Origin of the sequence: Sphingobacterium sp. 1.A.4, from assembly GCF_002734245.1 — a bacterium.
GTDB classification, from domain to species: Bacteria; Bacteroidota; Bacteroidia; order Sphingobacteriales; family Sphingobacteriaceae; genus Sphingobacterium; species Sphingobacterium tenebrionis.
Window position 1 is genome coordinate 115,343 of sequence record NZ_PEAZ01000074.1, and the last position, 42,559, is coordinate 157,901.

The window sequence follows — 42,559 nt, forward strand, 5'->3', positions numbered from 1 at the left end:
GTTGTATTGGCAAGTAACCTTTTAGCCTGAAGAATAATTCTTTGCTTAATAATGATGCTTGGTGCTACCTGTTTTTCAGATACAATTTTTTTATTGAGGTTTTTAGGTGTGATATTCAGCATATTTGCATAGTCAGAGACATTATGGTGCTTTCGATAATGAAGCTCGACCAATTGACTGAATTTTCTGGCTAACTCCTTATCATATGAAATGATTTGACTGTCATTATTTGATTTTATTAAAGTTCTGGTTGCTGAAATGATTATTTGTTTGATGTATGTTTTTATCATTTCTTCAGCCCAAAAATCTTTTTGATTAATTTCTCTTTTTATAGACGAGATTAGTTTTAAGAAAAGTATGTCCAGATTCGTCGACAAATTTAGATAAGGCATCTCGAATACATTATCAAAAAGGAGCCCGTCACAGGCAAGCTCTTTATCATGGAAAGCTATGCAATAAAAATCAGGATTGAAATAAATAATACTTCCTCTAGATTCCTTGGATATTTGAAAATGCTGACCAATACTGAAGAAAAGCAAGACGTTTTCTGTAAAGCTGTACTCTACGAAATCCACAATAATGCTACCGTTTTTCTCCATATAAATGATTTTATAGTAATCTTCCAGCAGCGTATTGCTATTTATCCTATTTCCAGATTTATCATCAAAATCCAGATATCCTATCGATTGGTTTTTATTTAATCCGGCATCCATTTTTTCTCTATCTATGAATATTTGTTCCAACGTTTGTCCCAATAACAAAGCCCTGTTTTTTTAGGGCTTTGTATATATTAAACTAAAATTACACATTATACATTACAAGGTACCTCTGCGTTCCTGTTCTCTTTCAATTGATTCAAAAAGAGCCTTGAAGTTTCCTGCACCAAAACCTCTAGCTCCCATTCTTTGAATAATTTCGAAAAAGAATGTAGGCCTATCCTGAATAGGTTTTGTAAATATCTGTAACAAATAACCTTCTTCGTCAGCATCTATCAGAATTCCCAGTTTTTGCAATTCATTTAAATCTTCCTTGAAATTGTCGGCATGAGCTTTGATGCGATCCGGTATAGCATCATAATATGCCTGTGGCGGAACGGATAGGAACTCTACACCTCTTTTTTTCATTTCTTCTACCGTTTTAATAATATCATCGGTAGCCAAAGCTAAATGCTGTACACCGGCGTCTTCATAAAAATCCAAGTACTCTTCTATTTGAGAACGCTTTTTACCTTCAGCAGGCTCGTTAATCGGGAACTTAATTCTTCCATTACCATTTGCCATAACTTTTGACATTAGGGCAGAATATTCAGTAGAAACCTGTTTATCGTCAAAAGATAAGAAATTAACAAATCCCATTACATCTTCAAACCATTTTACCCATGTATCCATTTCGTTCCATCCTACATTTCCAACCATATGATCAATAAATTTCAGACCAACAGGTTCCGGATTATAGTCTGATTCCCATTTCGTAAATCCAGGTAAAAAGATTCCTTTGTAATTTTTACGTTCTGTAAACATAAAAACCGTTTCACCATATACAAAAACACCCGCTTGTATTGCTTCTCCATTTTCATCTTTAGTAACGGTAGGCTCCATAAATGGCTTAGCTCCACGTTTGGTAGTTTCTTCAAATGCACTTTTGGCATCCTCCACCCATAAAGCAACTACTTTTATTCCGTCTCCATGTTTTTTCACGTGTTCCCCGATTGGAGAAGAAGAGTTAAGTGCAGTGGTCAATACAATACGGATCTTGTCTTGTTTTACCACATAGGATACCTTGTCTTTTACTCCGGTCTCTAATCCTGCATAAGCTTCAGATTGGAATCCATAAGCCGTTTTGTAATAATGCGCTGCCTGAAGAGCATTACCTACATAAAATTCTACATAATCAGTTCCTAATAGTGGAAGAAAGTCTTGTGCTCCTTCAAATATTTTTTCTAAACCGTATTCAACGCTTTTTAATTTATTTGTCATTGTTTTTTATTTTTATAATATGATTTTGATACATGATTTGTGTACACTGGATGAAGTGTAGTTGTATTTAGAACTTGTATCCCAGCTATAACATAGCACGATGCAAAACCGAAAGAAAGGTTTTGATAGACATTTTATAATTAGTTAGTGTTATTCTTTGGTAAATTTATTTCACTTATTTATAACAAACATTATAATCAGTAAAAGTCATAAAACAAACCAGAAATATTACAAGTGGAACTATTTTTGGTAAATAATCAGTAAATGTCATAAATCAAACAAAGAATATCACAACCAATATTACCTGTTATCTTATGAACTTTGTACTCAAGAAATACAATTAAAAAGTTCAAAACAATGGAAAGCAAAAACCTTCAATTCAAGACAAACCTTAACTGTGGTAACTGTGTTGCTAAAGTACAGGGTGATTTAGATAGCGCTAATGGTATCAGCGAATGGAATGTAGATACTGCAAATAGTGATAAAATCCTTACGGTAAAATCAGAAGGAATTAGCGAAGACGAAATCGTAACAATTATTAAGAAAAAAGGGTTTAAAGCCGAACCTATTTCACAATAATATAATAAGCAATTCATTAATCATAAAAAAGAGATAAAAAATGAAAAAGTTAATAATAGCAATAACCGTAATGTTGTTTGGATTTTCTGCTTTTGCACAAAACACAAGCAATCTGTTAAACAGTTACATCAGTGTAAAAAACGCTTTAGTAAGTAGTGATAGCAAAGCAGCGAGCACCGCAATTTCGGTTTTCAACGATGCAGTAAAAGGTGAAGATAATTTTTCACAGAAAACCGATCTATTAAAAGCTACAGAAAAATTAAACAAGGCTGGAAACAATATTGAAAAGCAAAGAGCAGCTTTTAACGATGTTTCTACTATAATGTGGAAACTGGTAAAGTCGTCCGATAAAGTAAATCAACCTGTTTATTATCAGTATTGTCCTATGAAAAAAGCATATTGGTTGAGCAAAGAGAAAGATATTAAAAATCCTTATTATGGTTCATCAATGCTTACTTGTGGTAAAGTTGCAGAAACTAAATAATAAAAACCTTTAAGGCATTGCTCAGGGAACATGCCTTTTAATATTTGTATAACCAATGCGATTTTTAAAATGAATAATAAAAAATTTCTTCACAAAAAGTTGTTGCTGCTAACTCTGTTAGCGCTCTTCATATCACAGGTCGGTATAGCCCAAAAAGTAGTACGTTACGATTTGTATGTAAAAGATACCATCGTAAACTATGCAGGCAAAGAAAAAAGAGCAATCGCTGTAAATGGGCAAATACCAATGCCAACACTTGAATTTACTGAAGGCGATACGGCAGAAATAGTGTTACATAATCAACTTAAAGAAAGTACCTCATTGCATTGGCACGGATTATTTCTGCCCAATAAAGAAGATGGCGTTCCTTTTTTAACGCAAATGCCCATTGAACCTGGTGAAACCTTTACGTATCGTTTCCCTATTATTCAAACGGGAACGCATTGGTATCATTCTCATTCAGGATTGCAAGAGCAGATTGGTATGTATGGGAGCTTTATCATGCATAAGAAAGCTGATGATAAAACATTTAGAAAAGGGATTGACGATTTGCCAGAAATACCCATTATGTTAAGTGAATGGACAAATCTTAAGCCGGAAAATGTTCATCGCATGCTACATAACGCAAGCGACTGGTTCGCTATACAAAAGGGAGCAACTCAAAGTTATGCGGAAGCTATTCGTACAGGAAATTTCAAAACAAAACTGAAAAATGAATGGAAACGTATGATGGCGATGGACGTAAGTGATGTTTACTACGACAAAGTATTGATGAATGGAAATCATTTGACAGATTTGAAATCGATAGATGGTAAATCTCTGAAAGCAGGTGATAAAGTACGTTTGCGCATTTCTAATGGAGGTGCATCGTCCTACTTCTGGTTAAGATATGCTGGTGGTAAAATGACAGTGGTGGCTAGTGATGGAAATGACGTAGAACCTGTAGATGTTGATCGTCTAATAATTGCGGTTTCAGAGACGTATGATGTGGTGGTTACCATTCCTGAAAACGGTAAAGCTTATGAGTTCATGGCTACAACAGAAGATCGTACCCAATCTACCAGTTATTTTATCGGGAATGGAGAGAAAACAATGGTTGGTGCCATGCCTCGTCTTAAATATTTTGAAGGTATGAAGATGATGAACGATATGATGAAAATGAATGGAGACCTTGATGATATGGGAATGAATATGAGTTGGAATCAAATGGATATGAATGTCGTTATGTATCCAGAGATTACGGGCGAGGAAAAGAAAAAAGGAAAGAAAATAGACGAAGCAATGGATCATAGCAAAATGGATCATGGAGATATGAACATGAAGCAAAGTGCTGAAAAAACCGATCATAGTCAAATGAACCATGGTGAGATGAATATGAATGAAGATCCAAATCGCTATAATGCGAATGCATTAAGCGAGATTGTAACGCTTAATTATGCCATGCTGAAATCTCCAAATAATACTGAACTACCTAAAAATGCACCCGTAAAAGAATTGAAGTTTACATTGACCGGAAATATGAACCGTTATGTATGGAGTATGGATGATAAAGTACTATCTGAAAGCGATAAAATACCTGTAAAGAAAGGCGAAGTATTGCGCATTACACTCTATAATAATTCGATGATGCGACATCCTATTCACTTACACGGATTCGATTTTAGATTACTAAACGATAAAGGAGAAAACGCTCCGATGAAAAACATCATTGACATTATGCCGATGGAAACCGATACCATTGAATTCCTCGCAAATGAAGAAGGTGATTGGTTTTTTCATTGTCATATATTGTATCACATGATGGCAGGTATGAACAAAGTTTTTGCTGTGGGTGATTATAAAAACCCTTATTTGCCCAATAAGGATAAAGCCTATAAAATGTTACAGCGTGAAAGTAATATGATTCATTTTATGGCTCAGAATGATTTTGCGACCAATGGTAATGACGGTGAAATGATGTTTATGAATGCTCGATATAGTTTGGGTACAGAATGGAGATTAGGTTACAATGATATGCACGGTTACGAAGTGGAAACTCATTTTGGTCGTTATATAGGAAAAATGCAATGGTTGATGCCTTTTATTGGTTTCGACTGGCGTTATCGTAAAATGGGAATGGATGAGCATGAAAAAAATCTTTTTGGACAAGTAAATAAAAAAGATAAACGAGGAGCATTTAGTCTTGGTGTTATGTATACCTTACCTATGTTGGTTAATGTACAAGCGGAGGTATATCACGATGGTATTTTTCGTGTTTCGCTAATGCGAGAGGATATACCTCTTTCCAAAAGATTGCGAGCAGGGTTTATGGTAAATACGGATATGGAATATATGGCAGATTTGCGATATATCCTTACAAGACATATCGGTGTGAGAACACATTATGATAGCGATATGGGCTTTGGAGTAGGTTTATCAGTTAATTATTAATATTAACAACAAAGGGAAATAAAAACGGTTATTACATTACGTCATAACCGTTTTTTATTTTACACAAGTACGGAATAATCAGTAAACCTCATAAATCAAACAAGAAATATCACAACAAGAAGATTAAACTAATTTGACAATTTTGTATTGTAAATTTTTAAGATTATGACAGCTAAAATAAAATGGAATAATGTATACCTCTTGTTTTTATCACAAGCATTATTTCAGACCGCATCGATATTAGTCATTACACTTTCAGGAATTGTAGGAATGGTTATGGCTTCTGATAAAAACATGTCAACCATTCCAGTTGCGATGATTACAGTTGGCGCAGCAGCTATGATGATTCCAGCGTCAATAATTATTAAAAATTTAGGTCAAAGGAAAGCCTTTATGATTGGAACATTGATAGGCGTTCTTGCTGGCTTAGTTTCTTGGTATGGAATTGTTCAGAATTCGTTCTGGATTTTTGCTATTGGAAATATGTTGATTGGCGCTTATCAAGGGTTTTCACAGTATTATCGTTTTGCGGCTGCAGATTCTGTGCCGGATAATGCAAAGAGTAAAGCCATTTCTTTTGTGATTGCCGGAGGTGTCGTTGCAGCATTTGCGGGACCTAATTTGGCAAGATTTACACAGCATTTGGGAAGCATGCCTTATGCATATTCTTTTTTTTCTATTGTACTTTTAAGTGTCTTGGCATTTGGAGTAGTTTCGTTACTTAAATTTCAAGCAAAGCCGGTAGCTCGAAATAATGAATCTTTAAAAAAAGGTCGTTCATTAAAAGAAATTTTCAAAAGTAAAGATGCCGTTTTAGCTGTGCTTTCATCAGCTACAGCTTTTGCGGTGATGGGAATGTCTATGACGGTTACGCCTATTGCAATGCATGGTTTCGGTCATAGTTCTGATGATTCGGCAACTGTAATTCAATGGCATGTGTTAGGTATGTTTTTGCCCTCATTTTTTACAGGCATCCTCATTCAGAAATTTGGAGTTTATAGAATCATTACAACTGGATTGTCGATTTTGTTTCTCTATATTTTCATTGCTCTTTCTGGTACCGATTTTACACATTTCGTATCGGCATTATTTATTGTTGGTTTAGGTTGGAACTTCTTGTTTATTGGTGGATCCGCATTATTAACACAAGTATATAGACCTGAAGAGAAAGAAAAAACACAAGCATTTCATGACTTCACGGTTTTTGCAGTAATCAGTATTGCCAGTTTTTTTGCAGGAAGTTTATTTAATAATTGGGGCTGGAATGGCATTAATATTGTTTTAATTCCAATGCTTCTTATTACATTAATTGCGGTAATTAAAATTACAATGACAAATAAGAGCGCGCACGAGAATCAGTAAAAATCACAATTATCTTCCAAAAAATCGTAACTAATAAAAACGAAATAATAAGGAACTTTGTAATTAGAAAAGAATCAAGTTATAATATCAAAATAATTAACGTTTTAAAAAAAAATATTATGAATACACAACATCAATCCAGCAGCGAAAATATATTTATTTGCCCTATGCACCCAGAAGTCAAAGGGAATAAAGGTGATAAATGTTCAAAATGTGGAATGAATTTAGTTCCAGAAAATAAAGGAACAGCAAAACATTTTGATGTGATTATATCTTCTGAACCTGAAGTTATTGAAGCAGGGAAATCGACGCAGTTTAAAATCATTGTAAAGAACGAAGATAAAGTTGTGTCATTAGAAGAAGTACATGAAATGAAAATGCATCTTCTAGTTGTGAATGAAGAACTAACTTGGTTTGACCATATCCATCCCATTGAACAAGAAGACGGTTCTTATCTTATTGATGAAATATTTCCAACTGCTGGGGACTACTTATTTTTTGTAGATTATAAGCCTGAGAACGAGGAAGGGAATGTTTACAAACATTCGTTAAATGTAGTAGGAAATACTACAGAAATAGCACAGTTAGATACAAATGCAAAATTTGAATCGGAATCAGATGGTTATACTGCCAAATTATTGAATGGTGCAGATTTGAAAACAAATACAAGCCAGCCATTGCAATTTGAGATTCTAAAAAATGGTAACAAGATTAATGACGCTGAATTGCAAAACTATTTAGGAGCAAAAGCTCATATTGTAATGATAAGCAAAGCTGAAAAAGAATTTTTGCATATTCACCCAATGTCTAATGAAAGTTATCAGATTTATGCAGAAACACTGATCAAGAAACCAGGTTTATATAGAATGTGGATGCAATTTAAGATTAGTAATAAAGTGCACACTGTAGATTTTACGGTACATGTTGCTGAGGGTAACAAAACGAGCGAAGGTCATAATCATCATCACAAACACTAAAAAAAATCAGTAAAAATCGTAAATCAAACAAGGAATATCATAATAAAAAAAATAAGAAAATACAGAATTTTGTAGTATAAATATACATTATAAATAAATTAAAAAATGGAAAATAAAGAATTTCAATTCAAGACAAACCTTAATTGTGGAGGATGTGTATCAAAAGTAAAAGCAGATTTTGACAGTGCGGAAGGTATCTGTGAATGGAATGTAGATACAGCTAATAATGATAAAATCTTAACTGTAAAATCAGAAGGAATTACAGAAGATGAGATCATCGCTATCGTTAAGAGAAAAGGATTTAAAGCAGAACCTTTAGCAGAGTAATTTATCACTCTATATTTTATCCTGAGAGTGATAATGGATAGTATTCTTTTAAATAATTGTACTATCGCAATTTAAAATGAGGTAATTTATTGTAGGATGCCTGCAATTATTACCTCATTTTATTTTTTATGCCAGTTTTTAAATTTAAAATCCTTTGAAGCCTTCCCGTTTTTCAAACATTGAATAAATATAAAAATACGCATTAAGAAACTAAATATTCTTTAGCGTATAACCACGGACTTAGTCCATTTAGGGCTGTATGTGGATGGTTTTCATTGTAATCAATCTGCCACTCATAAGCAATAGCATTAACTTCTATTAGCGAATCAAACAGGTATGCGTCTAGTACATCTTCTCTAAATGTTCGATTCAGCCGTTCGATGTAAGCATTTTGAGCGGGCTTTCCAGGTTGTATATATTGCAGTTCAATTCCGTTTTCAGTACAGAAGTCAGTGAAGACCTTTGACAAAAATTCAGGACCGTTGTCTGTTCTAATTCGCCTGGGTGTAGATCTATCCATGATCAATTCCTTTATTTTTTGTACCAGTCTAACCCCCGGTATTGAATAGAATGCTTCATTTATCAATGACTCACGATTATAATCATCGATGACATTGAGCACCCTAAACCTTCTGCCATTGGCAAGCGAGTCGCTCATAAAATCAATCGACCAAGTTTCATTAACTGATCCGGGAACGAAGAGCTTCTCTTTAATCCTTGAGGGAATGCGGCGTTTGCGTTTGATTCTGAGCTTAAAATTGATATTTCTATAAACCCGAAGTACCCTTTTTCTGTTCCACAAAAGACCTTCTAGACGTATCTTACCATAATAGGTCTGGAACCCGCGGGTAGGATAACGAGCCGCAAGATCCATTAACTTCGAAATAACCGTTTGATCGTTCTTTTTATGAACGTAATAATACATACTACGACTCATGCAAACAATCTTACAGGCTCTGTGAATACTGATCCCTTGCTCTTTCATTGCCCCATCGACCAGCTCCTTACGTTCACAAAGCTTTAGAGCTTTTTTTCAATTATATCTTTTAAAATACGGTGGTCCAAACTCAAATCTGCAAACATCCGTTTTAGACGAGCGTTTTCTTCTTGTAGTGCTTTTAACTCTTTAAGGTGTTGTGCATCCATACCTCCGTACTTTTGCTTCCATTGGTAGAAAGTCGGGGCGGAAATACCATGTTCTCTACAGATATCCTTGGTTGACTTGCCTGACTCATATTCTTTGAGAATATTGACGATTTGATGTTCTGAAAACTTGCTCTTTTTCATAATATATAACAAACTAATTTAACACTTTTAATTTGTCTGAAAAACAGGTAAGTCTACCCCTTGTTTTAATGATAGATTATTGCCATTCTTTGATGAATGAATTGGATGATAGAATAACTGAACTGACTTACGAGCATAGCAATAACTCGTTAGAGTTGTATGAAAATGCTATTGTATTAGTTTTACAAAGGCTTGATTCGGCAAAGGAATATGTCAAGAAAAAAGGATTCAAAGATGAAGATGAAGAAATATTCTTTTTCAAACAACTTAAACCTCAGTTAGTTTCAAAATTGATATATTTAAATTCTATATATAAAATTGAAACAAAACGGCCCAGAGGAGGTGATAAAATTATTAAACAATATCTCAATCTTGAGCTTAGTAAGATCAAGCGTTTTTTTGATGCTAATTTGGAATTTTATAAATACTACAGAACTAATAGCACCCATTTAGATAAAAAATACTTTATCAGAGGAAATCATGATATAAAATTAAGCTTAGATACTTATTATTTTGAAGCAGATCATAAATTTGCAACCTCACACGATTATAAAGTAGCTAAAATTATTGCCAACGATTTAATACAGGTATATCTTGAAGACCAATTGAATAACAATAATAAAAAACATATATCAAAAAATTTAAGTTTAAATTGGACTGGTAGTAAAACAGCTTTGGTTGAGTTAATCTATTCTCTACATTCCAATGGTTCAATTGAAAATGGTAATATTGATATTAAGGTTATAGCAAAAACATTTGAGAATATGTTTAATATTGATTTAGGAGACTTCTATCATTCTTATTTAGAATTAAAAGGAAGGAAGATAAATCGAACCAAATTTCTCGATAGTCTTCGCGATGCACTTATCAAAAGAATGGATGAGCAGGACGAAAAATGAAAACAGAGTTTAAATGTGTGACATTTCATACACTAAATGAAGTTATGTATGTATAGTTATATAAAAATTAAATGCTGTAAATACAATTTACTAAATTATTACCAATAACATTTTTAGCGTTTATAGAACTCATATTATTTGCAAATACTGATTAAATTAATCTTTTATGCTTTAAAATTGTCTTATAATTTTAATTAAAGTATTGGCATAGAGTTTTTTATAAATTATTTCGAAATTTTCGCAACGAAATTGTTGCTTTGTATTACTATAAATGCATATTTTTGCACCGTTAATAAAAAAAGATAAAGTTCATTTACTTGAATTTTCTATGATATTAAAAGTCAATATCGGACAACAACAGTTTTAAATCATTAATAAAATGGTTCGAAAATTGTCCCGACAGGACGACTTAAAAAGCTCTAACGAAAGTTAGGGCTTTTTTTTGTGCCCATGTGAGGCAGATTCGTATTTGCGCCGGCAGATCTGGCACAATCCTTCCTTCCTAGCGAAGGTGCTAATTATCAATAATCCATTCAGAAATATATCGGATATTTTTTATCCTTTTTAAGGTAACATGCAGTTTTCCCCTTGTAAAATCCGAAAGTCATTTTATTTTTTTTGCTGAGCTTAATATTTCTCCGAAATGCTAAGAGAACAGCATATTGGGGTCAAAAGCTAAATTTACCAGATTGGATGAATAAAATACCTAGCTCTAGGTATTTATCTACATGATATGTTCGGGTAGCTTTGTAATAGGTAATAAATCTAATAAAATATGTCAAGAATCATCAAAATTATGGTAAGCATGTATGGCATGGTGTTTTTCCTAACGGTCTCTGTGCTGGCACAAAAAAAACATTAAAGATTTCAAAGGTGTGAAAGAATCAAACTATAAAAAGTTAATAGAAAAAAATGATAGAGTTAGATTTATACGTGCTACTAAACTATTGGTACCTATTCAAAAAAGCAGATCACAGTTGACACTGAAATACGGCTTCCGGCTTCCGACTCAATGCTATCTTGTTCAGCATTAATTTTTCGTTTTAATCCCAGAATCAATAAGAAAAATGAAATACTATGTTATGGATTTAAATATATTCCTCAGTGAGAATTGAACAATTGACACTTACTAATTTGAAAGAGAAAATAAAATGAAAATTTTTATAAGAATGAAAACAATTGCAAAATTGGGTCTAACTGGGCTATTCGTTGTAGCCTATGCAGCATTTAACAGTGTAGCAGCACAAAAGTATAAGTTTAAAGCAAGCTTAAAATATAAACCAGCTCATGATTTAAATGAAAATACTAAATCGGAGAAAGAATTTCTTATTGATTTTAATAAAAAGAAATTCGGTAAGTTTCCAATTGTGTCAGATATTAAGATAGAAAATAATAAAGGCCATCAAGATCCAAAACTCAATAATTTACTATATATTTTTGCTATCGAAGGCTATAAAGTATGGTTAACCATATCTAGTTCTGGGTATTATGACGAACTATTCCTTTATGATAAAGATTATGATGGAATATTTTCCATACGTTATTATGGAAAAGCTACTGAAATTAATAAAAAGAAAGTAAAATGAGAGCACTAGAGCTATTTATATTGGCACTAATGCTGTTTATGATGAACGGTAGTTTCGCACAGCATGCGAACAGTGCAAAGGGAGCTTTTGGTTATCCGGATTCGAAGAACCCTAAGATCGTTAATATTCAAAAGATTTTTGATGCCAAAGAGATAGATGTTAATAAGCTTACAACCGAGTACGACGCGATTTTTAACGGAGGAAATATGGAGGATAAGCTCCATCTTTTTGTGTTTGATCTTAGTAATCCATTAGGTTCATATGCCGATTTTATGAATAAATATCCTGAGCAGGTTACTCCTATCGTTGAAGCCTTAAGCATACTCCCCGAATCGGATTTTAAAACCTTTGCAACAGCAGTGCTATATAAAAGTGTCGCGGATAGAACAATCCGAGAAGAAGAGAAAACGAAATTTCTTAGCTCAGCATTTCATATGTTTCGCCATCTCGCTTCGCGTGGAGATGAAAGAAGTTATATTCCTCTTGCAAAAGCAGCATCCGAATTATATGTCTTGGATTTTAAGGACGATATCTTACAGAAAAACTAATATTAGAACTCTTTGGCAATTATTTTAGTTTACTCTCTAAGCATGAGCCTTTATTTGATTATTTAAGAAAAGGCTTATATCATGAGAATATCTATAATATTGAGTTTTCCGAGACAGAAAAGAAACAGCAACAAAATTATAAAGATATTTCAAGTAAAATCATTAAGAGATTTTTGGTCGACTTTCCTGATAAAGATCAATACATCATTTATCATTTATGGAAGTCACATTTGCTTTCCCATTCTTTTATAGGCTATAAGATTGAATTCAATCCAGAAATAGGGAAGAGGATAAGTGACTTGATAGAGAGTTGTAAAAATGAGAAAGCCATTGATTACAACAGACTGAAATCAATTGATTTTCTTTTCCATTATTTTCTGGATGAAGGAGCCAATTTGGATATTCAGGATTATATCCAGCTATTTAATTCCAAAAAAGAAGCTTATGACTCTTTGATAGGATATTTAGAAACAATTTCTGATTCCGAAATTTCAATGGAACTATTAAATAGGCAGCCGAACTGGACAGAAATATTTCGATCTGAAATAGAGCAGGACATCAACCGCTCATTCCCTTTAATTGTTCGTTATTCCAAAGAACCCGAAATCTTTTTAACCAACAATAAAATCGAAGTTCATACAATACAAAAATCGGTCGAGAATTTTGATTATATCATGTCTTTATTATTTAACAAGGAAGTTCGAGGTGGAAATTCTCTTTACAGATTGTTTCAATATAGCCAGCTGATGGCAAAAGTAATGGAAAAGAGTTCATTAAAAAACAATAGCGAGCTAAAATGGGAAACAGCTAGAATGTTACTTGATTTTGAATATGCTTATTTGCGAATAAAAGAAATCCATAGCCCGACTATTTTGGGAATAAGCGCTACGTTCGAAAATTGGACTTCTGCCGAATTAAAGAAACACAAAAAAGACATCAATAAAAAGCTATTAGAGTATAATAAAATTTATGATAAAGTAAGCGAAAAAACCGATGAAGGCGAGATTGTGAAACTCGAACTGAATAAAATTGCAACGAAATTTGGACTACTTTAACTACAAACAATCAGAAAACATGTACGGAATCAAACTATTCATAACAACAATCATGCTATTTATGGTAAGCTTTAGCTTAGCTCAGTCTATTATAAATCGCTCGGGCATCTCAGGCGATAAATATCTTATTATTGATGATAGCACTGGCAACATACTATTTAATTTTTCAAAACATGAATATTCGGGTGTTGGTAAATTTTCCGAAGGTCTGGCACAAGTTATAAGTTATGGTTATCATGGTTTTATAGATAAAACAGGTAAGGTGGTAATACCTTTAAAATATAAAAACGCTTTTGGTTTTTCCAATGGATTGGCAAGAGTAGAATTAGATAATAAATGGGGATTTATTGATAAAAACGGAAATGAAGTTGTTCCTTTAAAATATGGATATGTTTATGATTTTTCCGATGGATTGACAAGAGTAGCCTTAAACAAAAAATGGGGATTTGTAGACAAACTAGGAAAAGTAGTCACCGCTATAAAATATGATGGAATTACAGATTATTCAGAAGGTTTGGCAGTAGTTGTTTTAAATAATAAAGTAGGCTTTCTAGACAAAATTGGAAATGTGGTAATTCCTTTTAAATATGAATTTGCCGATAGCTTTTCCGAAGGATTTGCAATAGTAAAACTTTTCGATAAATATGGTTTTATAGATAAAACAGGTAGAGAAATAACGTCTATAAAGTATGATGATGTTTCTTTTTTTTCCGAAGGCATGGCAGCAGTATTATTGAATAAAAAAGTTGGCTTTATAGACAGGACTGGTAATGAAGTAATTCCTTTGAAATATGAATTTGCCAGTAACTTTTCCGAAGGATTTGTAAGAATAAAACTAAATAATAAATGGGGTTTTCTAGATAAAACAGGTAAAGAAGTAATTCTCTCAAAATATGAGGATGCGGGTGATTTTTCCGAAGGATTTGCAAATGTAAAATTTAATAATAAATGGAGTTTTGTAGATAAAACGGGGAATGAATTAATTCCTTTTAAATATGAAATCGTCAATAGTTTTTCTGAAGGTCTGGCAGCGGTGGTATTAAACAATAAAATCAATTTTATAGATAAAACTGGAAAAGAAGTGTATGAAATTGTTAAAGATTATATTGAAGGCTTAGCAGCTGTAAAAAGCAATAAAAAATGGGGTTTTATTGACAAAAAGGGTAAAGTAATCATTGCAATAAAATATGATAGTGTTGCCAGCTTTTCTGGTGGAGAAGCTCATGTAACGCTAAATAATAAATGGTTTAGTATTGACAAAAAGGGAAATGAGATAAAGTAAAATACTTCATTTAGTAAACTCCTATTTAAGTAAAACAAAATAATTGAAGTTAAATTGGAAACTTAAGAATCATAAAGTTATTACCAGAATCAATAAAATTGTTTAAGGAGAGTGTTGGTTTCGTAAATATTTGTACTATACGTGGTTAAAAATAAAGAAAAACAGTATGGATTCTACATATATTAATATTCTAAAGCAAAAAAGGGAGCACCTACAGCTACAACTTAAGTTTGATGCATTTGCAAAGAATTATGTATATCCTTTGTTGGATGTATTAGCCGAAATGAAACATTTGGATATTCGCTTTCGGGTGGTGTCGCTACGCGCTGTTCCTAACGACTTGCAAGCTATACTGTTGGAACAGCTCCGCGATGATACATTGATGCATCACAATCTACCACCAATACCTATAGAGGTCGATACTAATTTGCTGAAACAGTTAATGAAACGGTATCCCACAGTACATACAACGCGTTATTTTCCTGAGCTGCCGATTGTAGCCGTGATGGGTACTCAGTGTGGTGTATTGCAGGACCTTATTAAGGAACAACGCTTATTTGACCAATTCGCTTATCTGTGCTGGGTGGAATATTCATTAATGCTGGAGGTAGACCTGAAGCAGTTCGCGGAATATGCTACTGCTAATATATTAGATATTCAAGGAAATGATGTTGTTCTTTTCCCGGCAGATTTTGACTGGGTGATTGTATATAATGCCTTTGAAGACCAATTGCAGTTCGCAGCGTTGAATCATGTTTCAATAAATTCACCGGATTCTTTTCTTCTTTAACATTTATTATCCATTTTCTCTACAGCGTCTCCAACCTTGCCATTCAAAATATGTTTGTTTTCGGGCTGTAATCGTGCTTTAAGTATGTTTAAAGCAGGGTTAAAGTATAAAGTAAGTATGCAAAGCATACATTTTACATACTTTTAGCATACTTTCAGTATGCTTTTACTTCGAAGCGAACTATGCCCAAAAGAGTCCTAATTGAAAGACTTTCCAAAACCCGTCTTTTCCCTACACATCACTAACATTTCCATTACATTTCGAATCTAATTTATAAAATATAAGGGACTATTTAGATCTAACTATTATATTAAATCCCTATTAATTGTTCCCTAATAATTTATCACGTATTTTTAGGTTACTATCAAGCACTAGCCAATAAACAATGAGAAAAATCTTCCTAATTATATGCCTTTTCTTCCTTCAACAATTACACGCGAAAGAAAATCCGGTTTTTGATTTTATAAAAGTTTGGAATTTCCTTAAATATTATCATCCTGATTTGGCAAGTGGTAAGCTGGATGCAGATAGCCTATTCTTAAACCATATAGAAAGCAAAAATTTAAATATCAACCAGTCTATTTCTTTGCTAACAAAAGGATTGACTAATATTGTTAATTCTACAAAAAAAGGTAATGCCCCATCGGATATAGTTGATGATAATCAAGATTTTGATTGGTTTGAAAGGAATCCATCAATTACCATTAAGAATAAAAAACTACTTAGAGCAATTCATAGAAATAGGTTTATAGGAGAACAACATTACTATGTTCCAAAAGATGGTTTTACCATCGATATCCCCCATGAAAAGGCTTATAATTTTTCTAAAGAGGAGAACCTTCCATTGAAATTCAGACTACTGGCGTTAGCTAAAATAATTGGAGCAATAGATTATTTATATCCACATAAATATTTAATGGATGGGCATTCTACGGAAACATTGAAGAGTTTAATTGATGAATGCCTAATTGCAGATTCTAGAAAAGCATTTGAAACTGTCCTTGCTAAATCGGTAGCACTTTTGGAAGATACACATTCCTATAAATTCTATTATCAGTTTCATCATAAAAAAGAAATCTACCACACATCATTTTTTGCACCCTTTGATTATCAGATCCTAGATGATTATGTTTTGGTCACCCACATTATCATCCCAGAAATTTGTGAAAAAGCAAATATTGCTGTTGGGGACAGAATAAAAGCAATTAATAGCCAGTCAATCTCAGAGATCATCCTGGAAAAGAGTAAATTACTTTCTACATCCAATAGAGCAGGTTTATTAATCCGTTTATCGGATTATCAGCAAAATCTGCTGTGGATGGATGATGATACCATTAAAAACCTCACAGTTCAAAAGGCAGGGCATTCAGATATACTTCAGACTAAAATAGCACTTGTAAATCCAACTAATAAAGCAGAATTGGAGATTATTCTTTCCTACCTAAGGGGAAAAATACAATTAAAAAACAATCGGACATTAAATCATCCTGATATTTCCTATTTCAGAATTGACCAGACCTTTTATTTTATTGAAGATGTCGAGGATAATAAAATCGATTCAACGATGGACAGCCTTTTCACTAATGCAGCATCAAAAAAAGCAATCGTTTTTGATATGCGAGCCTATCCCGATTGGGGAGGGTTTATTTATACCTATGTATACAAGTATTTCGGTCAAAAAAGCAATTATTTTGGGAAATACTACCAACAGAATTTGAGCAATATTGGCACTTTTTCCTATGTCCAAAACCCAGAAACCTATTTCCCTGCCAACCAAAAACTCAAATCGCACCAATATAAAGGAAAAGTATTCATTCTGGTCAATGAAGAAACATTAAGTGCCAGCGAATGGAACACGATGAATCTACAGCATATCTTTCCTCAATCGATTACGATAGGTCAACAGACTGCGGGAGCTGATGGTGATATCAAAAGGTTGATGCTTCCTGGAGGATATCAATTGGAATTTACAGGAAATGCCATTTTTTATCCCAACAATGATCAAACCCAGAAAAAGGGACTGAGGATAGATCAGCATATCCCATACACGGATGCTGATTTCCTTATACCAGAGGATCGAATTTTTGAAATAATTAAGAATCAGCTTTAATGTAACCGATCAGCTTATTTCGCAGGAATATTTCTTGCCATATGGCAATCCGAATTCCTTTATACATACCTACATTAGAAATAAAAAAGAATATGGGAAAAATCATTGCTGCATTCAATATGACCATTGATGGAAATTGTGATCATAGAATCCCTAATCCGGATCAAGAAGTACACGAGCATTATGCTGATCTATTAAAGCGTGCAGATGTAATCCTTTATGGCAGAAAGACATTTGAACTTATGAAATATTGGCAAAATTTGATTGATGAGCCTTCAGATGTTAAATCTAGAAATGATTTTGCTGAATCCATCGATAAAATTCCAAAAATAGTTTTTTCCAATACCATGTTATCAACTGGCTGGGATTCCGCGAAATTAGCAGGTAGTACATTGTATGATCAAGTTATCGATCTAAAAGAACAAGGTAGCAAGGTTATTTTGGTCGGTAGCCGAAGTTTGATCATACAATTGCTCAACTTAAATTTAATTGACGAATTCCAACTTTGCATTTTTCCCATCATTGCAGGACCCGGCTTACAATTATTTGAGAATATTAATAGTAGGACGGATTTTACTCTTCAGTATATAAAAAGATTTAATTCTGGGGCGGTTATTCATTATTATTCCAAAAGTATTTTGAATACTTAGAACTTCTAAGTATAATTGTTCTGTGAAAGAACTTAGTAAAGAATTAATGGCAAGTGCCTTGGCACCACTCGTCCTGCTGATTTTGAAAAGGCAAGAAAGTTATGGATATCAAATTATCCAACTTTTGAAGGAAAAAACAGGATCAGAACTTTCTGTGGCTGAAGGTACGTTATACCCTGTGTTAAAAAAAATGGAGACAAAGGAATGGATCCTTGGCGAATGGAAGAATTTAGATTCCGGTCGCCCAAGAAGATATTACCAATTGACCGAGAAGGGTAGAAAAGAACTAGACAATCAATATGAACAATGGAATTTTATCAATGATTTAATACATCAATTATGGGAAAAACCGATTTCAATTTAGATCAGGCAATTGCCAATCATATCCTGCTCATTCAGCAAAAGGGCAGTACCACCGATTCAGATCTCGCTGAATTAAAGGCGCATTTGTATGATGCCTTCGAAGAATTGAAATCCAATGGATTAAATCCCGAAGAAGCATTTATGGTTGCCCGTCACCGCTTAGGCGATACGGAAATATTGACTAATGAATACAGCAAGGTGAATCCTAGTGTCCAGACCAATAAGATATGGGCTTATTTGTTTTTGGGTGTAGCATTATTGGCACTAGGATGGACTTTTCTACGACTATTAGGAGGAGGTTTTTACCTACTTGTTTTCAAAAATTATCATACATCGGCTGGTTCTTCTGTAATGGTTGTTCTATTCCATATTGCCTTAATAGTGTTGATTTTCTATCTTGTAAAGAAAAAGCATAACATCTCCCGCTTTTTGGAAAGACAAGTGGATATTAATCCGATTAAAACAGTGTTATTGGCTTTTATTCCATTGGCTATGACGATTTTCATTCCAAGGCAACTGAATTTTCAAATGATAGATGCTTTGAGATATCCAATCTATAAATTTGATAATGATTATGTCGAGTTTAGTCTCTATTTATTGGGAGTGAGTCTGGGTTTAGGAGCTCTCAGTATTATCTTTAGCCTAAAAAACGTAGGTCATATCAGTTTAAAATCGTTGTTGGCTAAACCGTCCATTTTATTGCTGTTGATCTTTGGTTTTGCAACGGAATTATTAGCGTCTTCTACCCGAATCTTTAATAATTTAGAAATCATTTCAAATGGTCTTATTTTTGGTTTTATATACCTTTTAGGATCTTTTTTAATCTCGTATTATAACGTAAAAGGTAACCTTATCAAAAATCTAATTACCTTCTCTATTATTGGATTTGTTTTGGAAACGTCAGTAGGGATCATGGCGGATATTGATAGAGGATTTAGCCTAACCGGCTATTTCGTGTCCAGCTTGATCTTGGGTGTAATTATTGGTGCATTATTGGGCATTAAAATGAAACCAACCGAATTGGAACAATCGGTCATCAATTAAAAATCAGCCATCAAATCCTGAATGAATGTCAACTACCTTAGCAGATAAAATCATCAGCTTTAACAAAACCCTGCATTATCAAGGGAATTTACCCCCAGATTTCAGGGTAATGAATCCATTTCTTGAAAATCCGGAAACATTGGTAGTGATGGCACAATTCTACCATAAATACTATAACGACAACAATAAGCGAAAGTTTATCATAGGCATTAACCCTAGTCGGCATGGTGCTGGGGTTACGGGCGTTCCATTTACCGATACTAAACGCTTGAAAACCGAGTGCGGAATTGAAATGCAATCTGCCCATACCCACGAAGTGTCATCCGTTTTTTTCTATGATATGGTTAGGGCGTTTGGAGGGCCCGAACGATTCTATTCCCAATTTTATGTCAATTCCCCCTTTCCTTTGGCGATCATCCGCCAGGGAAAGAACAGACAATGGACCAATGCCAATTATTATGATGATATGGCCTTATTTCAAGATGTGAAACCTTTTATGATTACCTCCTTGAAAAGACATATCGAACTTGGCCTGGATACTTCAGAAGTCTTTGTCCTTGGTAAGAAAAATTTAAAATTCCTGGAAATCATTAATAGGGAAGAACAGCTATTCGAAAAAATGACGGCTCTTGAACATCCCCGATATATCCAGCAATATAAATCCAAAGACAAAGACTTTTACATCGATAAATATTTGATAACCTTAGCAGGATTGAAAAACAATTTTTAATCAGACTTTTTATCTCTTATTAAATTCATATCCAATACCTATCGAACTTGTTCTGTTAAAAAATTTTGATTGTGATTGATTTGACATATTTACAAATCCTGCAGCGGAGGCTAGGTGGAAGACCAGGCCATTATTCAGTCTAAAGCCAGCCAGGGTACCCAAACCAGCATCGAATGGCTTAATCTGGTTCTCTAGTTCTCCCATTTCTAAATCTACGGAAACACCTCCAGAAGATAATTTTGCACTTATTCCATATGCTAGATAAAATCCGCCACCAATAAAAAAGTCGCCTTTTCGGGTAGGGATTCTACCTAAAAAATTGACAGGTAATTGGAGATAAAGAAATTTATCTGTGTATTTTCTGCCATCTTCTTCATAAGCTCCCCCTTTTCTTTCTAAGGATAATCCGGGTTGTATGGAAAATGTAGGTTTGATCTGGGCATCATAGTAGGCTGTTAAATGATAATGCGGTGCAATCTTAGTGATGGCGGTCATATCATCCGTCCTAGAAAATTCTTGGGCTAGGTTTAAACCTCCTCTTATTCCAAAGCCACTTTGGGCTTGTGCATAAGCTCCTATAGAAAGCAATAGGGCGATACTTAGAAAGATTCTTTTCATTGGTAGTGTTAATAATTTTGGTTTTCAACACTAAGATAGGGATAAGTTGAGATATTCGGTGCTGGGTATAGAGAAATTTGATAAAGGCAGCACCATGTCATGCTGAGCACGATGTCATGCTGAGCATCATGTCATGCTGAACATCGTCGAAGCATCTGTTCGTAAGCAACCGTACAGATCCTTCGACTACGCTCAGGATGACATTAATTTTGCTCAGGATGACATTAAGTTTACTAAGGATGACACCCTTTATGGCTTAGCATATAACAACCTCTATGGCTTACTATAAGCTTCAGAAACATCAAACTCTTCAAAATTCCTAATCTCCGATAACCTTGTTAATTCTTCCAAACTAATATCCTCCCAGGTATCCTCAAAAACCTCCTCACCACCATCATCCTCCGCTTGATTAATATTCTTCCTCGTCAGTTTCTTTTTGGTCAGAAAGTTTATACTCGTTTCGCTTAAAACAACAGGTCCATGATTCGAACTCTCATCGTATCCAATCATTTCAAAATCCCGATTCCTATAAGTAAACGTATAGGCCCAATGCCCATATCTACCATGTGCATAATGAATCTTTAGGTTCCCTCGCTCCACCATAATTCCTAAATCCGGGGGAAAATAAACTCCTCCTTCCTCGTTTTCAGAGGTAAAACAGGTATAGTTTTTCAATCCCAACTCATAATGATCCTTTTTGTTGAACAGTATAATGATCCCCCTTCTATTCCTATCCACCATTTTCCCATGCGTATTCTTAACCACCATACTCGTATCAGTTCCCTTGATCAGCATAATCACATCTTCTAATCCATCCTTATTCAAATCCCCTTTGATCAGCCCATCTTCCTGACCCTCCGCCGGATATTCGTCCTTAAATAGTTTATATCCCTCTGGAATAAAATCAAACGGATTTTTAGATCTCCAAACAGCCTCTTTCACCGGCTCAAAATTGGTATTGATAAGGGTTATTTTGTAATATTTGGTTACATGTTTATTTTCCTCCCAAAACATGACTTCCTTCATGTAAAGTACCTCTTCGTTTTGCCAGAAGGCTTCGGGGATATGGCATAAGAAAGTCTTTTCCCTTTTTTCAAAAACTTCCGATAAGGGAATGATATTTTCAAACCTTCCTGCCATCTTTTTTTGGATAAAATAGGTGTCACATTCCTGTCCAGGATAATAACCATTCAATCGAACGGTTTTCTGGGGTGAATTATACATCAAATCGGGATTACCTGCAATTTCCGTTTCCCGACCGTCCTTAAGATCAAAACTTACATCCGAAGAATGACCACCCTCAAACAGAATAATATCTTCCGAAGGATAATAGGCCACAAAACCCTCTTCATCGTATGGGCTATTATAGATACCTCCGTTTCGGAATAAAATCCGTCTTAAGCCTTTATATTCCTGATGTTCACGGAATTCCACAACCCCTGTCAACATCTTTTTTGCCGTGGCAAAATCCGTGATCTTCTGTAAAGTATCTACCGGTTTGGTCTTGGATTTTTCTACATAAAATTGAATGGAATCAATAAATTCAATGTCTAAGGAATAATTCTTTTCCCGTACTTCCCAGATCTGATTTTTACTTTTTTGAACTTGGCTTTGGGATTTTGAAGTTTGATTACAGCTCGCAAAGAAAAGCAATGGAAGCAGAAAAAGAAGGAACGCGGAACGTGTTTTCATAAGTTAATTTCATGGTCGTCATTAATCATCCTAATCCTAACAATAAACGTTCCGTATTGTAACAAATTGTTCATACTGATTCATTTATAGCTTAATTATCGCTAAATTAAGTAAGATTGTAAAATCAACTATAAACAGATCCCTAAGGTATAAGCAAATACGCAAGGGAATTCCAATTTGAACATGAATAGACGCCATTTTTTAAAAAATTCCAGCCTCTTGGGCTTTGCAACCTTACTAACTCAATTTCCGGTATGGGGAAAGAGTGTGTTTGCTTGGGAAAACCCTATCCATAACATTCCAGAAAACAAAGGGATTAATCCAGCATGGATAAAATCCTTGTACCTAAAAGGCGATAAGATTGCTTATCGAAAATCGAAGGATGAACTGAAATACATAGGCATGCCCATTGGCGGTTTGCATACAGGTACCGTATATATCGGGGGCGACGGGAAACTATGGCTATGGCAAGTATTCAATGATTCTTACGATGGTATGAATGAAGGGGTGGAGAACAAGGTCATTCAATGGCACAATTGGAAAGAAATGGTTAAGGTAAGGCCAAGGGATGGGGCAGCCTATGTTGAACCGCCATTGGCAAAAGATCTTCAAAAGTTTACACAAGGTTTCCAAATACAGGTATTGGATGGGAAGAAAATACAGCTTAAAGATTTGGATGCAGCATTGTGGGATGAAGTAATTTTTGAACCCACCTATCCATCCTGTAAGATTACCTATACGAGTCAGGATTTTCCGGTGGATGTTACCTTAACTGCTTTTACGCCATACATTCCATTAGATGTAGAAAATTCCTCTCTGCCCTTATCCTGTTTTCATCTCGATGTTGTGAATAAGACCAATAAATCCCTTGATATCCAATTGATCGGCTATTTGGAAAATGGTGTACATCATGGGAGAACCGATTTTGGACAGGTAAAGAAGGTAGCTCAACTCCATGAAAAGAAAGATGGAGCTAAGTTAATTCAATTTTCATGCAAGGATGTGCCTGAAGAATTCCAGCTTGCGGGTGACCATGGAACGATGGGGATCACCTGTGAAGATGCGAATGCCATATACCATGTGAATTATAAGCTGAAGGATTTATTCAATAAGAAGGCGAATGATGAAAATATTTCAGCTGTGGATTTCCAAGAATCACAGATCGGTGCGATCCAAATCTCCAAGAAGTTGGCTCCTAAGAAATCGACTGCTGCTCGTTTCGCAATTGCTTGGCATTTTAATCATCCACATCCAAAGTTAAAGGCAAAAATTAAGGATGCAAAGGATGGCTATTGGTATGGAACAAAATTTAAGGATGCTGCTGCAGTATTAGCTTATTACCTGGAAAATAAAACCAAGCTTACCTCCGAGACGCTGGATTGGGTAGATACCTGGAACGACAGCAGCTTGCCATACTGGTTTTTGGACAGGACATTCCTCAACATAGGAACCTTGGCAACCGCAAATACCATGCGTTTTGCTACAGGACGGTTCTGGGGCTGGGAAGGTATCGGAGCTTGTGCCGGAACTTGCACCCATGTTTGGCAATATGGCCAATCGATGGGTCGGATATTTCCTGAACTGGAGCGGAATCTCCGGGAAACAACAGATTTAGGTGTCGGTTTTAAACCCGATACCGGAGCAATCATCTTTCGGGCAGAATATGAATCCCGACCGGCAATCGACGGACAGGCAGGCGTTATTTTAAGGTTTTATAGGGATCATCAGATGAGTAAGGATGATGCTTTTTTAAAACGGAACTGGAGTAATCTGAAAAAGGCCATCCAATTTGTTTTGGATCAGGATAAAAATGGGGATGGGATGACCGACACGCCCATGGAAAATACATTGGATGCTGTATGGGAAGGAGAGATTGCCTGGATAGTAGGTTTATGTCTGGCAGCCGTACAGGCAGGAGCAAAAATGGCGGAAGAAGTTGCTGATGCTGAATTCCAAAAAATCTGTGAAAACTATGTCCTAAAAGGGGCCAAGCATATGGATGAAGAATTGTTCAATGGAGAATATTATATTCATAGACCTAACAAGGACTTTGGACGGAAGAAATTGGGATCTTATAATACCTGCCATATCGATCAGGTTTACGGACAGGCATGGACGCATCAATTGAACCTGCCCCGCATCAATGATAAAAAGAAAACCTTATCTGCCCTACAAGCTTTATGGAAATATAATTTTACCAATGATGTTGGTCCCTATATCAAAACGCATTTAAATGGAAGGCCCTACGCGTTGGCAGGAGATGGGGGAATGGTCATGAATACCAATCCTAAAAATGAGGATAAGCCATATGGCGAAAATGTGACCTGGCAACTTGGTTATTTCCATGAGTGCATGAGTGGCTTTGAACATCAAGTAGCCGCTCATATGATAGCCGAAGGAATGCTGGATGAAGGGTTGATCCTGACCAGAAAAATCCACGATCGATATCATGGTTCAAAGCGAAATCCTTTCAATGAAATCGAATGTAGTGACCATTATGCCCGCGCGATGGCGAGCTATGGCAGTTTCATCAATGCCTGCGGATTTACGTATCATGGCCCACAAAAAAGCATAGGATTTGATCCAAAAATAAACCCGGAAGAATTTAGGGCAGCATTTACTGCGGCAGAAGGTTGGGGAACCTTTTCCCAACGATTAAACCTGAAAGAGGGGCCAATGGCCGATATATTCATGCGTTATGGAACTTTAACCCTTAAAAGGTTGAGTTTGGGAGATGGCTTTGCATCCCATCAAAATAGATCCTTAACGGTCTCATTGAATGGACACCCATTGGAGACATCCAAAAAAGGGGGATCCGACAATAAGAAAACAATGGAGTTTGCCGAAGAAATAATCCTTAGAAAAGGAGATAGGCTGATCATTAGCTATTCCTGAAGGGAATAGCTATTTGTTCTTTTCTTTTTCCAATAAGTCCTGAAGTTCTTTTACTTTCTCCGGATATTTTTCTGCAAGGTTAACCCTTTCCCCTTGATCCTCAGCTAAATTATACAATTGGGGAACTTGCGAATTCCCTAATTCGGTATTCGTTTGTTTATTGATAGCCCGGCCATTATTAGGCACTATATATTTCCAATTATCCTTTACGATCGCCAATGATTGCGCATGCTGAACATAGATAGAACGGCCATTTTTATCCTTTCCCTGTAAAGTAGAAAAAAGCATCTCACTATCTTTTGCATCCTGTGGTTTGTCCTGACCCAACATTTCTGCAAACGAGGCAATCAGATCGATCTGACTGTACAAGGCGTCGGTTACATGGTTCTTTTTGATGCCTTTTCCCGCCACAATGAACGGAACTCGGGTTCCACCTTCAAAGTTGCTGTATTTTCCACCTCGGAAAGGACCGGCAGCTTCATGCCCATGACTCTTCTCTACAGACTCATCCTCATAACCATCGTCGATTACCGGGCCGTTGTCGCTAGAAAACACAATGATGGTATTATCCCTCAAGCCCAGCAGTTCCAATTGTTCCATGATCTGGCCAACTGTCCAATCCAATTGCAAAATGGCATCCCCACGGTATCCAAGTTCACTTTTTCCTTTAAAGAAGGTGGCTGGCATCCGGGGTACATGCGGTTCCGTAAGGGAAAAGAACAAGAAGAAAGGTTGTTGCTTATTCTTTTTGATGAAATCCTGTGCGACCTGGAGAAAGGTGGTCGAGACTTCTTCATCCACCCAACGGGCTTTGGTTCCGCCTTCCATAAAACCGATTCTTCCAATTCCGTTTACAATGGTGTTATTATGCCCATGATTGGGAGATGCCTTCATTTTTAACAACTCAGGATTTTCTTTACCAGTTGGTTCGTTTCCGATTTTTTCCTGGTAATTGACGCGGATGGGATCTTTAGGGTCCAATCCAACCACCCGATGGTTTTCCATGAATACGGTGGGTACTCGGTCAGCAGTTGCTGGGAAGATAAAGGAATAATCAAATCCGACCTCATTAGGTCCAGGTTTGATATCCTCATTCCAGTTCTTTTCCACTTGATTGCCTAAACCTAAATGCCATTTTCCTACCACCGCTGTTTGATATCCCGCTTGTTTAAAGACCTTGGGCAAACTTGCCTTGTCCGTAGGAACGATCAATTTGGCATCTCCTGGCAGAACGCCCGTACCTTTTTGGCGCCATGGATAATTACCAGTCATCAGGGCAAAACGTGATGGAGTACAGGTAGCTGAAGTACTGTGGGCATTAGTAAACCGTGTTCCGGATTTTGCCAAGGCATCCAAATGAGGTGTTTGAATTTTGCTGGCCCCATAGGCGCTCACATCCCCATAACCCAGATCATCCGCATAAATCAGGATGACATTGGGTTTTGCTTTATTCTTTTGCGCATAAACCGTATGGAAACAGATGATGGTTAAAACCATCATGGAAATCTTTGCAATAAATGAATTCATTTCTTTGGTAATAGGTTAGCTCTAAGATAGCATTAATTACCTTATTAAAGAAACAAGGTGCCTTTTGGGGCACCTTTATTTCAATTTATTGGCCTTTAAGTGTTGATAATACTAGTGTGATCAAGGCTATCATTTCCCATCGGCCTAAGGGTGTTAGATGTTCAATTTTTAGAATTCGTGATATTCATTGGCATCATTGTTTTTCCTCGTAGAAATGCCGAATATACTATAGATAGGACATACGCCTATTAGACTAGTCAGGATAAAAATCCCAGCAACAAGGAGTAATATGATAGCTAGAGTTCCTGAAATTATACCCAAATAATATAATACGGCAATAATGAATGCGATTGATATGCGGATGATTTTATCCGCGGTTCCCATGTTCTTTTTCATAGCATCGTTTGTTAGTGTGATAACACAAAAATGCAACTCAAAACATTTAAACTACGTGACATTTATCACAGAGCCTAAAAAAATTACAGGATTTCTATTTTATTTCTTGAAAGCTTGATTAAACCGCGTTGCTCAAATACCTTTAACAGCCTAGAGACCACTTCCCTTGAAGTAGATAATTCGATAGCGATATCTTGATGTGTTAATTTCAGGATGGTTGTTTGCATTATCTCTGCCTTGGATTTCAAATGTTCGAGCAGTCTTTCTTCGATCTTCTTGAAAGCCACATTGTCTAATGCATTGATGATTTCATCATAGCGTTGATCCATGGTTTTCAGGACAAACAGCCGCCAACTGGCATATTTTTCAAACCACTGCCTGGCTACCGATGATGGAACAGCAATTAATTCCACATCTTCTTCGACAATCGCCTTGATGTTGGATAATTTATCCATCAGCGAGGTGGATAGGGAAACCGCACAGGATTCGCCAGCTCGGATATAATAGATGAAAAGTTCATTGCCGTTCTCTGTCTGTCTGAGCACCTTGACCGTGCCTTGGATCAATAATGGGATGACCTTGATATATTTGTTGGGTTCAACGACTATTTTACCTGCTGGAACCTTTAAATGAACTCCCTTCTCCTCCAATTCTTCCCGAAGCCCAGCTTCCGTCAGAAAGTTGAATACGTCTGCAATCATGTTTTTTTGTATAGTGTGATCAATAAACCATGAAATTAATGTTTAAACACGGACAATCCTCAGAATTGAGCGATAATGCTTTAGAATGTAGCTGTATTGCTAAATATAACCATAATTATTCGTAGCTTTAGTTATGCCAATTATGAACAAATATATCTGGCGTTTTTTTAGGCCGATTTTTATATTCAACTTACTTGCATCTTTGTTTTATATCAAACTTGGTCCAGGCTTTTTTGTGGCGGCCTTTTCTTTGCTGACTTTTATACCGGTTTGTGCTTTTGTGCTCTTCTTTGATAAATCAGGAAACCTCGTCTATTATAACCTCGGTTACTCCAGAAGAAGATTACTTTTGCTATCCTTTCTCTGGAACTTTTTAACAGGCTTGCTCATTGCTTTAATCTTGTACTATGTCCGGAAATGAAAAAGAACTTCATGTAGATTCAGTGGAATTCAGTTATTCCAGCATGCGTACGCTGTTGACCGGTGGTTATCTAAGGTTGAAGGTAGGCGATATTATCGGATTGCTTGGCAGAAATGGAACAGGGAAATCAACCCTGATGAAAATTGTATTTGGTATTGTCCGCGCCCATTACGCCTATATACGAATCAATGGGAAGAAAGTGAATCGGGCTTTTGAAACGAAAGAGGTATGCTACCTGCCACAGGATAGCTTTCTGCCTACATCTTCCTTGGTGAAGCATATGATCGACTTTATGATAAGCGATGAAACTTTTCGAGAGGGATTATATGAGAACGAAGTGTTAAAACCTATCCTTAAAAATAAAATTGCCGAGATTTCGGGGGGCGAATTGAGGTATTTAGAAATCCTACTCTTACTACATCAACCGGCCACTTTTATTCTACTCGATGAGCCCTTTACAGGCCTTTCTCCTGTTCTGAAGGAAAAGATCCAAGAACACATCGTGGATTCCAGCCGTCGAAAAGGAATCCTGATCTCGGATCACGATTATATGAATGTGTTGGACATCAGCAATCAATTGATGTTGTTGGAAAATGGGGGATGCCGTAGGATCGAAAAGAAAGAGGATTTAGAGATGTTCTATGTGCCTGACGGAACATTTGACGGGAAATCTGAATAAAGCCTATGTAAAGGAGGCATATTTTCTATATTTGTTATAAAAAAAATTACATGTCTACTATATTAATCAAACATGCTTTGGTTGTAAATGAAGGGGAGCAACGCGCACTGGATATTTATATCAAAGATGGAAGGATTGCGAAAATCGGGAGTACCTTGGATCTGAAAGCAGATCAGGAAATCAATGCGGAAGGATTACATCTTTTTCCTGGGCTGATCGATGATCAGGTTCACTTTCGTGAACCGGGGCTGACCCATAAAGCCAATATCTACAGCGAAAGTAGGGCTGCGGTAGCCGGAGGGACCACTTCTTTTATGGAAATGCCCAATACGGTGCCTAATACTTTGACCCAGAAACTGCTCCAAGATAAATACGATATTGCCCAAGATAGCTCCTTAGCCAATTATTCCTTTTTCATGGGGGCTGCAAATGATAACCTGGAGGAGGTTTTAAAAACCAACCCGAGGGACGTTTGTGGTATCAAGATTTTTATGGGTTCATCGACCGGTAATATGTTGGTAGATAATGAAAGATCATTAGAAGCTATTTTTAGCCAGGCACCCACCTTGATCGCTACCCATTGTGAGGATGAAGCAACTATTCAAGCCAATCTGGCTGCCTATAAGGAAAAATATGGCGAGCAGGTAAGCATCGAAATGCATCCCTTGATCCGATCGGCGGAGGCTTGCTACTTATCTTCTTCCAAAGCGGTGGAACTTGCCAAAAAGAACAATACCAGATTACATATTCTGCATATTTCAACGGCCAGGGAAACAGCCTTGTTCCAAAATGATATTCCATTGGAACAGAAAAGGATTACGGCTGAAGCCTGTATCCATCATCTTTGGTTTTCGGATGAAGATTACAAGACCAAAGGGAATTACATCAAATGGAACCCAGCCGTAAAAACAGCCAACGATAGAGATGCTATCCTGAAAGCTGTTCTGGATGGCCATATTGATGTGATTGCAACCGACCATGCGCCACATACCATCGAAGAAAAGGAACAACCTTATCTTCAAGCACCATCTGGTGGACCTTTGGTGCAACATGCGCTACAGGCACTTTTGGACTTGGTAAAACAAGGAAAAATGACCTTGGAACAATTGGTTCAAAAGACTGCGCATAATACGGCTACGCTTTTTCAGATTGAACAACGCGGATTTATTCGGGAAGGCTATTGGGCGGATCTGGTATTGGTGGATCTGAACAAACCTTACACGGTAAATAAAAACAATATTTTATCGAAATGTGGCTGGTCACCTTTCGATAACCACACGTTCTCTTCTACCATCGAGCATACCCTGGTTTCAGGAAATCTAGCCTATACGGCAGGGAAGATTGTAGAAGTAGGTTCTGGACATCGCTTACTCTTTAATCGTTAATTATGGATAAACGTTCATTTATAAAAGCCATTGGACTTGGTTTGGCAAGTGTGCCATTTTTCGGGCATTCGGAAGCCATGGCCACAGCCGCACAATTGAAGAATTTATTAAAAGGAAAGGTGCTTAAAGCCGGTGATACCATTGGCCTGATAACTCCTGCCTCCGCATTGCCGGATGAAGAGTCCATTACCATCTGTAAGGATGTTATGGCTTATTTTGGTTTCAAGGTGAAGGAAGGAAAATATATCCGCGAACGTTATGGTAATCTGGCCGGAACAGATGCGCAGCGGTTGGAAGATTTGCATGCGATGTTTCGTGATAAAGAGGTAGCAGGTATTCTTTGTATCCGTGGAGGTGCTGGAGCATCCAGGCTGCTGCATAAGATCGATTACGATATGATTGCCAAAAACCCGAAGGCATTGATCGGTTATAGTGATATCACGGCCTTGATCATGGCTTTTCAAGCAAAAATTGGTTTGGTTACTTTCCATGGCCCGGTAGGAACCAGTACATGGAGTAATTATGTAGCTAAGGGCTTTACTGAACAGTTAATGGAAAACAAACTGGTAACCTATAGTAATCCGGATAAAAAAGGAGATAATGTGGTCCAGTATAAAGATAGGATTACAACCATTAATCCAGGTGTTGTAGAAGGGAAGTTCTTGGGCGGAAACCTCACCTTGATTTCGGGTCTTTGTGGTTCTCCTTATCTTCCGGATTTTAAGGATAGTATCCTCTTTTTGGAAGAGATCAACGAATCTCCAGAAAAAGTGGATAGGATGTTCTGCCAACTGATGAATGCAGGGATATTATCCCAGATCAAAGGTTTTGTTTTTGGGAAATGTACTGATTGTAGCCCATCTGCTGGTTATGGATCGTTGAACCTAGATCAGATCTTACGGGACTATATCAAACCTTTGAACATTCCTTCCTATTCCGGAGCAGTGATCGGTCATGTTTCTGATCAGTTCTTATTGCCGGTAGGGGTGAAAGCAAGGATCGATGCCAGTAAAGGCACAATAGAGTTTCTTGAAAAAGCGTTAGTATAGTATGAAGTTATTTCTTGTTTCCATCGGTTTACTCGCTGCAACGACATGCGGCAATCCATTTTCTTCGAATTCCTCTTCAGGAAAGGGGCTTCAGGTCGACAGCAGTCAATGGAATGAGATGCATGCTAAATATAAGGAAAAAGCGCTTTTCCATCGACGTTTCAAACATCAGGATATTGATTCTTTGGTTAAAGTTCATCAAGGAAATTCACTGTTTGCAGTTTCTCAAATTGGGAAATCTGTGGAAGGACGAGCGATTTATGAGCTAAGCTATGGTAAAGGCGATAAAAAGGTGATGCTTTGGTCACAAATGCATGGTGATGAGCCTACTGCTACGATGGCCTTGTTTGATATCTTTAATTTTCTTTCCAGAAAGAACGATGGTTTTGATTCCATCAGAAATATACTCCAATCCAATTTGGAGCTTCATTTTATTCCGATGCTCAATCCGGATGGAGCAGAACGTTTTATGCGTAGGAATGCGCAGAGCATAGACCTTAATCGGGATGCCCGAGCAGGTCAAACGGTAGAAGGAGCTTTATTAAAAGCGCGTGCCAAGGCGGTTAATCCGAGGTACGGTTTCAACCTTCATGATCAGAATATTTATTACAATGTGCCCGATACAAAGAATCCAGTGACCATTTCTTTATTGGCACCGGCATTTAACCAGGAAAGGGATATCAACGATATCCGAAAGGGAGCCATGCAGATCATTGTCGGGATGAATACCATTTTGCAACAGTACATTCCTGATGCGGTGGCGAAATACGATGATACCTATACACCACGTGGTTTTGGGGATAATTTCCAATCTTGGGATGCCAGCACGGTATTGATCGAATCGGGTGGATTAAAAGGAGACCCGGAAAAACAACAGATCCGTAAATTGAATTTTATCATTATCCTGAACGCTCTATTGGAAATTGCCGAAGGTAGTTATGGCCAATATGATGCTAAAGGGTATGAGGATATTCCATTCAATGCCAGCCAGATGCACGATGTTATGATTCGTGGTTTGGAATTTGGATCAGATTCTATTTCCTTGGTGAGCGATATTGCCATCCGTCGTGGTGAAACTACGGTTGGAAGAGATTATTTTATTCGAGGTAGGGTAGAGGATATCGGTGATCTTCCAGAGTCTTATGGATATGATGAAGTAGAGGCTAAAGGAATGAAATTGGTGGTTGGTAAATTAGCAGCAACACCGGTGGATTCCTTGAAGAACATCAGCAAAGAAATGGCTTATGATCTGTTGAAAAAGGGTTATATGGGGATCCAAGTTAAGGGACTGACACCTGCTCAAGTGGGAAGTCTGCATAATTTGCCTATACATATCTATAATAAACTTAATTTTGCGACAACAAGCTTTATAGATTTAGGGGGAACAGCCAATTTCTACATCGGTGATTCAGCTGGAAACCTTAAATATGCGATATTGAACGGTTATTTGATAGATCTATCAAAACCTTTGGCAGAATTGCCAGCATTAAAAAACAGAGTCCAATAGGACTCTGTTTTTTTTATCGTTATTGCTGATATAACTTTAGGAATTTCTGTAGTTTGGGAGCAATGACTACTTGACAGAATTGGTTTTGGGGATTCTGGTTAAAGTAATCATGGTGATAATCTTCGGCTTCCCAAAAGGTTACTGCTGGTTCTACAGCAGTTACGATCGGACTATCATAAACCTTAGCCTCTTCCAATGCTTGGATAAACGCTTCTGCTTCCTGCTTCTGTTTGTCATCATGGTAGAAAACCACCGAACGATATTGGGTTCCCACATCTGCTCCTTGTCTGTTTAATGTAGTAGGATCGTGGGTTTTAAAGAAAACCTCCAATAGATCCTGAAAAGAAACTTGGCTTTCATCAAAATCGATCTGAATGACCTCTACATGCCCCGTAGCGCCTGAACATACCTGTTCGTAGGTTGGGTTCTCACGTTGTCCGCCCATATAACCTGGAAGGACTTCCTTTACACCTTTTGTATGTTGGAAGATGACCTCTGTACACCAGAAGCAACCTCCACCGAATGTTGCAATCATATCTTGTTGTTTGTTTATACAAATTTACGAAGAATTCTTTTTTAGCTTTTCTTCGGATTGTAATGGTACTTTCCTTTTTCGATGAGGTCTTGTTTCTCATTATCGCATACGGCAAAGGTGAATCCATCCTGCAAAGCATAAGAACCATATTCTCCGTTTTTATTTAAAGCAAGGAACCCGACCTGGATATCCTTGGCGATATCGGGTTTCTTTTTCACGATCCGCATCACGGCTTCTTTGCAGGCATCTTCGGGAGAATAACCTTGACGCATCAATTCTACCACCAGAAAACTTCCCACTGTACGGATGACTTCCTCTCCAACACCGGTTGAAGTTGCACCTCCGATTTCATTGTCCACATATAATCCTGCGCCAATGATGGGGCTGTCGCCAACTCTTCCATGCATTTTGAAGGCCATGCCGCTGGTGGTACAGGCACCGGATAGATTCCCATTCGCATCTAAGGCCAACATACCGATGGTATCGTGGTTGTATTTATTTCCAGGAAGTTTTTCGGTCGCAAAAGCCTTGTTCTCAATATTCATCACCGGCTTATAGTTCTTTTCCTTCAACCATTCTTTCCATGCCTTTTCAGAAGCTTCGGTCAACAGGTTTTCTTCTTGAAATCCATTTTCCAAAGCAAATTGTTTAGCGCCTAGACCAACCAGCATCACATGTGGTGTTCTTTCCATCACCAAGCGGGCAACGGAAATAGGATGGGCAATGTTTTCCAAAGCTGCCACAGAACCACAATTGCCTAGTTCATCCATGATGCAGGCATCCAAGGTCACATGGCCATCGCGATCAGGGAATCCGCCTTTACCTACGGTTTGATTTTCCAGGTCTGCTTCGGCTACTTTAACCCCTTGCTCCACGGCATCCAATGCACGACCATTATTTCCTAATACCTCCCAAGCTGCTTTATTGGCTGCAACGCCGAAATCCCACGTAGAAATAACAATTGGTTTTTTTCCTTTGCCTTTGGCTGCATTGCTATTATTGTCGCAAGAGATGGCGGTAGCTACTGCCGATAGGCTTGCTGCCCCGACAATACTTTGTTTGATAAATTTTCTTCGTGAATGCATAGTATTTGCAATATTAGTAATAGAATTGCATATTTACCTATTTAGGACTCATAAACAGTGAACATGAACTTTAAATTTACCGCATTATTTTGTTTTATTCTCGGAATAAATCAATTAGCCCATGCCCAGACAGATTCCACGCTCTATAAAAAAGTGGAGGGGCTGGTGTTGGAGGCTAAACAAAAATATGCGCCAGATAAACGTACTAAAATTGTTGCATTGGTACAAGCGGATGCAAAGAAGAATACCTATGTGATCGAATCTACTGAGAAGGAAGCAAATACCTTCCTACAGTCCAAGATTAAAGGTTTACCAGGTAAAATATCCATCAAATCCCTGCCGGATACTTCTATTGGGGAGAAAATCTATGGGGTGATCAACCTTTCGGTGGCCAATTTAAGGACCCAACCGGGCAATGCCTCTGAAATGGCAACCCAAGCATTGTTGGGTACCCAGGTGGATATTCTACAGAAGGATCGCGGTGAATTCCGTGTCAGAACTCCGGAAGGATATATTTCCTATATCCCTGCTTCTTCGTTGGTGCCGATGAATGCCAAGGAAATCGCAGAATGGAAAAACAGTAAAAAAGTAATCTATACGCAGGAATTTGGAAAATCCTATTCGAAAGCTGATCCGGCGAGTATTCGCGTATCGGATTTAGTATATGGAGATATTCTTGCCCTAACAGCAGAATCTGGTGATTTTTATCAAGTGAGTTATCCCGATAAACGGATTGCTTTCATCCCTAAAAGTGAAGCCCTAAGTTTTGACCAATGGTTAGCGACCCGCCAGTTGACTTCCGAAAATGTGCTATCTAGTGCAAAGACCATGATGGGATTACCCTACCTATGGGGTGGAACTTCGGTAAAAGGGGTAGACTGTTCGGGGTTCACCAAAACAGCCTATTACATGAATGGTTATGTGATTCCGAGGGATGCCTCCCAACAGGTATTGGCCGGCGATAAAATTGATATATTGGATAAAGACGGGCATTTTGATGCGGAAAAGGCTTTAAAGAACCTGAAACCTGCAGATCTATTGTTCTTTGCGTCCGGAAAAAATAGTAACCCCAATGCCCGTGTAACCCATGTGGCATTGTATATCGGAAATGGTGAATTTATTCATGCAGCAGGGACGGTGCGAATCAATTCCATGCTGAAGAACGCTAGTAATTATGATGATTTCCAGACCAGGACCGTTGTTGCTGCGCGCAGGTATATCGGGGCGGAGGATGCCCAAATCCAAAAAGTTCAGAACAACGCATATTATAAACCATAATAGAGATGGATCAACAAGAATGGGTAAGTAAAAAAATGGGGAAATTTACCCTGAGGTTCAAACCTTACACCCTAACCTTAAGACATGTTTTTACTGTTGCCTCTTTCAGCCGATCGACCACACCTGTGGTGTTGACGGAGCTGGAGTATGAAGGGGTAGTAGGATATGGGGAAGCAAGTATGCCGCCATACCTCGGCGAATCGCAGGAAAGCGTGATGGCATTTTTAAATAAGATCGATCTTTCCTCTTTCGATTCTCCTTTTCAAACAGAGGAAATCCTGCATGCGGTAGATGCCTTAGAAGCGAAAAACACTGCTGCAAAAGCGGCGCTGGATATCGCCTTGCATGATCTTTTAGGGAAATTGATGAACCAGCCTTTTTATAAGATCTGGGGTCTGAATCCGGAACTGATTCCTGCAACTTCCTATACCATCGGTATCGACACGGAAGAAATGATCAGAAAGAAAGTGCAGGAAGCGGAACAGTTCAAGATCCTAAAAGTGAAATTAGGATTGGATACCGATAAAATGATCATAGAAACCATTCGTTCCGTGACGGATGTGCCTTTATGTGCAGATGTGAATCAGGGATGGAAAAATAAGGAAGAAGCTTTGGAAATGGCCCATTGGTTAAAGGAACGCAATGTGGTTTTTCTGGAACAGCCGATGCCGAAGGAAATGATCGATGAGAATGCTTGGCTGACTGAGCATTCACCAATACCGACAATTGCCGATGAAGGCTGCCAACGCTTAGTGGATGTTCCAGGATTGCAAGGTGTCTATACAGGTATCAACATCAAATTGATGAAGTGTACCGGTATGCGAGAGGCCAAACAAATGACCGAATTGGCCAGGGCATTAAACATGAAAGTGATGTTAGGCTGTATGACGGAGACTTCCTGTGCTATTTCTGCGGCCGCTCAATTAGCGCCTTTAGTGGATTGGGCGGATTTGGACGGAGCACTTTTGATTGATAATGACCTTTATGATGGCATGCGGGTGGAGAATGGGAAATGTATTTTACCGGATCGCCCCGGAATTGGTATAAAATTGAAATAATATTGCTATTAATTTCTTAGCAGAGCTATTAAAAAAACAATCAACCTAAAAAATTGATTGTTTTTTTATTTTATGGGCAATAAAATTGCAATTTTATGCAACATTATTTGGCTATTTTTCTTTTTTACTTCCCAAATACTAACAAATAATCAATCTAAATTGCATTTTTTTGCAAATTTCCTATCAGATTTGACATCATTCAGCTATCTTAGTTTTGTCTTAATAACCAATCAAGCTAAAGATGAAACTACCTTCAATTATTTCACTTGCGGTAGCATCCGTTTGCTCTATGCAAATGTTGGCCGCACAACAACAATCTATAGCTGGAAAGATTACAAATACGAAAGGAGAGCCCATAGTAGGCGCCTCGGTATTTATAAAAGGTACCCAGCAGGGTACTGCCAGCAATGAAAGCGGATTATTTTCAATCAATGCTCCTAATAGTGCTGTTCTTCGGATCACGGCGGTAGGATATGCACCCAAGGAAGTAGCCGTAAATGGCCGGACAAGCATTCAGGTGCAATTGGATCAGGAAGAGGGAGCGATCGATGAGGTCGTAGTAACCGCCCTAGGCATCCAAAGAAGCGAAAAATCGCTTGGATATTCGACCCAGAAGATCGATGGGGATGATTTGACCTTTACAAAAGAAACCAATGTCCTTGGATCCTTGGCAGGAAAAGTAGCTGGTGCGCAGGTTACCGGTTCTTCAGGAGCGAGTTTAGGTGGTACCCAAAAGATCAAGATCAGGGGTATCAACTCCGTAACTGGTGGTGGCCAACCATTAATGGTAATTGATGGAACACCTATTTCCAATGCCAACTTCAGTAGCAGTACCGGTAATGGTGTAGACCTTGGAAACGTGGGACAGGATATCAATCCTGAGGATATTGAATCTATCAACGTGCTGAAAGGCCCTACGGCTTCTGCCTTGTACGGATTGAGAGGACAATACGGGGTTATCATGATCACCACTAAAAAAGGTAAAAAGGGTCCGAAATCCATATCTGTCGATGTTAACTCCGCCACATCTTTTGAACAGGTCGGAAATTTTATGCCACTACAGAATATTTATGGGGTGGGTAATAACCAGACCTTCCTGAAATTGGCCTCCGGCGAATTGTATGTGAACGGAAATGATGAATCCTGGGGTCCAAAGATGGATGGTACGCCTGTAAGGATGTATTATAGTTTCTATAAACAGGATGAAGATTATGGAAAGGCAACCCCTTTTTCTCCACAACCAAATAATATCAAGGATTTCTTTCAGACAGGAATGAATACCAATAATGGTATTACGATCGCTGGAGGTGCAGAGAATTCCGCGGTTCGTTTTTCGTACAACAATACCTACATCAAAGGAACTTACCCGAATACCTGGTTGAAGCGTAATAACTTTGCATTGAACGGTTCCTTGGATTTAACCGATAACCTGACGGCTTCTGCGAACATCAATTATGCAAATAACAATGGTCAACGTCCGGTAATGGGTTACCAAGGTTCTTTCACGGGAGCAACGCAATGGTTCCAACGGAATATCGATATCAATAGATTGAGAAACTATCGCTATGCCGATGGTACGATCATGAACTGGAACGTGAATCCAAATACTACGCAGGAATTGATGATCAATAATACGCCATCGGATTGGAACAACCCTTTCTTTGATGCTTACGAAAACCTGAACAATGATAACCGTGATCGCGTTTTTGGTGATGCGGGATTAACCTATAAGGTATTGCCGGAATTGAAACTATCGGCTTTCGTGCGCAAGGATTTATTTACCCAAAACACCAGTCGTAAACTATCGATCGGTGGACGTTCGGAATCTGGAGCAGGATCTTTCTTATCCAACACAGGATATTCGGTAGGGAAGTTCCAAAATGATGAAACGAACTACGAGTTCTTGGCAACCTACGATAAGGTTTGGGACGATTTTTCACTGAATGCCAATATGGGTGGTAATATCTATCAACGGAATTATGACTACCTAACCCAAAAAACACAGGGTGGATTGAGTTCTCCAGCCTTCTTTAATATCGAAGGTTCGATTGATAGACCATTGAATGAATCTTATAAATTGAAAAAACAGATACGTTCTTTCTATACCATGGCTTCTATTGGTTACAAGGATACCTATTTCTTGGATGCCTCTATCCGTCGGGATATTTCATCGACCTTACCTAAAGACAATAATTCCTATTGGTACCCTTCGGTATCTGGTGCCTTTGTGTTCAGTAACCTGATCGGACCTTCTGCTTTGAGTTTTGGTAAGTTGAGAGCTTCTTATGCGGTGGCAGGTGCGGATGTGGATCCATTCGATATCTTGACCAATTATAATATCGGAAGTGTTTATGCGACTTCGAATTCTACTATCAATACACTTTCTATTCCTGATATCTTGAACAATCCAAACCTGAAGCCTTCTTTCGCGCATTCTTATGAAATTGGTGCCGATTTGAAGTTCTTCCAGAACCGCTTGGGATTGGATGTGACTTATTACCAACAACGTAATAAGGATCAGGTGATCAGTCTTTCCACTTCTTCAGGAACTGGTTTCTCTCGTGCAACAGTCAATGCCGGAGATATCGAAAATAACGGTATTGAGGTATCGATTAATGCAACGCCTGTTCAAACGGAGAATTTCACTTGGACAACCACCTTGAACGGTGCTAAAAACAACAGCAAAATCCATGAACTGATCCCTGGAATTGATTCTTACGAGCTAGGTTCCAATACCTATTCGAGCCAAACGGTGTATTTGTATGCCAATAAAGGAATGGCATTCGGATCTTTGGTAGGACCGGGCTATAAAACGGATGAAGCAACCGGAAAAATTCTATTGGACAATAGCAATATGCCTATTCAGCAGATGAACAAGGACTTCGGATCCGTTCTGCCTGATTTTACAGGAGGATTCATCAATTCCTTCCGCTATAAGAATGTGGACCTTAATGCCATGATCGATTTCCAAGCAGGAGGTCAATTCTTCAGCTGGTCGAAAATGTTGGCCGTTAAGTCTGGTCAGGCGGAGGAAACTGCTGCGATGAACAGCAATGGAAAGAATGTTCGTGATCCATTGGCAGATGGTGGAGGTTATGAAATAAATGGTATTTCAGAAGCTACTGGTCAAGAAGTGAATGCATTTGTAGATGCAAGAACTTATTTTAGAAACAACATTGGTACCCGTATCTACGAAGAATGGTTGTACGATGCTTCGTACATCAAACTGAGAGAGGTAAGTTTAGGCTATACCTTTAACCAAAATCAATTAGGAAGCTCTCCATTCAAATCTATCCGAGTAGCCGTTATTGCAAGGAATCCTTGGATGATTTGGCAAAAAGCACCAAAAGGACTTGATCCTTCAGAATTATCTGCTGGAAGTGCTTCGATCAGCTGGATCGAAAAGGGAGAATTGCAGACCGTTCGTTCCTATGGATTTAATTTAAGTGTTAAATTTTAACCATTAACATCATGAAAAAGCATTTATTAAAATATATATTATTTGCCCTTACGCCTATTGCGGTTGCTTCCTGTACTAATTTCGATGATTCGTACTATGAGAACCCCAATAAGCCCAGTAAGGCCTCAGGAACGCAATTGATTGCGAATGCACAGTTTTTCCTGCCAAATTTAAGCTCTAGCGCGTATGGTGTGCATTATCCGCAATACCTGAGTTTAACAACCTATACGGATAATACCCGTTTTATTGCACAGAATTTTGATTTTGAGACCTGGTATGTGGGTCCGTTGATGAACTTGGAGGATGTGCTGAGCAAGCAGGAAGCATTGGATGCTAATGAAGGGCCGGTTGCCAATCAGGTTGCCGTAGCCAAGATCTTAAAAGCATTCTTTATGTGGAATGTGACGGATAGATGGGGGGATGTGCCGTATACGGAAGCCTTCCAGGGTACTGCTCTTCCAAATCCTAAATACGATAAGCAAGAGGATATCTATAAAGCTTTATTTACTTTATTGGATGAAGCGAATGCCGCTATTGTATTGACCAACGGAACGATCAAGAACGATATTATTTATAAGGGGGATATGTCCAAATGGAAGAAGTTGGGGAATTCCATCCATATGTTGATGGCCTTACGCTTATCCAAAGTGAATCCTACCTTAGGGAAGGCGGAGTTTGAAAAGGCCATGCAGGCTGGGGATATGACCGCAAATGCGGATAATTTATCCTATCCTCATTTGGCGCAGGCTGCGCATCAGAATTTCTGGTACAATTCCTTTACGGTGTTGAAAAGAAACTGGTATGCTTTGTCGGAGGCTTTGGTAAACCTGATGTTGCCGCAGGAGGATCCTCGATTGGCAGTTTATGGCGATAAGAATGCAGCAGGTGGATATGCTGGTTTGGCTTTTGGAAAAGCGGTTCCGAATCCTGACGTGGATATCCCTAAGGTTTCTTTGTTGGGTGCTGGAATCAGAAATCAAGACTCTCCTGTGCCATTGGTAACTTATGCACAATTGCAGTTCGCAAAAGCGGAAGCCGCTAAGTTGGGATGGATTGCTGGTGGAGATGCGCAGGCGAAAACGTATTATGAAACGGGAATAAAAGAATCGATTAAGCAATGGACCGGTTCGGATGCATCAGCAGCTGGATATTTGGCAAAACCGGCTATTGTTTATTCGCCAGCGAAAGCGTTGGAGCAGATTGCTACGCAACGGTATATTCATGTGTTTCCGTATGGGTATGAAGGTTGGGCAGAATGGAGAAGGACAGGTTATCCTGTGCTGACTCTGGCTTCGGATATTAATGGTGGTAAGATGCCTAGGAGAGATGGTTATCCATTAAGTGAGGCAGCAAATAATAAAGCGAATTATGAAGCTGCGGTTTCTGCACTTCCATATGGTGGTGAGGATAATTTGAATAGTAGGGTGTGGTGGGATAAGCCTTAGGTTTTCCCGTCATTGCGAGGAGGTACGACGAAGCAATCTTTGGATTAGTTTAAAGATTGCTTCGTTCCTCGCAATGAACTGTGTATATATCCAAATAATAAATTAAATTTTCTCCAAATAATATTCTGATTAGGCCGCTTTTGCGATGTAGCCCTTTCCAGATTTTGCGATGGCGAATGCCTGTTTGATCAGTTTGTTCACCACTGCTATGATTGCGACCTTGTAGGGTTTTCCCTTTTCCATCAACCTCCCATAAAGCCCGCTGCAGGCGGTGTTGCTCCTGATGGCGGATATTGCCGCCATGTACAGCACCTTTCTGACCTGGCCCATCCCCATCTTGCAGATATGT

Annotated in this window: 37 protein-coding genes and 1 pseudogene (1 of these 38 only partly in view); 26 read left to right on the forward strand and 12 right to left on the reverse strand. The window is 37.8% G+C overall.

Annotation, left to right across the window (positions count from 1 at the left end):
- On the reverse strand, positions 1-755 hold the 5' portion of the coding sequence (locus CRJ00_RS13015; protein WP_052217468.1) for an AraC family transcriptional regulator. Its footprint begins 115 nt before the window's first position; only the first 755 of its 870 coding nucleotides appear in the window; it begins with the start codon at positions 753-755; the stop codon falls past the left edge of the window.
- Between the two features lie 60 nt (positions 756-815).
- Positions 816-1,976 carry a 4-hydroxyphenylpyruvate dioxygenase gene (gene hppD / locus CRJ00_RS13020; RefSeq protein WP_038330954.1) on the reverse strand — a complete coding sequence of 387 codons (1,161 nt, stop codon included), beginning with the start codon at positions 1,974-1,976 and terminating at the stop codon, positions 816-818.
- A 357-nt stretch (positions 1,977-2,333) separates the two neighbouring features.
- Between hppD and CRJ00_RS13025 the strand changes: the two genes are divergently transcribed.
- From CRJ00_RS13025 to CRJ00_RS13050, 6 genes are all read left to right on the forward strand, one after another.
- Positions 2,334-2,555: a heavy-metal-associated domain-containing protein gene (locus CRJ00_RS13025; protein ID WP_038330956.1), complete on the forward strand. Its 222-nt coding sequence runs from the start codon at positions 2,334-2,336 to the stop codon at positions 2,553-2,555.
- 40 nt (positions 2,556-2,595) lie between these two features.
- Positions 2,596-3,039 carry a DUF3347 domain-containing protein gene (locus tag CRJ00_RS13030; RefSeq protein WP_038330958.1) on the forward strand — a complete coding sequence of 148 codons (444 nt, stop codon included), beginning with the start codon at positions 2,596-2,598 and terminating at the stop codon, positions 3,037-3,039.
- Positions 3,040-3,108: 69 nt separating this feature from the next.
- Entirely contained in the window at positions 3,109-5,469 is a 2,361-nt protein-coding gene (locus tag CRJ00_RS13035; RefSeq protein WP_038330961.1) for a multicopper oxidase domain-containing protein, read from the forward strand.
- Between the two features lie 165 nt (positions 5,470-5,634).
- The gene (locus CRJ00_RS13040) at positions 5,635-6,831 is read left to right on the forward strand and encodes an MFS transporter (protein ID WP_038330962.1); all 1,197 of its coding nucleotides are present in this window, start codon (positions 5,635-5,637) and stop codon (positions 6,829-6,831) included.
- A 119-nt stretch (positions 6,832-6,950) separates the two neighbouring features.
- Positions 6,951-7,808 (forward strand): heavy metal-binding domain-containing protein, encoded by an 858-nt coding sequence (locus tag CRJ00_RS13045; protein WP_228388405.1) that lies wholly within the window; start codon positions 6,951-6,953, stop codon positions 7,806-7,808.
- Between the two features lie 105 nt (positions 7,809-7,913).
- Entirely contained in the window at positions 7,914-8,135 is a 222-nt protein-coding gene (locus tag CRJ00_RS13050) for a heavy-metal-associated domain-containing protein (protein WP_038330965.1), read from the forward strand.
- Between the two features lie 202 nt (positions 8,136-8,337).
- Here the strand turns inward: CRJ00_RS13050 and CRJ00_RS13055 are convergent, their stop codons facing one another.
- Both CRJ00_RS13055 and CRJ00_RS13060 read right to left on the reverse strand, forming a co-directional pair.
- Entirely contained in the window at positions 8,338-9,135 is a 798-nt protein-coding gene (locus CRJ00_RS13055; protein WP_306473111.1) for an IS3 family transposase, read from the reverse strand.
- A 20-nt stretch (positions 9,136-9,155) separates the two neighbouring features.
- Positions 9,156-9,422: a transposase gene (locus CRJ00_RS13060; RefSeq protein WP_038330966.1), complete on the reverse strand. Its 267-nt coding sequence runs from the start codon at positions 9,420-9,422 to the stop codon at positions 9,156-9,158.
- Between the two features lie 32 nt (positions 9,423-9,454).
- Here CRJ00_RS13060 and CRJ00_RS13065 point away from each other — a divergent pair, with 32 nt between their 5' ends.
- The 11 genes from CRJ00_RS13065 to CRJ00_RS13115 all read left to right on the forward strand — a co-directional run bounded on the left by CRJ00_RS13065 (position 9,455) and on the right by CRJ00_RS13115 (position 20,479).
- Positions 9,455-10,321 carry an RteC domain-containing protein gene (locus CRJ00_RS13065; protein WP_441347599.1) on the forward strand — a complete coding sequence of 289 codons (867 nt, stop codon included), beginning with the start codon at positions 9,455-9,457 and terminating at the stop codon, positions 10,319-10,321.
- A 1,169-nt stretch (positions 10,322-11,490) separates the two neighbouring features.
- Positions 11,491-11,907 (forward strand): hypothetical protein, encoded by a 417-nt coding sequence (locus CRJ00_RS13070; RefSeq protein WP_144038154.1) that lies wholly within the window; start codon positions 11,491-11,493, stop codon positions 11,905-11,907.
- Positions 11,904-12,455, forward strand: a complete 552-nt coding sequence (locus tag CRJ00_RS13075; protein WP_099367221.1) for a hypothetical protein — start codon at positions 11,904-11,906, stop codon at positions 12,453-12,455. The genes CRJ00_RS13070 and CRJ00_RS13075 overlap by 4 nt, the downstream gene beginning before the upstream one ends.
- Before the next feature lie 395 nt (positions 12,456-12,850).
- A complete protein-coding gene (locus tag CRJ00_RS13080) occupies positions 12,851-13,510 on the forward strand; it encodes a hypothetical protein (RefSeq protein ID WP_144038155.1) in 660 nt (219 codons plus the stop codon).
- A gap of 19 nt (positions 13,511-13,529) precedes the next feature.
- The gene (locus tag CRJ00_RS13085; RefSeq protein ID WP_218962215.1) at positions 13,530-14,792 is read left to right on the forward strand and encodes a WG repeat-containing protein; all 1,263 of its coding nucleotides are present in this window, start codon (positions 13,530-13,532) and stop codon (positions 14,790-14,792) included.
- Positions 14,793-14,958: 166 nt separating this feature from the next.
- On the forward strand, positions 14,959-15,582 hold the full coding sequence (locus CRJ00_RS13090) for a hypothetical protein (protein WP_099367223.1): 624 nt from the start codon (positions 14,959-14,961) through the stop codon (positions 15,580-15,582).
- Between the two features lie 385 nt (positions 15,583-15,967).
- The gene (locus tag CRJ00_RS13095; protein ID WP_099367224.1) at positions 15,968-17,692 is read left to right on the forward strand and encodes a S41 family peptidase; all 1,725 of its coding nucleotides are present in this window, start codon (positions 15,968-15,970) and stop codon (positions 17,690-17,692) included.
- Positions 17,693-17,784: 92 nt separating this feature from the next.
- Complete coding sequence (locus tag CRJ00_RS13100) at positions 17,785-18,342, forward strand: dihydrofolate reductase family protein (RefSeq protein WP_099367225.1); 558 nt, start codon at positions 17,785-17,787, stop codon at positions 18,340-18,342.
- Between the two features lie 22 nt (positions 18,343-18,364).
- The gene (locus CRJ00_RS13105) at positions 18,365-18,706 is read left to right on the forward strand and encodes a PadR family transcriptional regulator (protein ID WP_144038156.1); all 342 of its coding nucleotides are present in this window, start codon (positions 18,365-18,367) and stop codon (positions 18,704-18,706) included.
- Positions 18,682-19,749, forward strand: coding sequence for a permease prefix domain 1-containing protein (locus tag CRJ00_RS13110; protein ID WP_099367227.1), 1,068 nt, complete (start codon positions 18,682-18,684; stop codon positions 19,747-19,749). The genes CRJ00_RS13105 and CRJ00_RS13110 overlap by 25 nt, the downstream gene beginning before the upstream one ends.
- A gap of 25 nt (positions 19,750-19,774) precedes the next feature.
- The gene (locus CRJ00_RS13115) at positions 19,775-20,479 is read left to right on the forward strand and encodes an SMUG2 DNA glycosylase family protein (protein ID WP_099367228.1); all 705 of its coding nucleotides are present in this window, start codon (positions 19,775-19,777) and stop codon (positions 20,477-20,479) included.
- Between the two features lie 9 nt (positions 20,480-20,488).
- Here CRJ00_RS13115 and CRJ00_RS13120 read toward each other — a convergent pair whose 3' ends face one another.
- Positions 20,489-21,097 (reverse strand): outer membrane beta-barrel protein, encoded by a 609-nt coding sequence (locus CRJ00_RS13120; protein WP_099367229.1) that lies wholly within the window; start codon positions 21,095-21,097, stop codon positions 20,489-20,491.
- Positions 21,098-21,370: 273 nt separating this feature from the next.
- Complete coding sequence (locus tag CRJ00_RS19010) at positions 21,371-22,789, reverse strand: hypothetical protein (RefSeq protein ID WP_218962216.1); 1,419 nt, start codon at positions 22,787-22,789, stop codon at positions 21,371-21,373.
- Between the two features lie 183 nt (positions 22,790-22,972).
- Between CRJ00_RS19010 and CRJ00_RS13130 the strand changes: the two genes are divergently transcribed.
- A complete protein-coding gene (locus CRJ00_RS13130; RefSeq protein WP_099367230.1) occupies positions 22,973-25,684 on the forward strand; it encodes a GH116 family glycosyl hydrolase in 2,712 nt (903 codons plus the stop codon).
- Between the two features lie 9 nt (positions 25,685-25,693).
- Here CRJ00_RS13130 and CRJ00_RS13135 read toward each other — a convergent pair whose 3' ends face one another.
- The 3 genes from CRJ00_RS13135 to CRJ00_RS13145 form a co-directional block, all read right to left on the reverse strand.
- Positions 25,694-27,211: a sulfatase family protein gene (locus CRJ00_RS13135; protein ID WP_099367231.1), complete on the reverse strand. Its 1,518-nt coding sequence runs from the start codon at positions 27,209-27,211 to the stop codon at positions 25,694-25,696.
- Between the two features lie 168 nt (positions 27,212-27,379).
- Positions 27,380-27,607 (reverse strand): YgaP family membrane protein, encoded by a 228-nt coding sequence (locus CRJ00_RS13140; protein ID WP_099367232.1) that lies wholly within the window; start codon positions 27,605-27,607, stop codon positions 27,380-27,382.
- Positions 27,608-27,690: 83 nt separating this feature from the next.
- Positions 27,691-28,308 (reverse strand): Crp/Fnr family transcriptional regulator, encoded by a 618-nt coding sequence (locus CRJ00_RS13145; RefSeq protein ID WP_099367233.1) that lies wholly within the window; start codon positions 28,306-28,308, stop codon positions 27,691-27,693.
- A gap of 407 nt (positions 28,309-28,715) precedes the next feature.
- Between CRJ00_RS13145 and CRJ00_RS13155 the strand changes: the two genes are divergently transcribed.
- From CRJ00_RS13155 to CRJ00_RS13170, 4 genes are read left to right on the forward strand one after another with little or no spacing between them, the layout of a single operon-like run.
- Positions 28,716-29,408, forward strand: a complete 693-nt coding sequence (locus tag CRJ00_RS13155) for an ATP-binding cassette domain-containing protein (protein WP_099367235.1) — start codon at positions 28,716-28,718, stop codon at positions 29,406-29,408.
- Between the two features lie 50 nt (positions 29,409-29,458).
- A complete protein-coding gene (locus CRJ00_RS13160) occupies positions 29,459-30,793 on the forward strand; it encodes a dihydroorotase (protein ID WP_099367236.1) in 1,335 nt (444 codons plus the stop codon).
- Positions 30,794-30,795: 2 nt separating this feature from the next.
- Positions 30,796-31,842 carry a S66 peptidase family protein gene (locus tag CRJ00_RS13165; protein ID WP_099367237.1) on the forward strand — a complete coding sequence of 349 codons (1,047 nt, stop codon included), beginning with the start codon at positions 30,796-30,798 and terminating at the stop codon, positions 31,840-31,842.
- 1 nt (position 31,843) lies between these two features.
- Complete coding sequence (locus tag CRJ00_RS13170) at positions 31,844-33,349, forward strand: M14 family zinc carboxypeptidase (protein ID WP_099367238.1); 1,506 nt, start codon at positions 31,844-31,846, stop codon at positions 33,347-33,349.
- A gap of 19 nt (positions 33,350-33,368) precedes the next feature.
- Here CRJ00_RS13170 and msrA read toward each other — a convergent pair whose 3' ends face one another.
- On the reverse strand, positions 33,369-33,884 hold the full coding sequence (gene msrA, locus CRJ00_RS13175) for a peptide-methionine (S)-S-oxide reductase MsrA (RefSeq protein WP_099367239.1): 516 nt from the start codon (positions 33,882-33,884) through the stop codon (positions 33,369-33,371).
- A 41-nt stretch (positions 33,885-33,925) separates the two neighbouring features.
- Positions 33,926-34,969 (reverse strand): N(4)-(beta-N-acetylglucosaminyl)-L-asparaginase, encoded by a 1,044-nt coding sequence (locus tag CRJ00_RS13180; protein WP_099367240.1) that lies wholly within the window; start codon positions 34,967-34,969, stop codon positions 33,926-33,928.
- A 63-nt stretch (positions 34,970-35,032) separates the two neighbouring features.
- Here CRJ00_RS13180 and CRJ00_RS13185 point away from each other — a divergent pair, with 63 nt between their 5' ends.
- The 4 genes from CRJ00_RS13185 to CRJ00_RS13200 all read left to right on the forward strand — a co-directional run bounded on the left by CRJ00_RS13185 (position 35,033) and on the right by CRJ00_RS13200 (position 42,210).
- Positions 35,033-36,247, forward strand: a complete 1,215-nt coding sequence (locus tag CRJ00_RS13185) for a C40 family peptidase (RefSeq protein ID WP_099367241.1) — start codon at positions 35,033-35,035, stop codon at positions 36,245-36,247.
- Positions 36,248-36,252: 5 nt separating this feature from the next.
- Positions 36,253-37,305, forward strand: coding sequence for a dipeptide epimerase (locus CRJ00_RS13190; protein ID WP_099367242.1), 1,053 nt, complete (start codon positions 36,253-36,255; stop codon positions 37,303-37,305).
- A 241-nt stretch (positions 37,306-37,546) separates the two neighbouring features.
- On the forward strand, positions 37,547-40,765 hold the full coding sequence (locus CRJ00_RS13195; RefSeq protein WP_099367243.1) for a SusC/RagA family TonB-linked outer membrane protein: 3,219 nt from the start codon (positions 37,547-37,549) through the stop codon (positions 40,763-40,765).
- Positions 40,766-40,776: 11 nt separating this feature from the next.
- Positions 40,777-42,210, forward strand: a complete 1,434-nt coding sequence (locus tag CRJ00_RS13200) for a SusD/RagB family nutrient-binding outer membrane lipoprotein (RefSeq protein WP_099367244.1) — start codon at positions 40,777-40,779, stop codon at positions 42,208-42,210.
- Between the two features lie 129 nt (positions 42,211-42,339).
- On the opposite strand, the pseudogene CRJ00_RS13205 reads toward CRJ00_RS13200, so the two are convergent.
- Positions 42,340-42,559: pseudogene (locus tag CRJ00_RS13205) on the reverse strand (IS110 family transposase); the annotation flags it as partial.

What these genes read in the sequence shown, in the direction of transcription:
- CRJ00_RS13115 (WP_099367228.1), top strand. Translation starts at nt 19,775, where the DNA reads ATGTCAACTACCTTAGCAGATAAAATCATCAGCTTTAACAAAACCCTG.
- CRJ00_RS13025 (WP_038330956.1), top strand. Translation starts at nt 2,334, where the DNA reads ATGGAAAGCAAAAACCTTCAATTCAAGACAAACCTTAACTGTGGTAAC.
- CRJ00_RS13180 (WP_099367240.1), bottom strand. Translation starts at nt 34,969, where the DNA reads ATGCATTCACGAAGAAAATTTATCAAACAAAGTATTGTCGGGGCAGCA.
- CRJ00_RS13085 (WP_218962215.1), top strand. Translation starts at nt 13,530, where the DNA reads ATGTACGGAATCAAACTATTCATAACAACAATCATGCTATTTATGGTA.
- CRJ00_RS13110 (WP_099367227.1), top strand. Translation starts at nt 18,682, where the DNA reads ATGGGAAAAACCGATTTCAATTTAGATCAGGCAATTGCCAATCATATC.
- CRJ00_RS13030 (WP_038330958.1), top strand. Translation starts at nt 2,596, where the DNA reads ATGAAAAAGTTAATAATAGCAATAACCGTAATGTTGTTTGGATTTTCT.
- CRJ00_RS13135 (WP_099367231.1), bottom strand. Translation starts at nt 27,211, where the DNA reads ATGAATTCATTTATTGCAAAGATTTCCATGATGGTTTTAACCATCATC.
- CRJ00_RS19010 (WP_218962216.1), bottom strand. Translation starts at nt 22,789, where the DNA reads ATGAAAACACGTTCCGCGTTCCTTCTTTTTCTGCTTCCATTGCTTTTC.
- CRJ00_RS13130 (WP_099367230.1), top strand. Translation starts at nt 22,973, where the DNA reads ATGAATAGACGCCATTTTTTAAAAAATTCCAGCCTCTTGGGCTTTGCA.
- CRJ00_RS13165 (WP_099367237.1), top strand. Translation starts at nt 30,796, where the DNA reads ATGGATAAACGTTCATTTATAAAAGCCATTGGACTTGGTTTGGCAAGT.
- CRJ00_RS13050 (WP_038330965.1), top strand. Translation starts at nt 7,914, where the DNA reads ATGGAAAATAAAGAATTTCAATTCAAGACAAACCTTAATTGTGGAGGA.
- CRJ00_RS13195 (WP_099367243.1), top strand. Translation starts at nt 37,547, where the DNA reads ATGAAACTACCTTCAATTATTTCACTTGCGGTAGCATCCGTTTGCTCT.
- CRJ00_RS13060 (WP_038330966.1), bottom strand. Translation starts at nt 9,422, where the DNA reads ATGAAAAAGAGCAAGTTTTCAGAACATCAAATCGTCAATATTCTCAAA.
- CRJ00_RS13035 (WP_038330961.1), top strand. Translation starts at nt 3,109, where the DNA reads ATGAATAATAAAAAATTTCTTCACAAAAAGTTGTTGCTGCTAACTCTG.
- CRJ00_RS13185 (WP_099367241.1), top strand. Translation starts at nt 35,033, where the DNA reads ATGAACTTTAAATTTACCGCATTATTTTGTTTTATTCTCGGAATAAAT.
- CRJ00_RS13070 (WP_144038154.1), top strand. Translation starts at nt 11,491, where the DNA reads ATGAAAACAATTGCAAAATTGGGTCTAACTGGGCTATTCGTTGTAGCC.
- msrA (WP_099367239.1), bottom strand. Translation starts at nt 33,884, where the DNA reads ATGATTGCAACATTCGGTGGAGGTTGCTTCTGGTGTACAGAGGTCATC.
- CRJ00_RS13140 (WP_099367232.1), bottom strand. Translation starts at nt 27,607, where the DNA reads ATGAAAAAGAACATGGGAACCGCGGATAAAATCATCCGCATATCAATC.
- CRJ00_RS13120 (WP_099367229.1), bottom strand. Translation starts at nt 21,097, where the DNA reads ATGAAAAGAATCTTTCTAAGTATCGCCCTATTGCTTTCTATAGGAGCT.
- CRJ00_RS13045 (WP_228388405.1), top strand. Translation starts at nt 6,951, where the DNA reads ATGAATACACAACATCAATCCAGCAGCGAAAATATATTTATTTGCCCT.
- hppD (WP_038330954.1), bottom strand. Translation starts at nt 1,976, where the DNA reads ATGACAAATAAATTAAAAAGCGTTGAATACGGTTTAGAAAAAATATTT.
- CRJ00_RS13200 (WP_099367244.1), top strand. Translation starts at nt 40,777, where the DNA reads ATGAAAAAGCATTTATTAAAATATATATTATTTGCCCTTACGCCTATT.
- CRJ00_RS13095 (WP_099367224.1), top strand. Translation starts at nt 15,968, where the DNA reads ATGAGAAAAATCTTCCTAATTATATGCCTTTTCTTCCTTCAACAATTA.
- CRJ00_RS13040 (WP_038330962.1), top strand. Translation starts at nt 5,635, where the DNA reads ATGACAGCTAAAATAAAATGGAATAATGTATACCTCTTGTTTTTATCA.
- CRJ00_RS13155 (WP_099367235.1), top strand. Translation starts at nt 28,716, where the DNA reads ATGTCCGGAAATGAAAAAGAACTTCATGTAGATTCAGTGGAATTCAGT.
- CRJ00_RS13075 (WP_099367221.1), top strand. Translation starts at nt 11,904, where the DNA reads ATGAGAGCACTAGAGCTATTTATATTGGCACTAATGCTGTTTATGATG.
- CRJ00_RS13100 (WP_099367225.1), top strand. Translation starts at nt 17,785, where the DNA reads ATGGGAAAAATCATTGCTGCATTCAATATGACCATTGATGGAAATTGT.
- CRJ00_RS13190 (WP_099367242.1), top strand. Translation starts at nt 36,253, where the DNA reads ATGGATCAACAAGAATGGGTAAGTAAAAAAATGGGGAAATTTACCCTG.
- CRJ00_RS13170 (WP_099367238.1), top strand. Translation starts at nt 31,844, where the DNA reads ATGAAGTTATTTCTTGTTTCCATCGGTTTACTCGCTGCAACGACATGC.
- CRJ00_RS13145 (WP_099367233.1), bottom strand. Translation starts at nt 28,308, where the DNA reads ATGATTGCAGACGTATTCAACTTTCTGACGGAAGCTGGGCTTCGGGAA.
- CRJ00_RS13160 (WP_099367236.1), top strand. Translation starts at nt 29,459, where the DNA reads ATGTCTACTATATTAATCAAACATGCTTTGGTTGTAAATGAAGGGGAG.
- CRJ00_RS13090 (WP_099367223.1), top strand. Translation starts at nt 14,959, where the DNA reads ATGGATTCTACATATATTAATATTCTAAAGCAAAAAAGGGAGCACCTA.